Origin of the sequence: Mesorhizobium sp. M0119 (assembly GCF_040322615.1) — a bacterium.
GTDB lineage: Bacteria > Pseudomonadota > Alphaproteobacteria > Rhizobiales > Rhizobiaceae > Mesorhizobium.
This window is the reverse complement of sequence record NZ_JAMYTU010000032.1, coordinates 1-55,037: the sequence shown is the minus strand read 5'-3', so window position 1 is coordinate 55,037 and position 55,037 is coordinate 1. Positions and strand designations below refer to the sequence as shown.

54 protein-coding genes (1 of these 54 running past the window's edge) are annotated in these 55,037 nt (G+C 64.6%); 21 read left to right on the top strand and 33 right to left on the bottom strand.

All coding sequences use genetic code 11. The annotated features are described in order from the left end of the window. Positions 1-364 carry the 3' portion of a haloacid dehalogenase type II gene (locus NKJ40_RS24085; protein WP_352468204.1) on the top strand. Its footprint begins 350 nt before the window's first position, so the window shows 364 of its 714 coding nt (coding positions 351-714); the start codon falls outside the window, past its left edge; it ends in the stop codon at positions 362-364. A 16-nt stretch (positions 365-380) separates the two neighbouring features. Here the strand turns inward: NKJ40_RS24085 and NKJ40_RS24080 are convergent, their stop codons facing one another. The 7 genes from NKJ40_RS24080 to NKJ40_RS24050 all read right to left on the bottom strand — a co-directional run bounded on the left by NKJ40_RS24080 (position 381) and on the right by NKJ40_RS24050 (position 7,546). Further along, on the bottom strand, positions 381-1,349 hold the full coding sequence (locus NKJ40_RS24080; protein ID WP_352468203.1) for an ABC transporter ATP-binding protein: 969 nt from the start codon (positions 1,347-1,349) through the stop codon (positions 381-383). Then, positions 1,349-2,359 carry an ABC transporter ATP-binding protein gene (locus NKJ40_RS24075; RefSeq protein WP_352468217.1) on the bottom strand — a complete coding sequence of 337 codons (1,011 nt, stop codon included), beginning with the start codon at positions 2,357-2,359 and terminating at the stop codon, positions 1,349-1,351. Before NKJ40_RS24075 ends, NKJ40_RS24080 begins: the two co-directional genes overlap by 1 nt. Further along, on the bottom strand, positions 2,356-3,273 hold the full coding sequence (locus NKJ40_RS24070) for a dihydrodipicolinate synthase family protein (RefSeq protein ID WP_352468202.1): 918 nt from the start codon (positions 3,271-3,273) through the stop codon (positions 2,356-2,358). Before NKJ40_RS24070 ends, NKJ40_RS24075 begins: the two co-directional genes overlap by 4 nt. An 18-nt stretch (positions 3,274-3,291) precedes the next feature. Further along, positions 3,292-4,194, bottom strand: a complete 903-nt coding sequence (locus NKJ40_RS24065) for an ABC transporter permease (protein ID WP_352468200.1) — start codon at positions 4,192-4,194, stop codon at positions 3,292-3,294. Further along, on the bottom strand, positions 4,194-5,153 hold the full coding sequence (locus NKJ40_RS24060; RefSeq protein WP_352468199.1) for an ABC transporter permease: 960 nt from the start codon (positions 5,151-5,153) through the stop codon (positions 4,194-4,196). The genes NKJ40_RS24065 and NKJ40_RS24060 overlap by 1 nt, the downstream gene beginning before the upstream one ends. 66 nt (positions 5,154-5,219) lie before the next feature. After that, the gene (locus NKJ40_RS24055; protein WP_352468197.1) at positions 5,220-6,800 is read right to left on the bottom strand and encodes an ABC transporter substrate-binding protein; all 1,581 of its coding nucleotides are present in this window, start codon (positions 6,798-6,800) and stop codon (positions 5,220-5,222) included. A gap of 32 nt (positions 6,801-6,832) precedes the next feature. Next, positions 6,833-7,546 (bottom strand): FadR/GntR family transcriptional regulator, encoded by a 714-nt coding sequence (locus NKJ40_RS24050; RefSeq protein ID WP_352468196.1) that lies wholly within the window; start codon positions 7,544-7,546, stop codon positions 6,833-6,835. Between the two features lie 100 nt (positions 7,547-7,646). On the opposite strand from NKJ40_RS24050, the gene NKJ40_RS24045 reads away from it, so the two are divergent. Genes NKJ40_RS24045 through NKJ40_RS24035 form a run of 3 tightly spaced genes read left to right on the top strand, consistent with a single transcriptional unit; the run spans position 7,647 to position 10,550 of the window. Beyond that, complete coding sequence (locus NKJ40_RS24045) at positions 7,647-8,618, top strand: Gfo/Idh/MocA family protein (protein ID WP_352468195.1); 972 nt, start codon at positions 7,647-7,649, stop codon at positions 8,616-8,618. Then, the gene (locus tag NKJ40_RS24040) at positions 8,615-9,610 is read left to right on the top strand and encodes a Gfo/Idh/MocA family protein (RefSeq protein WP_352468193.1); all 996 of its coding nucleotides are present in this window, start codon (positions 8,615-8,617) and stop codon (positions 9,608-9,610) included. The genes NKJ40_RS24045 and NKJ40_RS24040 overlap by 4 nt, the downstream gene beginning before the upstream one ends. Continuing rightward, positions 9,600-10,550: a dihydrodipicolinate synthase family protein gene (locus tag NKJ40_RS24035; protein ID WP_352468192.1), complete on the top strand. Its 951-nt coding sequence runs from the start codon at positions 9,600-9,602 to the stop codon at positions 10,548-10,550. Before NKJ40_RS24040 ends, NKJ40_RS24035 begins: the two co-directional genes overlap by 11 nt. 34 nt (positions 10,551-10,584) lie before the next feature. Here NKJ40_RS24035 and NKJ40_RS24030 read toward each other — a convergent pair whose 3' ends face one another. Together NKJ40_RS24030 and NKJ40_RS24025 are read right to left on the bottom strand one after the other, a co-directional pair. Continuing rightward, positions 10,585-11,535, bottom strand: coding sequence for an LLM class flavin-dependent oxidoreductase (locus NKJ40_RS24030; RefSeq protein ID WP_352468191.1), 951 nt, complete (start codon positions 11,533-11,535; stop codon positions 10,585-10,587). 130 nt (positions 11,536-11,665) lie between these two features. Next, positions 11,666-11,821, bottom strand: a complete 156-nt coding sequence (locus NKJ40_RS24025; RefSeq protein WP_023678176.1) for a hypothetical protein — start codon at positions 11,819-11,821, stop codon at positions 11,666-11,668. A 267-nt stretch (positions 11,822-12,088) separates the two neighbouring features. On the opposite strand from NKJ40_RS24025, the gene NKJ40_RS24020 reads away from it, so the two are divergent. Then, on the top strand, positions 12,089-12,856 hold the full coding sequence (locus NKJ40_RS24020; RefSeq protein ID WP_352468190.1) for an SDR family NAD(P)-dependent oxidoreductase: 768 nt from the start codon (positions 12,089-12,091) through the stop codon (positions 12,854-12,856). A gap of 14 nt (positions 12,857-12,870) precedes the next feature. Here NKJ40_RS24020 and NKJ40_RS24015 read toward each other — a convergent pair whose 3' ends face one another. The 10 genes from NKJ40_RS24015 to NKJ40_RS23970 all read right to left on the bottom strand — a co-directional run bounded on the left by NKJ40_RS24015 (position 12,871) and on the right by NKJ40_RS23970 (position 23,947). Next, a complete protein-coding gene (locus NKJ40_RS24015; RefSeq protein WP_352468189.1) occupies positions 12,871-13,815 on the bottom strand; it encodes an ABC transporter permease in 945 nt (314 codons plus the stop codon). Then, complete coding sequence (locus NKJ40_RS24010) at positions 13,812-14,867, bottom strand: ABC transporter permease (protein ID WP_352468188.1); 1,056 nt, start codon at positions 14,865-14,867, stop codon at positions 13,812-13,814. The genes NKJ40_RS24015 and NKJ40_RS24010 overlap by 4 nt, the downstream gene beginning before the upstream one ends. Then, positions 14,867-16,357 carry an ABC transporter ATP-binding protein gene (locus NKJ40_RS24005; RefSeq protein WP_502903748.1) on the bottom strand — a complete coding sequence of 497 codons (1,491 nt, stop codon included), beginning with the start codon at positions 16,355-16,357 and terminating at the stop codon, positions 14,867-14,869. Before NKJ40_RS24005 ends, NKJ40_RS24010 begins: the two co-directional genes overlap by 1 nt. A 273-nt stretch (positions 16,358-16,630) precedes the next feature. Beyond that, positions 16,631-17,662, bottom strand: a complete 1,032-nt coding sequence (locus NKJ40_RS24000) for a BMP family protein (protein ID WP_352468187.1) — start codon at positions 17,660-17,662, stop codon at positions 16,631-16,633. 152 nt (positions 17,663-17,814) lie between these two features. Continuing rightward, the gene (gene pcaF, locus NKJ40_RS23995; protein WP_352468186.1) at positions 17,815-19,020 is read right to left on the bottom strand and encodes a 3-oxoadipyl-CoA thiolase; all 1,206 of its coding nucleotides are present in this window, start codon (positions 19,018-19,020) and stop codon (positions 17,815-17,817) included. Positions 19,021-19,145: 125 nt separating this feature from the next. Then, positions 19,146-19,907: an SDR family NAD(P)-dependent oxidoreductase gene (locus tag NKJ40_RS23990; RefSeq protein WP_352468184.1), complete on the bottom strand. Its 762-nt coding sequence runs from the start codon at positions 19,905-19,907 to the stop codon at positions 19,146-19,148. 12 nt (positions 19,908-19,919) lie between these two features. After that, positions 19,920-20,732 (bottom strand): ABC transporter permease, encoded by an 813-nt coding sequence (locus tag NKJ40_RS23985; protein WP_352468183.1) that lies wholly within the window; start codon positions 20,730-20,732, stop codon positions 19,920-19,922. Next, positions 20,732-21,595: an ABC transporter permease gene (locus tag NKJ40_RS23980; protein WP_352468182.1), complete on the bottom strand. Its 864-nt coding sequence runs from the start codon at positions 21,593-21,595 to the stop codon at positions 20,732-20,734. The genes NKJ40_RS23985 and NKJ40_RS23980 overlap by 1 nt, the downstream gene beginning before the upstream one ends. Positions 21,596-21,672: 77 nt before the next feature. Further along, a complete protein-coding gene (locus NKJ40_RS23975) occupies positions 21,673-22,836 on the bottom strand; it encodes an ABC transporter substrate-binding protein (protein WP_352468180.1) in 1,164 nt (387 codons plus the stop codon). Further along, the gene (locus tag NKJ40_RS23970) at positions 22,817-23,947 is read right to left on the bottom strand and encodes an ABC transporter ATP-binding protein (RefSeq protein WP_352468179.1); all 1,131 of its coding nucleotides are present in this window, start codon (positions 23,945-23,947) and stop codon (positions 22,817-22,819) included. Before NKJ40_RS23970 ends, NKJ40_RS23975 begins: the two co-directional genes overlap by 20 nt. Positions 23,948-24,061: 114 nt before the next feature. Between NKJ40_RS23970 and NKJ40_RS23965 the strand changes: the two genes are divergently transcribed. Then, entirely contained in the window at positions 24,062-24,874 is an 813-nt protein-coding gene (locus NKJ40_RS23965; RefSeq protein WP_352468178.1) for a response regulator transcription factor, read from the top strand. An 8-nt stretch (positions 24,875-24,882) separates the two neighbouring features. Here NKJ40_RS23965 and NKJ40_RS23960 read toward each other — a convergent pair whose 3' ends face one another. The 5 genes from NKJ40_RS23960 to NKJ40_RS23940 form a co-directional block, all read right to left on the bottom strand. Continuing rightward, entirely contained in the window at positions 24,883-26,952 is a 2,070-nt protein-coding gene (locus NKJ40_RS23960; RefSeq protein ID WP_352468177.1) for a 3-hydroxyacyl-CoA dehydrogenase NAD-binding domain-containing protein, read from the bottom strand. Positions 26,953-27,258: 306 nt separating this feature from the next. Continuing rightward, complete coding sequence (locus NKJ40_RS23955) at positions 27,259-28,206, bottom strand: ABC transporter permease (RefSeq protein ID WP_352468176.1); 948 nt, start codon at positions 28,204-28,206, stop codon at positions 27,259-27,261. Between the two features lie 2 nt (positions 28,207-28,208). Beyond that, positions 28,209-29,183, bottom strand: coding sequence for an ABC transporter permease (locus NKJ40_RS23950; protein WP_023678190.1), 975 nt, complete (start codon positions 29,181-29,183; stop codon positions 28,209-28,211). A gap of 1 nt (position 29,184) precedes the next feature. Continuing rightward, the gene (locus NKJ40_RS23945; protein ID WP_352468174.1) at positions 29,185-30,705 is read right to left on the bottom strand and encodes a sugar ABC transporter ATP-binding protein; all 1,521 of its coding nucleotides are present in this window, start codon (positions 30,703-30,705) and stop codon (positions 29,185-29,187) included. Between the two features lie 47 nt (positions 30,706-30,752). Then, positions 30,753-31,766, bottom strand: coding sequence for an ABC transporter substrate-binding protein (locus NKJ40_RS23940; RefSeq protein ID WP_352468173.1), 1,014 nt, complete (start codon positions 31,764-31,766; stop codon positions 30,753-30,755). Positions 31,767-31,984: 218 nt separating this feature from the next. Between NKJ40_RS23940 and NKJ40_RS23935 the strand changes: the two genes are divergently transcribed. The 6 genes from NKJ40_RS23935 to NKJ40_RS23910 all read left to right on the top strand — a co-directional run bounded on the left by NKJ40_RS23935 (position 31,985) and on the right by NKJ40_RS23910 (position 39,891). Next, a complete protein-coding gene (locus tag NKJ40_RS23935) occupies positions 31,985-34,384 on the top strand; it encodes a glucan 1,4-alpha-glucosidase (protein WP_352468172.1) in 2,400 nt (799 codons plus the stop codon). 100 nt (positions 34,385-34,484) lie between these two features. Continuing rightward, complete coding sequence (gene gnd / locus NKJ40_RS23930) at positions 34,485-35,501, top strand: phosphogluconate dehydrogenase (NAD(+)-dependent, decarboxylating) (RefSeq protein WP_352456290.1); 1,017 nt, start codon at positions 34,485-34,487, stop codon at positions 35,499-35,501. Positions 35,502-35,523: 22 nt separating this feature from the next. After that, on the top strand, positions 35,524-36,900 hold the full coding sequence (gene zwf, locus NKJ40_RS23925; protein WP_352468170.1) for a glucose-6-phosphate dehydrogenase: 1,377 nt from the start codon (positions 35,524-35,526) through the stop codon (positions 36,898-36,900). Between the two features lie 19 nt (positions 36,901-36,919). Then, the gene (locus NKJ40_RS23920) at positions 36,920-37,624 is read left to right on the top strand and encodes an ROK family protein (protein WP_352468169.1); all 705 of its coding nucleotides are present in this window, start codon (positions 36,920-36,922) and stop codon (positions 37,622-37,624) included. A gap of 164 nt (positions 37,625-37,788) precedes the next feature. Further along, the gene (locus NKJ40_RS23915; protein WP_352468167.1) at positions 37,789-38,253 is read left to right on the top strand and encodes a Ros/MucR family transcriptional regulator; all 465 of its coding nucleotides are present in this window, start codon (positions 37,789-37,791) and stop codon (positions 38,251-38,253) included. Between the two features lie 396 nt (positions 38,254-38,649). After that, a complete protein-coding gene (locus NKJ40_RS23910; RefSeq protein WP_352468166.1) occupies positions 38,650-39,891 on the top strand; it encodes an MFS transporter in 1,242 nt (413 codons plus the stop codon). On the opposite strand, the gene NKJ40_RS23905 is transcribed toward NKJ40_RS23910, so the two are convergent. From NKJ40_RS23905 to hemC, 6 genes are all read right to left on the bottom strand, one after another. After that, complete coding sequence (locus NKJ40_RS23905; protein WP_292657163.1) at positions 39,892-40,608, bottom strand: glutamine amidotransferase; 717 nt, start codon at positions 40,606-40,608, stop codon at positions 39,892-39,894. An 18-nt stretch (positions 40,609-40,626) separates the two neighbouring features. Then, entirely contained in the window at positions 40,627-41,106 is a 480-nt protein-coding gene (locus NKJ40_RS23900; RefSeq protein WP_352468165.1) for a tellurite resistance TerB family protein, read from the bottom strand. Positions 41,107-41,145: 39 nt separating this feature from the next. Beyond that, complete coding sequence (locus tag NKJ40_RS23895) at positions 41,146-42,762, bottom strand: heme biosynthesis protein HemY (protein WP_352468164.1); 1,617 nt, start codon at positions 42,760-42,762, stop codon at positions 41,146-41,148. Between the two features lie 8 nt (positions 42,763-42,770). Next, positions 42,771-44,261, bottom strand: a complete 1,491-nt coding sequence (locus NKJ40_RS23890) for a COG4223 family protein (protein WP_352468163.1) — start codon at positions 44,259-44,261, stop codon at positions 42,771-42,773. Positions 44,262-44,598: 337 nt separating this feature from the next. Then, positions 44,599-45,315, bottom strand: a complete 717-nt coding sequence (locus NKJ40_RS23885) for a uroporphyrinogen-III synthase (RefSeq protein ID WP_352468162.1) — start codon at positions 45,313-45,315, stop codon at positions 44,599-44,601. Position 45,316: 1 nt separating this feature from the next. Then, positions 45,317-46,243, bottom strand: a complete 927-nt coding sequence (hemC, locus tag NKJ40_RS23880) for a hydroxymethylbilane synthase (RefSeq protein ID WP_352468161.1) — start codon at positions 46,241-46,243, stop codon at positions 45,317-45,319. 104 nt (positions 46,244-46,347) lie between these two features. Here hemC and tsaD point away from each other — a divergent pair, with 104 nt between their 5' ends. From tsaD to NKJ40_RS23850, 6 genes are all read left to right on the top strand, one after another. Beyond that, a complete protein-coding gene (gene tsaD, locus NKJ40_RS23875) occupies positions 46,348-47,433 on the top strand; it encodes a tRNA (adenosine(37)-N6)-threonylcarbamoyltransferase complex transferase subunit TsaD (RefSeq protein WP_352468215.1) in 1,086 nt (361 codons plus the stop codon). Next, entirely contained in the window at positions 47,430-48,440 is a 1,011-nt protein-coding gene (locus NKJ40_RS23870; protein WP_352468160.1) for an NAD(P)H-dependent glycerol-3-phosphate dehydrogenase, read from the top strand. The genes tsaD and NKJ40_RS23870 overlap by 4 nt, the downstream gene beginning before the upstream one ends. Positions 48,441-48,466: 26 nt before the next feature. Then, the gene (locus NKJ40_RS23865) at positions 48,467-48,763 is read left to right on the top strand and encodes a YciI-like protein (RefSeq protein WP_352468159.1); all 297 of its coding nucleotides are present in this window, start codon (positions 48,467-48,469) and stop codon (positions 48,761-48,763) included. A gap of 181 nt (positions 48,764-48,944) precedes the next feature. After that, on the top strand, positions 48,945-49,370 hold the full coding sequence (locus NKJ40_RS23860; protein WP_352468158.1) for an EVE domain-containing protein: 426 nt from the start codon (positions 48,945-48,947) through the stop codon (positions 49,368-49,370). After that, entirely contained in the window at positions 49,367-50,023 is a 657-nt protein-coding gene (locus NKJ40_RS23855) for a class I SAM-dependent methyltransferase (RefSeq protein WP_352468213.1), read from the top strand. The genes NKJ40_RS23860 and NKJ40_RS23855 overlap by 4 nt, the downstream gene beginning before the upstream one ends. Before the next feature lie 48 nt (positions 50,024-50,071). Further along, a complete protein-coding gene (locus NKJ40_RS23850) occupies positions 50,072-50,491 on the top strand; it encodes a DUF1761 domain-containing protein (protein WP_352468157.1) in 420 nt (139 codons plus the stop codon). 3 nt (positions 50,492-50,494) lie between these two features. Here NKJ40_RS23850 and gcvA read toward each other — a convergent pair whose 3' ends face one another. Next, entirely contained in the window at positions 50,495-51,415 is a 921-nt protein-coding gene (gene gcvA / locus NKJ40_RS23845; RefSeq protein WP_352468156.1) for a transcriptional regulator GcvA, read from the bottom strand. Between the two features lie 162 nt (positions 51,416-51,577). Here gcvA and NKJ40_RS23840 point away from each other — a divergent pair, with 162 nt between their 5' ends. After that, positions 51,578-51,823: a hypothetical protein gene (locus NKJ40_RS23840; RefSeq protein WP_352468154.1), complete on the top strand. Its 246-nt coding sequence runs from the start codon at positions 51,578-51,580 to the stop codon at positions 51,821-51,823. Positions 51,824-51,949: 126 nt separating this feature from the next. Here NKJ40_RS23840 and NKJ40_RS23835 read toward each other — a convergent pair whose 3' ends face one another. Then, on the bottom strand, positions 51,950-52,486 hold the full coding sequence (locus NKJ40_RS23835) for a L,D-transpeptidase family protein (protein ID WP_352468211.1): 537 nt from the start codon (positions 52,484-52,486) through the stop codon (positions 51,950-51,952). A 144-nt stretch (positions 52,487-52,630) separates the two neighbouring features. Here NKJ40_RS23835 and NKJ40_RS23830 point away from each other — a divergent pair, with 144 nt between their 5' ends. Both NKJ40_RS23830 and NKJ40_RS23825 read left to right on the top strand, forming a co-directional pair. Next, positions 52,631-53,314 carry a response regulator transcription factor gene (locus tag NKJ40_RS23830; protein ID WP_254817802.1) on the top strand — a complete coding sequence of 228 codons (684 nt, stop codon included), beginning with the start codon at positions 52,631-52,633 and terminating at the stop codon, positions 53,312-53,314. 125 nt (positions 53,315-53,439) lie between these two features. Further along, complete coding sequence (locus NKJ40_RS23825; protein WP_352468153.1) at positions 53,440-53,895, top strand: Crp/Fnr family transcriptional regulator; 456 nt, start codon at positions 53,440-53,442, stop codon at positions 53,893-53,895. A 46-nt stretch (positions 53,896-53,941) separates the two neighbouring features. Here the strand turns inward: NKJ40_RS23825 and NKJ40_RS23820 are convergent, their stop codons facing one another. Further along, on the bottom strand, positions 53,942-54,835 hold the full coding sequence (locus tag NKJ40_RS23820; protein ID WP_352468152.1) for a sugar phosphate isomerase/epimerase family protein: 894 nt from the start codon (positions 54,833-54,835) through the stop codon (positions 53,942-53,944). Positions 54,836-55,037: the final 202 nt, after the last annotated feature.

Genomic DNA, 55,037 nt, shown 5'->3' with positions numbered 1-55,037 from the left:
GCTGAAGGAACGCTTCATCATCGCGCCTTTGTCGGGGGGCAATACCCGGCTGTTACTGGATATGGCCAAGCGCGCCGGCCTGCCTTGGGACACCGTCCTTGGCTCGGATGTGTTCGGCACCTACAAACCTGCGCCACAGGCTTATCTCCGCGCAGTGGAGATTCTGGGGGTGCGACCTTCGGAGGCCGTGTTAATCGCCGCGCATAATGACGATCTGGCCGCGGCACGACGGTGCGGTATCGGAACCGCATTTGTTGCTCGGCCAAGAGAGCATGGCCCGGCGCAGACGACCGATCTCTCGCCCCTCGAGGGCTGGGACTTCCTGGCAGACGACCTTGTCCATCTCGCTCAAGTTCTCCCGTAGGCAGACGGCAGAAAACCTAAGCGATGTCGTCGCGGATGCAGGCCTTCAGATGGCCCTCGGCTGTCGCCCTCAGTGGCGGCACAGCCCCGGCACAAGCCGCCAGCGCAAACGGGCAACGGGTCCGGAAAACACAACCCGACGGCGGGTTTGCCGGGCTGGGAATATCGCCCTTGAGCACCTGCCGGCCTCGCCTGGCCAGCGGATCGAGCGACGGAATGGCCGACAGCAGCGCGCGCGTATAGGGATGCTGCGGCCGGGCATAGAGCTCGGCCGCCGGCGCAACCTCCATGATGCGCCCGAGATAGAGCACGATGACCGTGTCGCAGATGTACTCGACGACGGCCAGATCGTGCGAAATGAACAGCATGGTCAGGCCAAGCCGGAGCTGCAGGTCGCGCAACAGATTGATGATTTGCGCCTGGATCGAGACGTCGAGTGCCGAGACCGGCTCGTCGGCGACGATGAATTCCGGCTCGAGCGTCAGCGCCCGGGCGATGCCGATGCGCTGGCGCTGGCCACCCGAGAATTCATGGGCGTAGCGGTCATAGGCGTCGAACGGCAACTCGACCGCGGCAAGTGCCTTCTCCGCCTTCGCCCGCCGCTCGGACTTCTTGCCAATGGCTTGAATGTCCAGGCCTTCGGTGAGGATCTGCCCTATCGTCATGCGTGGCGACAGGCTGGCGAAGGGATCCTGGAAAATATACTGCATCTTGCGGCGCTGGCGGCGCAACTGGGCGGCACCCAGCTTGGTGATGTCGGTGCCGCCATAGTTGATTTGGCCGGATGTCGGCTCGATCAGACGCAGCACCGAGCGGCCGATCGTGGTCTTGCCGGAGCCGGATTCGCCGACCAGGCCGACCACCTGGCCGCGCGTGACATCAAAGGAAATATCCTCCAGCGCCCGGACCACCGGGCCCCGCGAGAACGCTGTCGGCGCAAAATACTTGGTCAGGTTTTTGACCGAAAGGAAGGGGGCGTCCACCATCAAAGCTCCTCCCACCGCAGGCAGCGGCTTTGCTGGGTCGGCGTCGCCGCAAACAATGGCGGGACCGCGGCGCGGCAGGCAGCGATAGCCATCGGGCAACGCGGCGCGAAGGAACAGCCCTTGGGCAGCAAGGCGAGCGAGGGAACATTGCCGGCAATGGTCGGCAGCGGCGTCCCCGCCGCCTTCAGCGCCGTGGCCTGGCCGAGCCGCGGCACCGAACGCATCAACCCTGCGGTATAGGGATGACGCGGACGGGTGAACACTTCGCTCACCGGACCTGATTCGACGATACGCCCGGCATACATCACCGCTACCCGGTCGGCGATTTCGGCTACGACGCCGAGATTGTGAGTAACGAACAGGATGCCCATGCCGCGCTGAACCTGCAGCTCGGCCAAGAGATCGAGGATCTGGGCCTGGATGGTGACATCCAATGCGGTTGTCGGTTCGTCGGCGATCAGCAAGCCTGGATCGCAGGACAGGGCCATCGCGATAGTGGCGCGCTGGCGCATCCCGCCTGACAGTTCGTGTGGATATTGCCGCGCCCGCCGCTTCGGATCGGGAATGCCGACCTGCTCGAGCAGCCGCACCGCGTCTGCTTCTGCCTCGCGGTGCGATTTGCCGAGATGGATGCGGATCGGTTCGGCAATCTGCTCGCCGATCGTGTAGACCAGATTGAGGCTGGTCATCGGCTCCTGGAACACCATGCCGATCTCGTTGCCGCGTATCTTGCGCAGCGACTCGGCATCGAGGCTGGTCAGCTCGGTGACCGTGCCGTTCTTGCGCCGCAGCGCGATCGATCCCTCGGCAATGTGTCCGACCCTTTTCGGCAAGAGGCCGATGATCGACAGGCTGGTGACGGATTTGCCGGACCCGGATTCGCCGACGAGCGCCACCGTCTCGCCGGAGCCGATCGTCAGGTCGACATCCCTTACCGCCGCGATGTTGCGCCCCGCAATGCGGAACACCGCGCGCAGGCCGGAAATCGAGAGGATCGGCGCGACACTCAGCGGAGCAGCCCCACATCGCGAAGGATCATGTCGATCTTTGCGGTTTCCTCCTCGTTCAGGCTGCGTTGCGGCCGCGCCATGGTGTTCGAAGCGATGATGCCGAGGCTCTTCATCGCTGCCTTGAAGGCGCCGACGCCGGCCGAGCCGGCGCTTGTCCTGCCGAGCGATATCCAGACGATCTCGAATAGCTTTAAAAGCCGCTCCTGTTCCACCCGGGCTTCGGCATGCTGGCCGGCTTGCATCAGCTTCCACAGCCTGACATAGCCATGCGGGTCGACATTGGCGAGGCCCGGCACGACGCCATGCGCCCCCATGGCCAGCACGCTGTCGACCAGGATCTCGGAGCCGGTCATGCCGAAGAAGCCGGGGTCGTCGGCCATGTCCTTGAGCACGTAACGCAGATTGCCGTCATCGCCGCTGGAATCCTTGATGCCCGCGATGGCGCCTTCCCTGGCGAGGCCGACCGTGGTCTTGCGCTCCAGCTTGATGTGAACGCAGACCGGGATATCGTAGGCGATGACGGGAAGGTCGATCGCATCCTTGATGTAGCGGAAATGATCGCCGATCTCGGGCTGGCTGGTGCGGGTATAAAATGGCGCGGTGACGACAATGGCGTCGACGCCGGCCGATCTGGCGATGCGGGCGTGGTTGATGACACGATCGGTCGTCGGGTCGATGACCCCGGCGAAGATCGGAACCCGGCCGTTATTGACCCTGACCGCGTGCTCGAGGATGGCCCTGCGGCCCGCTTCGTCGTGGAAGACCACCTCGCTGGTCGAGCCGAGCACGAACAGCCCGTGAACACCGCCGTCGAGCAGGTTCTCGATGGTCCGCGTGAACGACGGGAAGTCGATGCTGAAATCGGCATTGAGCGGGGTGACGACAGGTGGCACGACGCCGGTAAACAGAGGCATTTTGATGAACCTTTGAGGTCAGTTGAGATCGGAGCGAGGGTCGAATGCGTCGCGCAAGCCGTCGCCGATGAAGTTGATGGCGAGCACGGTGAGCACCAGTGCGGCCCCCGGGAACATCCATTGCCAGGGGTAATTTTCCAGCACGACGGTGGAGCGGGCGAGATTGAGCATGTTGCCCCAGCTGGCTTCGGGCGGTGCGATGCCGAGGCCGAGGAAGGACAGGCCGGCCTCGAGCAGGATGGCGTTGGCGATTTGCAAGGTGGCATAGACGACCAGGATATCGATGCAATTGGGCAGGCCGTGCCGGAACAGCAGATGCGGCAGCCCCGCCCCCATGCCGCGGGCGGCGACGACGAAGTCGCGCTCGCGCAGTTCGAGCAGCCTGGCACGCACCATGCGCGACAGCACCGGCCAGGAGAGCAGCGAGATCACCAGGATGGTCGGCGCGATGCCGGTGCCGGCAATCGAAGCCAGCACCAGCAGGAAGATCACCGGCGGCAGCGTCATCGCCAGATCGACGAAGCGCATCACCGTGCCGTCGACGAGACGCCCGCCAAAGCTGGCGACGGCGCCGATCAGGAAGCCGATGACGGTCGAGATGGCAACCGAACAGATGGCAACCAGCAGTGAGATCCGCCCGCCTTGCAGCAACCGTGCCATGACATCACGCCCAACGCCGTCGCTGCCCAGCCAATGAATGGCCGACGGCGCCTTGTTCATCGCCCTGAGGTCGATGGCGTTGGGGCCGAACGGCCACCACAGAGGATAGATCGAAACCGCCAGCAGGATCGGGATGACGATCAAAAGCCCGGCACGCGCCGCGCGGTTTTCAAAAAAGCGGTCGAGCGCGCGGCGAAGCGGGCCCTTGGTTTGCGGCGCGGCTGTCGGGTCAACTGTAGGATCTGGCGCGGTGATTGCCATCAAGCCACCTGAATGCGCGGATCGACGACGGCATAGACGACGTCGGTCAAGAGATTGACCAGGATGACGCAAACGCCGATCACCAGGGTGGCGCCCATGATCACCGGGTAGTCGCGGGTGCCGACGGCGTTGACCAGAAGCAGTCCCATGCCCGGCCAGTTGAACACGCTTTCCAGGAAGATGGCGCCGCCGATGGCGATGCCGACGGTCGAGCCGATCAGGGTAATCACCGGCAAGAGCGCATTGCGGGTGGCGTGCTTGATGATCACCCAGAACTCGCGCACGCCCTTGGCGCGCGCCGTCCGCACGTAGTCCTGGTTGAGCACTTCCAGCAGCGAAGCGCGCATGTAGCGCATGATCAGCGCGGCATGGCCGATCGACAGCAGGCAAGCGGGCAGGATGAGGTGCGCAAGCACATCCGTCGCCGAGAACGGCGCACCGGCGGTCTGCATGCCGCCGGACGGCGCCCAGCGCAGCAATACCGAGAAGAAATAGAGACCGAGCAGCGCCGTCAGAAAAGCCGGGCTGGAGATGCCGACGAAAGACAACACCGACAGCGCGATGTCGGACGGTTCGTTACGGCGCACCGCGCTGAAAATGCCGGCGGAAATGCCGAGCACGATGGCGATCGCCAGGCCCGTGCCCATTAGCAGCGCCGTCGGGCCGATGCGTTCCATGACCAGTGGCAGCACGGCAACGCCGCTGCGCTGGATCGAATAGCCGAAGTCACCGCTCAGCGCCGCGCGCAGCCAGGCGAGATATTGCACGGGAAGCGGCCGATCGAGCCCGAGCCGTTCGCGCAGGCCCTCGAGGTCGGAAGCCGACATGGGGACCGATGGGTTGATATAGGCGTCGATCGGATCGCCCGGCGCCAGCCGCAGCAGGATGAAGATGAGGACGCTGAGCGCGACCAGCATCAGCAGTCCTGTGGCGCTGCGGCGGGCGATGAAGCTCAACATGGGCTTTCCGTGGCGGTGGCTGGCGGCGCCAAAGTGGTCCCGCCTGCTCGCTTGGTTGCGGGGTTCTTACTGGATGTCCCAGCGCTCGGGGTGAGCTGCGTAGGGGCCGCCGCCCGGCGCCGGCGTCCAGACGAAGTCACGCAGCTTGTTGGAGGCCACGCCATAGCGGTTGGCCACCCATAACGTCGCCCAGGGCAGCTCCTTGTTCATCACCTTGCAGACCTCCTGCCAGGAGGCGTCGAGCTTGGCCGGATCGGTCTGGCCGAGCGCGGCGTCCAATGCGGTGCTCAGGTCTTCGAACTCGATGCGCATGGTATTGAAGCCTGCCGGCGGGATCTGTGACTTGTTGAGGCCGGGATTGAGGCCGGCCGGGTTGGGGCCGTTCTGCAGGCCGGCATAGACCATCGGAAAGGCGTTCCAGTCCGGCGTGCCTTGCTTGTAGACGATGCCGTTGTAGGTCGGCGTATCGACGACCCGCGGCACCACATTGATGCCGACCTCGGCCAGCATCGACTGGACAGCGGCCATCACATTGGCCGCTTGTGGCGAGCCGTAATAGGTCAGCAAGGTGATCGGCTTGTCGCCATTGATCTTGTCCCAGCCCGCCTCGGTCAGCAGCGCCTTGGCCTTTGCCGGATCGTAGGCATAGGGTTCGAGGCCTGCGGGAACCAGATGCGGCGCGACATAGCCGCAATTGGCTGGTTTGGCGGCACCGCCATACAGGCTGTCGATGATGGCGTTGCGGTCGATCGCATACATGATCGCCTGGCGGACACGGATATCCCTAAACAGGTCGACCTTCTGGTTCAGGCCGATATAGTTGACTACATAGGAGGCACCTTCGATCACCTTGAAATTGCTGTCGCTCTTGAACGATGCCGCATCGTCGGGCTCGACATAGGTGAACTGGATTTCGCCGGCGCGGAGCGCGGCAACCGCCGCCGCCGGCGACTCGAAATAGCGGTTGATGAGCACGTCTACCTTCGGCTTGCCGCCGCGATAATCATCATCGGCTGCCAGTTCGACATATTGGTCGGTCACGTAGCGCTTGAACTTGAACGGGCCGGTGCCGACCGGAGCGGTCGACCACCAGGTGCTTGTCGCCAGCGATTCCGGCGGCAGAGCAGCCAGGGCATGCTCCGGCAGGATCATCAGCTGCGAGAGGATGGATAGAAACGAGCCGTTCGGTTTCGATAGCTTCACCACTGCGGTGTGGTCATCCGGCGCATCGACCGAGGCGATGTTGGCGAGGCGGGCGGCAAACAGGCTGCCGGAGGTCTTGTTCTTGGCAAGCTCGAGGGTGAACTTGACGTCCTTCGAGGTGAACGGCTTGCCGTCATGCCAGGTCTCGTTGACCAGGTTGAACGTATAGCTCAGCTGGTCGTCGCTGATCTTGTAGTCCTTGGCGAGATCGCCTTCGATATCGGTCAGCCCGGCATTGTAGATGACCAGCGGTTCAAAATATGTGCTGAGCCAGGTGTAGCCGCCGGTCGCGACCAGCGGGTTGAAGTTCTTGGGAAAACCGCCGGGGCCGACGTCGAAGCCGCCCGCAATGGTCTTGGCGCTTTGTGCCTGGGCACTGGTCAATGGGGCAATGCTGGCGAGCAGCAGCCCGGCGACTGAGAATGCGATGGTCCTGATGCGCATGGTTTCCTCCCTTGGCATATTCAGGTTGTTCTTCAGCTTGCTCGGTTTTTGGCGATAACCTGCTGGATCCCCCGGTAATGGTCGTCGAGCCGCCGACGCGCCTGGTCTACGTCCTTGGCGGCGACAGCCTCGACGATCTCGTGATGGTCGCGCCATGTCGCCAGCGGCGTCGGATTGTCGAGATTGGTGAAATTCGAGGCCTTGTTGAACGCCGTCCAGAAGATGTCGATCAGCGCGCTCAGCATGTGATTGTTCTGGCAGCGGAACAGCAACTGATGGAATTGCTGGTCCTCTTCGGCGAAGCTCTCATGGCGCTCGGCACGTTGCCGCATGCGCTCGGTCAACTGGCGCAGCGCCTCGATGTCCTCGGCACTGATCATCTCGATCGTCTTGGCGATGAGGCCGGTTTCCAGCACGCGGCGGATTTCGCGCAGCTCTTCGACATCGCGCAGCGAATCCTGCAAGCCGTAGGCCAGGTTATCCAGCAGCGGCTTGAACGAGAACTCCTTGACGAACACGCCGATGCCGCGCCGCGTCTCCAGGATGCCGATCGATTCCAACGCCTTGATGGCTTCCCGCACGGAGTTGCGGCCGACGCCGAGCCGCTGCGCCAGGAACGTCTCCGGCGGCAGGGGATCGCCTGCCTTGAGCTGGTTGCTTTCAATATAGGCCCTGAGGCTTTCCTGCACGGTGACGTGAAGCAGCGGCGGTCTGCTCAACGGTTCGATCGACTTCAGTTCCGCCATCGCACTGCTTTCATCATCCGCCGGATTCGCCTGCCCGCCGCTTGTCGTATAGCTACTTGTAGGATATCCTGCAAGCCCATAACAAACCTGCTGCCTCCGAATGAAGATTGCCCTCGCCGGCTCGAGCCACTGGCATGCCGAAATGCACCTCGACGCCGCACGCTTTTACGGTGCGGAGATCGCCGGTATCTCGGACGAGAATCCTGGCCACGCTCATGCGTTCGCCGCACACCACGACCTGCCGTTTATCGAAGATTTCACGGAAATACTCTCCAGCCCGCCGGATGTGATCCTGTTGATGGGACACCCTTCGATGGTGCCGGCGCGGGCACGCGCGATCATCGCGGCAGGGATACCGCTGATCCTGGAGAAGCCGGCGGTCAGCCATACGGGGGAACTGATAGCGCTGCGCGAGCTTGCCAGGCAGCACCAGGCTTTTGTCGCTGTTCCCCTGCCCAACCGTTTCGGGCCGGCCGTTGCCGGCTTTGAACGGCTGCGCCGGCAAGGTCGCGCCGGCCCGATGGCGCATTGCCAGTTCCGGCTGGTCAATGGCCCGCCGCAACGCTACATCGCCGACGGTGTCGCCTGGGTCGTCGACCCGGCGGTTGGTGGCGGCGGTGCGTTGAGGAATCTCGGCATACACGGTGTCGACGCGGCACTCAGCCTCGCAACCGGCAAGCTCGGCCTGAAAAGCGTTTCGATGGCGAACCGCATCCATCCCGGCCCGGTCGAGGACCATGCGCTGCTGGTGCTGGAAGACGAAGCCGGAGCGTTGTTCATCGTCGAGGCCGGCTACACCTTTGCTTCGATGCGCCCTGGCGGTGACTTCGAGTGGCGCATCGTCAGTGCCAATGCGACCCTGGTCGATCATGGCGACCATGCCATCTGCGCAACGCTCGACGATGCGGCAATCGTCGACTTGCCGGTCGAGCTGCCGGCAACGCGCTATCGTCTGTTCATGCGCGATACGCTTGACCGGCTGGCGAGAAACGCGCCTCCGTCCGCGTCCATCGAGGATTATGTTGCGGCGATGTCGCTGATCGACGCCGCTTATCAAAAGGCAGGACCATGATTGGAATAGGAATTATCGGCGCTGGCGATTTCGGCGCAGCCCATGCGCGGGCAATCCGTGAGGTTGGCGGCATTCGTCTCGTCGCCGCCTCTCGTGGAAATGCCGACGCGCTGCGGCAATTCACCGCCGAGCATGGCGGCCGCGGCTACGCGGACTGGCGAAGGCTGCTGGACGACAAGGAGGTCGACGCGGTCCTCATTGCCAGCCCGCATCACCTCCATGCCGAAATGGCCATCGGCGCGGCAAAGGCCGGCAAGCACATCCTGCTCGAAAAGCCGATGGCGCCGACGGCGGCCGCCTGCGATGCGATCAACGCCGCTGTGGCCGAGAGCGGCGTCAAGCTGATGGTGGCTCATCTCATGCATTTCGCCCTGCCCTGCATCGCTGCCAGGCAAATTCTGGAGGAAGGCGAACTCGGCCGGCCGCTCACCGGATCGAGCTGGATCATCAAGCTGTGGATGGAGCACAATCGCCGCGACTGGCATCTGCGCAAGGCGACCGGCGGCGGCATGCTGTTGACGGCCGGCATCCACGCGCTCGACCGCCTGGTCTGGCTGATGGATGACGATGTCGTGTCGGTGAGCGGCATGCTCGGCGCCAAGTTCCATGACCAGGAAGCAGACGACAGCGCCCTGCTTGGATTGCGTTTCGCCGGCGGCGGCATCGGCCAGGTGCAGAGCGTCGGCTATCGCACCGGCGCCACCACCTACGCCATGGACCTGGTCTGCGAGCGGGGAACGCTGCGCATCGACATGGACCGCGGCACCATGCTTGGCCGCGATACGGTCTGGACCGAGTTGCCCGGTTCCTTTGAGCCGAACTGGATGCATAACGCGCTGGTGCGCGAATGGAGCGCAATGCGCGATGCCATCGCCGACGACACGCCGGTGCCGGTCGACGGCGCTTATGGGCGCAAGATGATCGCCATCATCGAGGCTGCCTTTGCCTCGAACGAAACCCGCCGCGAACGCGAGATCGCCGGTGCACGCTGATCTTAACGACCACCTAGCCCGCTTGCCCGCACACGCACCGCGCGGCGTCTGGGGTGCGGTGATGCTGGCCATCGACGATCGCGGAGCGATCGACTGGCAGGCGACGGAAGAGACGATCGCCCGGCTCTGCGCCTCAGGCGTCGACGGCGTCTATTCCAATGGCACGGCCTGCGAATTCCATTGCCAGACCGAGCCCGAATTCGACCGGCTTTGTGAGCTGGTTGCCAGAATAGCCGGCCGCGCGCGCCTTCCCTTCCAGATCGGCATCAGCCAGTCCAATCCGCGCGTTGCGCTGGAGCGGCTGACACGGGTGGCGGCGCTTCGCCCGACGGCGGTGCAATTCACGCTGCCCGACTGGTGGCCGCCCAGCGACGATGAGGTCATGCGCTTTGTCGGCGGCCTCTGCGAAGCCGCGCCCGAAACGCCGCTGGTGCTCTACAACCCGCCGCACGCCAAGCGCCGCCTGACGCTCGACGGCATCGCGAAGCTGCGTGCGGCCATTCCGTCGCTGGTCGGCGCCAAACTGCCGGGCGGCGACGCCCGCTGGTATGCCGATATGCGCCGCAAACTGGACGGATTTTCCGTCTTCGTCCCCGGCCACACGCTGGCAACAGGCTATGCTGGAGGGGCTCACGGCAGCTATTCCAACGTTGCCTGCCTCAACCCGAAGGGCGCGGTGATGTGGTGGCAAATGATCCGCACCGACATGGCCGCCGCTGCCGAGGTCGAGGCCCGCATACAGGCCTTCCTCGCCGCACATGTCCTACCGTTTCGCACCCGTTACAATGTCGGTGATGCAGCACTCGACAAGGCGATGGCGGCGGCCGGCGGCTGGGCGCCGCTCGGCCCGCGACTGCTCTGGCCTTACAGCTCCGTTCCCGATCAGGAAATCCCGACACTGGCCAGGGCCGCTCACGCGGCTTTCCCGGAATGGTGGTAGACCCGTCACCAAGGCGCGGGACGACCGAGGCTCTTCAGCAGCCGGCGCGTGCGCCCTGTGTCGCGCGTGACGCAAACGCCCCCGGCTGAGGGACATCGGCCTCGCGCCGCGCCAGCGAATTGCGCAGCAGCGCGATCGCCTCGCGGCCGGCAGTCGCAATCTCGCGCGGCCTGTCGACGCCGACGATCATGAACTCCTTGATCCCCAAAGCGGCGTAGGAAAGCAGCGACAGCGCGACCTGCGCCGGCGGCCCGGCAAGTTCGACCGCCTTCTGGCAGGAAGCGGCAGGTTTGTCTTCCAAACGGATTCGGACGGGAAGCGCGAAACGCAGCTTGCCGGCCCGGCCGTGTTCGGCGGCGGCGCCGCGTACGCGCTCCATTGACTGGCGGATTTCTGCAAGCGAGCCCGGCGCCAGCTCGAACACGTCCGCATGCCTGCCCGCGACCCTGAGCGCGGTGCCCGACTGCCCGCCCATGCGGATGGTCACATCGGCACCATGCGGCCCCTTGCGCGGCACATAGCCGCCTTTGATGCTGTAAAAGGTGCCTTCATGGTCGAACGGCATGTCGTTCGACCACAACCGCTTCAGCAGCACCAGATATTCGTCGATGCGCTGCCAGACCACCGTATGGCCGGCCGGACGTGCCTCGGCATCGTCGTCGCTCAGCGGCTCACTGAGCATCCTGAGCGACAGCCGGCCACCGCTTCTCGCGTCGAGGGCAGCGAGCTGCCGCGCCGCCACGGTTGGTTCGATCACGCCTGCCCAATGCGTCAGAACGACTTCCAGCGACGAGGTGCGGTCCAGCGTCTGGGCGGCAAGGTCCATATTGGTCAGCAGCCCGGCCTGGTCGTCGATGACGATCCTCTGGAATCCGGCATCCTCGATCAGTGGTGACAGCTTCGTCGCGGTCTCGACAAAGTCATAGAAAAAGCTGGCGTCGGCAGCGTGGATCTTACCGGGAACATGCGTGAACTCGATCGGCATTGCCATCTCCTCCATCACGTTGGAATCAGGGCGCGCAAAAGCGCACCGGCACTCGGTTCATCAACTCCGGAATTTCTGCAAACGGCAGGCCGCTATCCCGAGGAAGCCTCGATGATCAGAGCCTTGACAATCAGGGGATCAGCCCCAGTACCACTGCCCCGGTGAATACAAACGCAAGGGCAAAGACGAGATAGGCGAAAGCGCCGGCGTAGGCCGGCCGCCACACCTGGTCGGAACCCAGCCTTTGGCCTTTGCGGGCAGTCTGAGCGTTCTGGCTATAGGACATATCGACCTCCGTCTCGGCGCTTAATCTATAAAATCAGTAGACTTTGTCGAGTGCTATTTTCGCGCGACCCTTAGAACAATTTTCTCCAAACGGCGGACAACTTAGTGCTTTTACTGCTTAGCGCTGCCTTTTGAGGCACGCCGGGGTGACGGCAGAAAATGTCAGGTCCACGTGTCTGTGGCTCCTTGGCGATCCAATGGACGAAGGATAGCATCGCTGCTTCAGCGGAAAGCCGGGACGTCACGGCAAGGCAGCAGGGAGCAAAAGATGGGCACAAGACTGGCCGGCAAGGTCGCCATCATTTCGGGCGGCGCGACGGGAATGGGCGGTGCGGCCTCGGAGCTTTTCGCGGCCGAGGGCGCCAAGGTGGCGATCATCGACCGCAACGGCGAAGCTGCCGCCGCTACCGCAGCGGCAATCAGGCAACGCGGCCATGTCGCCGAGCACTGGGTCGCCGACGTATCGGATGAGGCGCAGGTCAAAGCGGCGGTGACGGGCGTGATGGAAAAATTCGGCTCGGTCACGGTTCTGTTCAATCACGCCGGCACCATCGTCATCAAACCCTTCCTGGAGACCACGCTGCAAGAATGGGACTGGCTGCATGCCGTCAATGTGCGTTCAATGTTCCTGATGACGCGCGCCGTGCTGCCCGGCATGATCGCCGCCGGCGGCGGTTCCATCGTCTGCACCTCGTCGATCTCGGCAGTGGCGGCGACGCCGATGGAGGTGCTTTACGACACCACCAAGGGCGCCTGCCACATGTTCGCGCGCGCCATTGCCGTCGAGTTCCGCGACCGCAACATCCGCTGCAACGCGGTCTGTCCAGGCTTCATCAGGACACCGCATGGCCTGCACGAGGTCGCCGATCTCGACAAACTCGGCGTCGATGTCTCCGACGCGGCAATGGCCGCGCAACAAGGGCGGATCGGCGAGCCGGAAGAGGTGGCGAAGGCAGCCCTGTTCCTGGCCAGCGACGAGGCCAGTTTCGTCAACGGCGCCCATCTCTTCGTCGACAACGGCTTCACCGCGATGTGAAAGGCGAAGCGCCGTTACCGCTCTTCGCGCCGGAATGGCTTGAGCAGCGCCGACGGGGCTACCGCATTGCGCGACATCACCGCCATGGCAACGATGGTGAAGATGAACGGCAGCATCAGGAACGCCTCGTAAGGAATGTGTCCGAGCCCACTTGCTTGCATGCGCAATTGCAAGGCGTCGACGAAGGCAAACAGCAGTGCAGCACCTGCCGAACGCCACGGATCCCAGCGGCCGAAAACGACGAGCGCGATTGCCACCCAGCCCCGCCCCGAAACCACGCCGAAGGTGAACGCGTTGAACTGCGCCATCGACAGGAAGGCACCGGCCAGCCCCATCAAGGCACCGCCGAGGATCACCGCCTGGAAGCGCGTGGCGATGACGATGACGCCGGCCGAATCGGCGGCCCGCGGGTTTTCACCGACCATGCGAACCGACAGGCCCCACGGTGTGCGGTAGAGCACGACGGCGGCCAGGGGAATAGACAGCATCGCCATGTAGACCAGCGAAAACTGGTTGAACACCGCCGGCCCAAGCACCGGAATGCCGGATAGTATCGGGATCGGCAGCGTCTCGAACCCCTTGATGTTCGGTGGCACCGATTGCTGGCCGAAGATCAGCCGGTAGAGGAAGTAGGCAAGGCCCGACGAGAACAGCGTCACGCCGATGCCGCAGACATGCTGGCTGAGGCCGAGCGCCACCGTGAACAGCGCATGCACGGCGCCCATCAGTGCCCCGGTCAGCACTGCCGCAAGCACGCCAAGCCAGAGGCTGCCGCTGAGGCTCGCCGCGGTGAAGCCGGTCATCGCCGACAACAGCATGATGCCTTCGATGCCGAGATTAAGCACGCCGGCGCGTTCGGAAAACATTTCGCCCAGCGTCGCGAAGGCCAGCGGCGTGGCGATGCGGATGATCGCGGCGAGGAAGCCGACCTGGAAGATCTGTTCCAGCACCACGCTCATTTGGCAATTCCCACGCGACGGATGCGATAGGCGGTGAACAGCAGCGCCACCAGCATGGCGAGCAGCGCCGTTCCCTGGATGACTTCGCTGAGGAAGGCCGGAACGCCGGTCGCCCGCGACATCGCCTCGGCGCCGGTCATGACGGCGGCAAGGAAGATCGCCGCCGGCACCACGCCGAGCGGATTGAGCCTCGCCAGCATGGCGACGACGATGCCGGAATAGCCATAGCCCGGCGAGATGTCGCTCATCACCTGGAAATGCACGCCGCCGACCTCGCCGACGCCGGCAAGGCCGGCCAGCGCGCCGGAGAGCAGCGCCGTCGAAATCAGCACCCGCTCGACATTGATGCCGCCATAGCGCGCCGCCTCGGGGTTTTCGCCGGTGACCCTGATGCGGAAGCCGAGCGTCGTACGCGCGACCACGAACCAGATCAGGGGTGCTGCGACCAGCGCCGCGACGACGCCGAGATGCAGCCGCGTGCCTTCGAGCAGCACCGGAAAATTGGCCGTATCCTCGATCGGCGGCGAGATCGGGTAGCCGCTGAAACTATCCTTCCATGGCCCCTCGATCAGCGCCATCAGTGCGTAGAAAATGACCGAATTGAGCAGCAGCGAGCTGACCACGTCATCGACCCTGAATTTCACCCGCAGTGTGGCGGGGATCAGGGCGACGGCCGCGCCGGCGGCGGCGCCCGCCAGCGCCATCAGCAGCATAGCGAGCGGCCCCGGCATCGGGATCGCGCCGACGGCACAGCTCGCCACGGCACCGGCCAGCAATTGCCCTTCGGCGCCGATGTTCCAGAATTTGGCGCGGAAGGCGACCGCCACGGCAAGCCCGGTGAAGATCATCGGGGTGGCACGCACCAGCGTTTCGGTGACGGCGTAGCTGTCGCCCAACGACGCCGAAAACATCACGCCATAAGCCTCGACGACGCCGGCGCCGGCCAGTGCGATAAGGCCGCTGCACAGGATGAGCGTCGCGCCGATGGCGAGCAGCGGCAGCGCCAGATTGAACCAGGTGGGCGTTGAGGTGCGTGCCTCGAGGCGGAACATCAGGCCTTTCCCTCCGCCCCGGTCATCATCAACCCGAGTTTGGCGATGCTGGCGTCGGCGCTGTCCAGCGTGCCGACGATGCGGCCTTCATACATCACCGCGATACGATCCGAGAGCATCAGCAACTCTTCCAGATCCTCGCCGATGACGATGATGCCGCAGCCCTTGGCGCGCATGTCGAGGAATTTTTCGTGGATGAAGCGCGCGGCGCCGATATCGAGGCCGCGAGTCGGCTGCGAAACAACCAGCACTTTCGGATCGAAAGCGAGTTCGCGCGCCAGAAGCGCCTTTTGCAGATTGCCGCCGGAAAGCGCCCCGGCGCGCGTCATCGGCCCGGGACAGCGGATGTCATAGGCCTTGATCTGTGCCTCGGCGAAGGCGCGGATCGCATCCAGCTTGAGCAGGCCGTTGCGGCTGAACGCCGCCGTGCCGATGCGCGGCAGCACCATCGAATCGGCAAGCGGCAGATTGGTGACCAGCCCGGTCGTCATGCGGTCTTCCGGGATGCGGCCGAGGCCGAGTGCCTGCACGTCGCGCGGCGAGAACCGCAAAACCGCTTTGCCGGCTATCGTCATCTGTCCGGCATCGGGCGCTCGCACGCCGGAGATGACCTCGGCAAGCGCGCGCTGGCCATTGCCGGAGACGCCGGCGATGCCAAGGATCTCGCCGCCGCGGACCGACAGCGAAACATCGCGCAGCGCCATGCCGGAATGGCGCGACGTCGAGATGCCGTCGAGGGTCAGCACCGCCGCACCCGGCGTCGATGGCCCCCTGGCCGGCGGCACGATCTCGTGCCCACACATAAGCCGCGCCATCTCCGAGGACGTCGTACTGGCCGGCGCATCGACCCGGCCGGCGACGCGCCCGTGCCTGAGCACGACGCAGCGATGCGTCAGCGCCCGCACCTCGTTGAGCTTGTGCGAGATGAAGATGATGCCGAGCCCTTGTGCCGCCATCGAGCGCAGCGCCGAAAATAGCCCGTCGACCTCTGTCGGCGCCAGCACCGCCGTCGGCTCGTCGAGGATCAGCAGTCTTGCGCCGCGAAACAGTGCCTTGACGATTTCGAGCCGCTGTTGCTCGCCGACCGCCAGCGCCGCGACGGGAAGGTCCGGGTCGAGCGTCAGCCCGTGCTGGCGGCCGATCTCGGCGAGCCGCGCCAGCCCGCCGGCGCGGTCGATCCGGCCCGATCTGCCGGGAATGCCGATCAAGAGGTTCTCCAGCACCGAAAGCCGCGATGCGAGATGAAAATGCTGGTGCACCATGCCGATGCCGGCGGCCAGCGCATCGGCCGAACTGTTGATCGCCACCGGCCGGCCTTGCACCAGGATCTCGCCGGCATCGGGCGCATAGGCGCCGAACAGCACATTCATCAGCGTCGTCTTGCCGGCGCCGTTTTCGCCAAGCAGCCCGAGGATTTCACCCGGCGCGACGCTGAGATCGACGGCTTCGTTCGCCTTGACGGCGCCAAAGCTCTTGGAGATGCCGCGCATTTCGATGAGAGGGGCAGGCGTTGACAAGGGTGCTCCCGATCGGAATTGGCTTTACGATTCAGCTTTGATCGACGGGAATGCGCTGCACCCCCCTCTGGCCTGCCGGCCATCTCCCCCTCAAGGGGGGAGATCGGATGTCACTTCGGCTTTCGCAAATCGTCAGCGCTGAAGAAGAGGTGCTGTCGGCGAAGCTGCTAATCTCCCCCCTTGAGGGGGAGATGGCCGGCAGGCCAGAGGGGGTGCGACAAGCGCCAGACCCCCAAAAGACAGCGCTCAGTCCGAGACCGGCGTATTCTCATCGACGTCGACGCGGAAATTGCCGTCGAGGATCTCGGCCTTCTTCTTCTCGACCAGTTCCTTGATCTCGGCCGGCAGCGTCTTGTCGAACTTGTGGTAGGGCGCGAGATACGAGCCGCCCTTGGCCATGCGCGAGAAATCGCCGTAATCCTGCGCGGTGAAGACGCCGGCCTTGACCAGCTTGATCGCCTGCTCGACGGTCGGATACATGTCCCAGACCGGCCCGGTGATCACCGTGTCGGGGCCGAGGCTCGACTGGTCCGACATGTTGGAGATGGCGAGGATCTTCTTCTCCGCCGCCGCTTCGATGACGCCGAAGCGCTCGGCATAGATGACGTCGACGCCGGCGTCGATCTGGGCAACAGCCGCTTCCTTTGCCTTCGGCGGATCGAAGAACGAGCCGATGAAGGCGACCTTCTTCTTGATGTTGGGATTGACCTCCCTGGCGCCGGCAAAGAAAGCGTTGACCAGCCGGTTCACTTCCGGAATGCCCATCGCCGCGACGGCGCCGATCGTGCCCGATTTCGACATTTTTCCGGCGATCATGCCGGACAGATAGGCCGGCTCGTGGATCCAGTTGTCGAAAACGCCGAAATTCGGCTCGGCCGGCCCGGCGCCGGAGCCGAACAGGAAGGCGGTCTTCGGGAATTGCTTGGCGGTCCTGCGCGATTCGCGCTCGGCGGCGAAGGCATCGCCCAGCACCAGCTCATAGCCGCCCTGCGCATATTCGCGCATGACACGGCTGAAATCGGCGGTCTGCACCTTCTCCGACCATTTGTATTCGATCCCGAGTTCCTGCTCGGCCTTCTGCAGGGCGACGTGGATCTGGTTGTCCCACGGCTCCTCGATCGGCGTGGCGAAGATCGCCGCCACTTTCAGCTTCTTGGTCTTGGCAAAGGCGCTGCCCGGCAGTATCGCCGCCGCCAAGCCGAGCGCGCCCAGCTCCAGCACGTTGCGTCGCGAAAGCCCTTGGCGTTTCGATTGGATTCTGCTCTTCCCGTTGTCCATTGCATGCCCCTCTGATTGGCGCCGTGTCGAGCCGGCTGTCTTCTCTGGAATATCGGCGAAGGAACTATGGAGCGGTGCCCGGCTTTTGTCCACATGGTCAAATTTGAGTGGGCGGAACGCGCCATTAAATGGCCCGGCAAACCCACGCTTGCTCACAATCTCTCGAGCGCCACCGCAATGCCTTGGCCGACACCGATGCACATGGTGGCAAGTGCATAGCGGGCGCTACGTTCGCGCAGCTCCAGCGCCGCCGTGCCCGTGATGCGCGCGCCGGACATGCCGAGCGGATGGCCGAGCGCGATGGCGCCGCCTTTCGGGTTGACGTGCTCCGCATCCTCGGCAATGCCGAGCTGGCGCAGCACGGCGATGCCTTGCGAGGCGAAGGCCTCGTTGAGCTCGATGACATCGAATTGCTGCGGCTTCAGGCCGAGCCGGGCGCATAGCATTTGCGTGGCCGGCACCGGGCCGATGCCCATGATGCGCGGCGCCACGCCGGCAGTGGCACCGCCGAGGATACGGGCGATCGGCGTCAACCCGTATCTTTTCACGGCTGCTTCCGAGGCGACGATCAGCGCCGCCGCGCCGTCATTGACTCCCGACGCATTGCCGGCCGTGACCGTGCCGCCTTGCCGGAACGGCGTCGGCAACTTGGCCAACGCTTCGACGGTCGTACCCGCGCGCGGATGCTCGTCCTTCGAGACGACCACCGGATCGCCCTTGCGCTGCGCGATCGTCACCGGCGTGATTTCCTTCGCCAGGCGGCCATTGGCTTGTGCGGCGACCGCCTTGTCCTGGCTGCGCACGGCAAACGCATCCTGGTCCGCGCGGGAGACCGCGAACTCTTCCGCCACGTTCTCGCCGGTCTCAGGCATCGAATCGACGCCGTATTGCTTCTTCATCAGCGGATTGACGAAGCGCCAGCCGATCGTGGTGTCGTAAATCTCGGCATTGCGCGAAAAGGCGGTTTCCGCCTTCGGCATGACAAACGGAGCACGGCTCATCGATTCGACGCCGCCTGATATCATCAGCTCCGCCTCGCCGGCCTTGATGGCGCGGGCAGCAATCATCACCGCATCCATGCCCGAACCGCAGAGGCGATTGACGGTCGAGCCGGAAACCTCCTGGGGCAGGCCGGCCAGCAGCAGCGCCATGCGCGCGACATTGCGATTGTCCTCGCCGGCCTGGTTGGCGCAGCCATAGACGACATCGTCGAGGGCAGCCCAGTCAATGCCTGGATTGCGCTCGACCAGCGCCTTCAGAGGGATCGCGCCGAGATCGTCCGCTCGTATCGCCGACAGCGAACCGCCGAAGCGGCCGATGGGCGTGCGGATGTAATCGCAGATATAGGCCTCAGCCATTGTGCAGCCTTCCCTTTTCCCGGCCCGGCCATGTTGGCCGCATTCTCCTTAAGACGAAAGCACATCTCGCCGCCGGCCCGTTAGGCCAAAGAGAATTTCAGCTCCGGCCCGCCGGGAGCTGCGGATCAGCCGACGCTTTCGCCGCCGTCGATCACCAGCGCCTGGCCGGTCATGAAGGACGAGCGGTCGGAGACGAGGAACAGGATCGCTTCGGCGATTTCCTCCGCGCTGGCCCAGCGCTGCATGGGAATCTTGGTGCGGACATAGTTCTCGATCGCCGCCCGCCCGCCCATCTGCGTGATGAACGGCTCGTTGAAGGGCGTATCGACCCAGCCAGGGCACAGCGCGTTGATGCGGACATTGTGTTTGGCATAGTCGAGCGACATCTGCCGGGTCATCGCCACCACTGCATGTTTTGACGTTGCGTAGGCGATCATTTCGCGGTCGTAGAACACACCCGAATTCGAGGCGGTATTCAGGATCACCCCGCCGCCTTGCGCGATCATTGACGGCATGACCAGCCTGGCCGCGAGGAACTGCGCCCGCACGTTGATCCGCCAGGAGGCATCCATGCCGTCGGCGCCGACTTCGGTCAGCGTGCCGCCGACCTGGATCCCGGCATGATTGTGCAGGATGTCGATCCGCCGATGCCGGCTCAGCGTTCCTGCAATGAGCTGCTCGACCGCCGCGTCGTCGCCGACATCGGTGGCGACGGCCTCGGCCCGACCGCCGGCCGCACGAATGTCGGAAGCGGTTGCTTCCCCCGCCGCCTGGTCCCTGTCGGCGATCACCACCAGCGCGCCTTCCCTGGCCATCATCATCGCGCCGGCACGCCCGATCCCCGACCCGGCACCCGTCACCACGGCGATGCGATCTCTCAGAATCATGTTTTTTATCTTTCAGTGTGATGGTTTTCGTTGCCGCAGTTGCCATTGGGCAAGCACCACGAGCAGAACGGAGGCGACAAGCACGATCGTCGCGATGGCATTGATCTCCGGCGTGACGCCGCGCCGGATCGAGGCAAAGACATAGATCGGCAATGTCGCCTGTGCGCCGGCGACGAAGAAAGCGACGATGAAATCGTCGAAGGAGAATGTGAAGGCGAGCAGGAAGCCGGCGATCACCGCCGGCATGATCTGCGGCAACACGATGCTGCGGAACGTCGTCAGCGGGGTGGCATAAAGGTCGCTCGAGGCCTCGACCAGGTTGCGGTCGAGGCTGCCGAGGCGCGTGCCGACAATCATCGCCACCAGCGCCATCGAAAACAGCCCGTGCGCGGCGATGATCGAGCCATAGCCAAGCGCCAGGCGCGGTGGCTGGTCGTTCGGCCACAGCGAAGCGACAAACGGGTTGACGAGCCCAAACAGCTGGACCAGCGCGACCAGTGTCGAGATGCCGATGACCACGCCCGGAACGACGATCGCAGCCCCCAGGAGGGCATCGAAGACGGCTCGTGTTCGGGCGCCAACACGCGCCAGGCCAAGCGCCGCCGCCGTGCCGCAGAGTGCCGCCAGCAAGGCGCTGGTCGTGGCGATGAACAGGCTGTTCTTCAGCGCTTCGACCAGGAAAGGGTTTGCCAGTGCCTTGCCGTACCACTGCACCGAGAAGCCGGTGAACTCGCTGGCGTGGTGGCCGGCGTTGAACGAGAACAGCACCACCAGCGCGATCGGCAGGTAGAGAAAGGCGAAGACCGCAACGACGAAGGCACGCATCAGATCAGGTCCACCCGGCGGGCACCCGAAAGCCGGGTCGAAATGCGGTTCGCGGCAAGCAGCACGACCACGGAAACCGCTACAAGCGTGATGGCGATCGCCGATCCGAATGGCCAGTTGCGCGATTGCAGGAACAGATCGACCAGCGCGTTGCCGATGAAGAAGACCTTGCCGCCGCCGAGCAGCGTCGGGATCAGATATTCACCGAGCAGCAGGATCATGACCAGCGAGAAGCCGGTCATCACACCTGGCAGCGACAGCCGCAGCGTCACGCCGAGGAATGTCGAGATCGGCGTCGCGCCGAGATCGGCGGAGGCCTCCAGCAGCCGGCGGTCGAGCCGCTCGAGGCTGACATAGATCGGCAGGATCATCAGCGGCAGATAACCATAGACGATGCCGAGCAGAACCGCTCCCGGCGTGTTGATCAGCCGCACGTCTTCCATCCCGACATAGGCCAGCAGAGCTGGGATGCCGCGCCCGCCCAGAACATACATCCAGGCATAGGTTCGCATCAGCAGGCTGGTCCAGAACGGGATGACGACAAGCGCCAGCAGGATCAGCCGCCACCGTTCCGGCGCGCGCAAAGCGAGGTAATAGGCGACCGGATAGGCAACGAGAAGACAGGCCAGTGCGCCCGCCGGCGCCAGCACCATGGTGTTCCAGAAGGCGGTCGCTCGCGCCGGAAGATTGGCATACTGCGCCAAGGTGAACGCGGCCTGATAGCCGCCTTCCGGCGCCCGATCGCCGACGCTGAAAACGGCGATCGCGACGAACGGCAAAACTAAAAACACCACCAGCCACGCGGTTGCTGGACCGAGCAGCAGGGCAGTCAGGAGATTGTGACGGAGGACATTGCTGCGCATTGAAAAAACCGCCCCGGTGCCGGCGGAGATCTGTCCGCCGGGGGAGTTGCCCGCATCGAGCCTGTGGCCCGCCCGATTCAAGCCGACTTGAAGCGCGCCATCAGTTCGGCCCGGCCCGGGTCGGTCAACGTCGCGGCGGCGCCGAATTCGAGCGGCTTCAGCAGATCCGCCGCCGGATAGAGGATCGGATTGTCCAGCACCTCCTTGGGCAGCAGCGCATTGACCCGCGCATCGGTGGAAGGCGCACCGTTGGCCAGGTGCTCCTTGACCGCGACCTTCGGGTTCATCAAATAGTTGAGCAAGGCATAGCCGGCAGGCTTGTTCGGCGCATCCTTTGGGATGGCGTAGAAGTCGGTCCAGATCTCGCCGCCTTCCTTGCCAAGCACGTAGGCGATTTCGGGGATGTCGCGGTGGAGCTGCGCCCCGTCATTGGTCCAGCACATCGTCATCCAGGCGTCGCCGGCACGCATCGACGGCTGGTAGTCGCTGGAGACCGCGAACAGATGCGGCTTGACCTTCAGCAGCAATTCCTCCGCCTTGGCGAGTTCGTCCGGCTTCAGCGAGTTGAACGAGAAGCCGAAATATTTCAGCGCGTTGCCGATCGTGGTCAGCTGGTAATCATGAACCATGGTCCGGCCGTCGCCCTCCGCCATGGCCGTGTCCCAAAATTCCTTCCAGCTCGTCATCGGCTTGGTCAGTTTCTTGGTGTTGACGGCAAAGCCGGTGGTGCCCCAATTCTTCGGCACAGCGTAGGTCACGCCGTCGATGGTGCCTTCCCCAGTGAAGCGCGGGTCTTCTTGCGAGCCGTCATAATTGGCGAGCTTGGCCATATCCAGCGCTTCGATGATGCCAAGCTTCTTGTAAGTCGAGATCGTGTAGTTGGTCGGAACGAAAAGGCTCCAGCCCGAGGCGCCGGCCTGCAGCTTGGCCAGCATCTCCTCGTTTGACCCGAACACGTTGACCTCGACGGCAACACCGGTCTCGGCCTTGAAATTCTCGAACGTCGCCGGGTCGTGATAATTGGGCCAGGTGGCAATCGACATGCGATCGCCAAGCCCCTCCTGAGCGAAGGCTGGCGACGGCATGATGCCGAGTTCGCGGGCCATTACTGCGGTAGCGAGACCAAGCCCGGTAAGGCCAAGGAACTCGCGGCGGCCGATGGAACCGCGCTTGAGCCGCATCAACTGGTCGACGAATCTATCAGGGCTTATCGGCAGTCCGTCACGATACGATTTCGACATTTTTGTTTTCCCTCTGGTTGGTCCCGTTATTCTCCGGAAACGCCAGCGGCGTTCCGGCTGTAAAGCCGACGGCGACGGGTTCACCCGGCTTGAAGAGATTTCCACCGCCGACCATATGATCGGCCTTTGCGAGCAGTGTCCCGATGCCCTGGACCTCGATTGCATATTCCGCGGTCGAACCGAGAAAGATCCGGTTGCGGACAAGGCCGTCCAGCCGGCCGCTTCCGGGCGCGCCGAGGCTTAGCGATTCAGGACGCAGGCTGACCGAAACGGCTTCACCCTGAGCTAGCGGAGTCCGCTTGCGCGCTGCAATGACGGTGCCGTCGGCAAGCGCCACCTCGACGAGCTTGCCCGAGAGCCCGACGACCTTGCCGCTCAAGAGATTGGTCTTGCCGACGAAGTCGGCGACGAAGAGGTCGGCGGGTTCGTCATAGATTTCGCTCGGCTGCCCAAGCTGGACGATGCGCCCGCCATTCATGACGCAGACGAAATCGCTCATCGACAGTGCCTCTTCCTGATCGTGGGTGACCAGGACGAAGGTGATGCCGATCTCGCGCTGCAGGTTCTGCAGCTCTATCTGCATGTCGGTGCGCAGCTTCTTGTCGAGCGCCGCCAGGGGCTCGTCGAGCAGCAGCACCGCCGGCTTGTTGACCAGCGCCCGCGCCAGGGCGACACGCTGCTGCTGGCCGCCGGAAAGCTCATGGATCTTGCGGCGTCCATAGCCGGCAAGCCGAACCATGGCGAGCGCCTCGCCTGCCTTCAGGCTGATCTCCCGCGGCGACAGGCGCGGCCGCGCCTGGCGCAGGCCATAGGCGACGTTGTCCTCCACATCCAGATGCGGAAACAACGCATATTGCTGGAACACCATGTTGACCGGCCGCCGATAGGGCGGCGTGCCGGCCATGTCGTGGCCACGGATGAATACCGCACCTTCGCTTGGCTGTTCGAAACCGCCGATCATGCGCAAGCAGGTTGTCTTGCCGCAGCCGGACGGCCCGAGCAAGGCGACAAAGGCAGACGGCGGGATGGCAAGATCGATGCCGCTGACCGCGGTCACGCTGCCGTAGCGTTTGGTGACCCCGCGAAACTCGATGTCGGGCACTGCGGTCAAAGCTGCGGGCTCCTGCGGGTAGCTAACCTCGAAACGCTATCAGAGCCAATGGCAGCTAGTATATACCTCTCAGGTGGTATATTTCGTCTATTTTCTCGTTTGGAGGGGTATGAATTGGGCGTTTCGCGCAGCGATGAATACAACCGGCTCGCTGCGCTCATCGCAGCGACGCGGGAGACGAGCGGCGAGCTTTTCGGCAAGGCAATGGTTGCCTGGCTCCGCCAGCATGTCAGCTTCGATCATTGCGTGATCTTCGGCTATCGCGGCGCCTCACGCCCGCCGCTGCTGTTCGAGACATTCTCGCCGGCCGACAGCCACGTCTTCGTCGCGCTCTATCAGGAAGGGCCTTACCTGCTCGATCCGTTCCACCATGCTGCGGTCGAACGCAAGGAAGGCTTTTGGCGCATGCGCGAACTGGCGCCGGACCGCTTCTATGCCAGCGAATATTACCGCTCCTACTACAGCCAGACCAGGCTTGCGGAGGAGGTCGGCTTCTTCGTGCCGCTGCCGGGAAAGGACGCACTGGTAGTCTCGCTAATGCGATTGCGCGCTTCGGGGCCGTTCGGAACCGCCGATGCCAGGTTGCTGCGCGACATGGGGCCTGCGGTGATCAGCCTCGTCAGGCTGCGCTGGCCTAGCCTTCCGGCTGACGGGCCGGTTGGGACGAAGCAAGACGAGGCGATTGCTCCGGTCAGCGAGTTCGAACGTGCTCACATCTGGAAGAGCCTTTCGCTCACGCCGCGCGAACAGCATGTCGTCGATCTGGTGCTTCAGGGTCATTCCACTGAATCGATTGCCAGGGCGATGCGCATCGTGCCGGGAACCGTAAAAGTTCATCGCCGCAACATTTACCGCAAGCTCAAGATAAAGTCGCAGGCGGGTCTGTTCGCACGTTTTGTCGAGATCATGGACGCACGGATTCGATAGTCCCAAGTTCAGCCGGCAGCGCCGTCCCAGGAACCGGTTTCAGCCATCTGCCTGAGCCGGCGCGCCACCCGAAAGACGTCCTTGCCGGTCTGCTGGTACCAGTGATCCAGCCGCCGGATGATCTTGTCCACGCCTTCGAGGCTTGCCCAGAACATCGGTCCGCCCTTGCCGACCGGGAAGCCATAGCCGTTGACCCAGACGACGTCGATATCGGAGGCCCGGGCGGCAATCTTTTCCTCGAGGATTTTGGCGCCCTCATTGATCATCGGATAGACCGTCCGCTCGATGATCTCCTCGGCGCCGATCGCGCGCGGTGCAATGCCGCGTTCGGCAGCCTTGTTGCGGATCAGCGCCTCGACCTCGGGCTCGGGCAGCGGCGTGCGCGAGCCGTTCTCATAGCGATAGAAGCCGCTGCCGGTCTTCTGGCCGAAATGGCCCTGTTCGCACAACGCATCGGCGATCACAGCCGTCTGGCCGCGCGCTTTGCGGTTGCGCCAGCCTATGTCGAGGCCGGCGAGATCGCTCATCTCGAACGGCCCCATCGGCCAGCCGAAATCGGTGAACACCCGGTCGACCTGACGCGGCATTGCGCCTTCCAGCAGAAGCGTCTCCAGTTCCGAACCCCGCGCCGCCAGCATGCGGTTGCCGACGAAGCCATGGCAGACACCGACGACGACCGGCACCTTGCCGATCCGCCGTGCCAGATCGACGATCGTCGCCAGCACGTCGGGCGAAGTCTTGTCGGCGCGGACGATTTCCAGAACCTTCATGACGTTAGCCGGCGAAAAGAAATGCATGCCGAGGAGATCTTGCGGCCGCGACGTCGAAGCGGCGATTTCGTTGACGTCGAGATAAGAGGTGTTGGTGGCGAGGATCGCGCCCGGTTTGGCCACGGCATCCAGCCTGCCGAAGACATCCTTCTTGACCGCCATCTCCTCGAACACGGCCTCGACGATCAGGTCGCAATCGGCAAGATCGGCATAGTCGGTGGAACCCTTGAACAACCCAAGCCGTTGGCGCTTGGCGTCTTCGCTCAGCGATCCGCGGATAACGGAAACGGCATAATTCTTGTCGATCGTCGCCAGTCCGCGTTGCAACGCCTCCTGCGTTGTTTCCAGCAAGGTCACGGGAAGACCGCCATTGGCGAACGCCATGGCGATGCCGCCGCCCATCGTGCCGGCGCCGATGACGCCGACCCGGGCGATCTTGCGCCTGGCGACATCCTTGCCGGCAATCTTTGCCGCCTCACGTTCAGCGAAGAACAAATGCCGCTGGGCGTGTGATTGGTCACCGGCGACAAGCTTGACGAACAGGTCGCGTTCGGCCGCCAGCGCTTCGTCGAAGGGCAGCGTCAGGGCGTTGCGGACCGACTGCGCACAGGCGACCGGCGCTTCGAGGCCGCGCGCTTTTTTGGAAAACGCTGCCGCCTGCTTGTCGAAGGCCGGCAAGTCGGCCTGGTCGAGGCGATCGTTGCGGTCGCGCACCGGCGTGAACGGACCGCCTTTGGCGGCCATGCCGGCCGCAAAACTCACCGCTTGCGCGATCAGGTCGCCATCGAAGACGGCATCCACCAGGCCGTCGGCGAGCGCGTCGGCCGCACCGATCGGCGTTCCCGAAATGATCATGCTGAGTGCCTTCAGCGGACCAACCAGGCGCGGCAGGCGAACCGTGCCGCCGCCGCCCGGCAGCAGGCCGAGCTTGACTTCCGGCAGGCCGAGCCTTGCCGCTCGGTCGGCAACACGGAAATGGCAGCCGAGCGCCAGTTCCAGGCCGCCGCCGAGCGCGGTGCCGTGAATGGCGGCGATCGTCGGCTTGGCGATGGCTTCCAGCACGGCGAGGATGGCGCGCAATTCCGGCTGCTGCGCCGGTCTGCCGAATTCGGTGATGTCGGCGCCTGCAACGAACGTCCGCCCGGCGCAGGCTATCACGATTGCTCCGACCGACGGCTCGTCCCGCAGGGAAGCGAGTGCCCGCATCAACGGCTCGCGCACATGGAAGCTCAGCGCATTGACCGGCGGATTGTCGATGCTCACCAGCGCGACGTTGCCGTGCCTTGTAGTGCTGACGAAATCGGACACGCAAACCTCATACAATGATGTTGGCCAATAGCGCGACGGGATTTACATGGCCAATGCTCGGATGGGAACCGGATGTTTCCTGGCAGGCTCGCCGCCACAGCGATCGCAAACCTTGGAGATTGGCCGAAACATTTCTCCCTTCGTCATCCTGGGGCGGAACAAGGAGCGAAGCGACGCAGTGCCGACCCCAGGATCCATGCCGTGACGCCTGCGTTTCGCGGCGATGCAGAATCTGTTCCGCTCGCATTCCTCGGCAAGGTCACGGCATGGATCCTCGGGTCAAGCCCGAGGATGACGAAGGTGTGGTCAGCGCAGCGCCTTCTGCCCGCCCGCCGCCGTGATGACGCCGACGATGATCAGCCCTGTCAGCACCAGGCGGACGCCGACGCTGACGCCGAACGTGTTGAGCATGGTCAACAGCAGCACCAGGAACAGCGCCGCGCCCCAGACCCCCGGCACATTGGCCTTGCCGCCGGCCACCGATGTGCCGCCGATGACGACGACGGCGATCGACGCCAGCAGATACTCATTGCCGATATCGACATTGGCGCCGCGGAAATAACCGGCGAGCAATGCACCGTCGAGGCCGCCGAGCGCGCCCGACAGCGTGTAGGTGAGGAAGCGGGTGCGGCCGACCTTGACACCGGCCAGCCAGGCGGCGCGGATGTTCTGGCCGATCGCCAGCACCGAGCGTCCGTAGATCATGCGCTGCAAAACGATGCCGGCGCCGATGGTGAACAGCACGGTGAGGATCGCCAGCACCGGGATGCCGAACACCTGCCAGTTGGTGAAATCGGCAAAGCCAGGCGGCGGCTTGATCTGCAAGCCGCGCCCATAGCTGATATCGACCGACTGGATGACGAAGCTGGCCGACAGCGTCGCGATGATCGGCGGAATGCGCAGCGCCCATATCAGCAGGTAGTTGACGGCGCCGATCGCCATGCCGCAGGCAAGTGCGGCCAGCAAGCCGACCGCGATCATCGTATCGTTGCCGTCCATGACCTTCATGGCAACGGCGCTGGCAAGGCCGATATTGGCCGGCAGCGACAGGTCGACATTGCCCGGCCCGAGCGTGATGACGAACATCTGCCCGACGCCGACGATGACGGTGAAGACGGCGAGCGACAGCGCCGCCGTGATCATGCCGCCGCCGCCATAGCCGCCGGTGAAGGCGATGGTCGCCAGCCATACCAGCAGCGCCCCGAAGAACGACCAGATCCAGGGTCTGGCGAGCAGTGTCCGCAGCGAGGCCATGCTCACCTCTCTCTGCGGCTGATCAGCACCCGCGCCGCCAGCACGATGATCAGGATGGCGCCATTGGCGGCGACCTGCCAGTCCGGCGGAATGTGCATGAAGGTCAAGAGTGGCGATGCCGCCAGCGCCAGCGTCAACGCGCCGATGACGGCGCCGATCGGCGACACCCGGCCGCCGACGAACTCGCCGCCGCCGAGGATGACGCCGGCGATCGAAAGCAGCGTGTAGCCATTGCCGATATTGGCATCGGCCGAGGTGGTGATGCCGATCAGCGCCATGCCGGACAGAACGCCGAACAGGCCGGTCAGCGCAAACAGCGCGATCTTGGTGCGCAGCAGCGACCAGCCGGCGCGCTTAAGTGCGGCTGAATTGCCGCCCGATCCGCGCAGGATGACGCCGTAGGAGGTGCGCATCAGGCCAAAGTGGACGACGGCCGCGATCAGCAATGCCGCGATGATCGGGAACGGAATGAAGGGTGGCTTGAAGGCCATCAGCGCCAGCAGCCAGTCCGGCGCCTTGCCGCCGGGCTTCGGCAGGATGAGGATGGCCATGCCCTGCCAGACAAAACTCATGCCGAGCGTCACCACGATAGAGGGCAGGTTGCGCAAATGGATCAGCGCGCCGAGCAGCGCGTAGACACCGATCGACCCGAGGAGGATCACGACGCCGAGCAACGGCGCGTCCTTCAGCCACGTCGCCGTGACGCAGCCGACGAAGCCGACAAAGGTGCCGATCGACAGATCGAGCTCGTTGCCGGCGATGACGAACATCTGCGCGATCGTCGCCAGAGCGATCGGGATCGCCAGATTGAGCATCAGGCTGAAACCGAAATAGCTGATGGCGCGCGGGTTGAGCCAGGCGATGGCGATGAGCACCAGCGCCAGCGACAGTGCCGGCAGCAGGCTGCGCAGCATGCGCGCCCGCCTCGTGGCGCGAGCCGAAGATTTTAGCCCATTCTCGACAGATACCGCTGTCATCTCAGGCCGCGTCGCCGAACGAGGACTGGATGATCTTTTCCTCCGTCAGTTCGTCGCGACGAAGGTTGGCGACGATCCGGCCGTTCTTGAACACATAGATGTGGTCGCAATTGTCGAGCTCTTCGGTTTCGGTGGTGTACCAGAGGAAAGTGCGGCCATGGCGAGCCTCTTCGCGCACGAGGTCGTAGACTTCGAGCTTGGTGCCGATATCGACGCCGCGCATCGGGTCGTCCATCAGCACGATCTCGGCGTCGGAGCCGAGCGCCCGCGCGAACAGCGCCTTCTGCTGGTTGCCGCCGGACAGCGAGAAGATGTTGTTGTTCATATCGGGCGTACGGATGCCGATTTTCCGCTGCCACAGCTCGGCGAGCTCGGCTTCGCGCTGCGGCGAGATCAAGAGGCCGTTGCGCAATCGCGCCAGCGAACGGATGCCGATGTTCTCGGCGATCGACCATTGCGGAAAAATGCCGTCCGACTGGCGGTCGCCGGCAACCAGCGCCACCGGCGCGGTGACCTCGATGCCGGTCCTGGCGCGGGAAGCCGCGGCAAAGATCGCCAGCAAAAGATCGGTCTGCCCATGCCCGGCAAGCCCCGCAAGCCCGATGATCTCACCGGCACGGGCGACAAGCTCGTTGCCGTCTTGCTGTCGCGCCGGACGCGCCCGGACCCGCAGCGGGCCGGGCCCCGGCTTGCCGCTCGCAATCTCTGCGGCGGCCTTCTCGCGCGCCTCCGCTCCGCCCATCGCCGTCACCAGCCTGTCGCGGTCGAATTGATCGGCCTGCCCGGCGGCGACCACTTTGCCGTCGCGCATCACGACGATGCGGTCGGCGTTTCCGAGCACTTCGCCCAGCACATGCGAGATCAGGATGCAGCTCTTGCCGGCGGCGATGAAACGGCGCACGAACGCCAGCAGCTGGCCGGCGGTATGCGCATCGAGCGAGGAGGTCGGCTCGTCGAGGATGACCAGTTCGAGCGGCTCCTGCGTGACCGTGAAGGCGCGCGCCACCTCCACCATCTGCCGGCTGGTGATGGAAAGATCGCCGACGATGTCGGATGCCGAGATGCTGTGGCCGGGGAAGATCTCGTCGAGCTTGGCGGCGATCAGATCGGCGGCCTTGCGCCGCCAGCCGAAGCCATTAAGCGAGGCGTGGTTGATCCGCGTGTTCTCGGCGACGCTGAGGTTGGGGCAGAGCGACAGTTCCTGGAACACGCAGCGTATGCCGAGCTGCTGCGCGCGCGGCACCGAATAACTTGCCTCGACGCCGCCGCGGACCGCGATCTGCCCGCCGTCGGGGGTAAGCGTGCCCGCCACCATATGCATGAGCGTCGATTTTCCGGCGCCGTTATGGCCGACAAGACCGACGCATTCTCCAGCACGAACGCTGAAATCGACACCGGCGAGCGCCCTGACGGCGCCGAAACGTTTTTCGGCTCCGTCCAGTCTTATGATGTCCAAACTGACGGCGCCGAAATGCTTTTCGGCGCCGTCAGGCCTGATGATGTCTGCACTGGCCTCGGGCATCCCTCAACGATACCCGGTTATCTGTGGCGGCAACAATAGTGCCATGCTCACTTGATGTTGGCCTTGATCGCCGCGACGGCGTCTTCCTGCGTGTATTCGTGGCTGGCGACTCCGCCCTTCGGAATCTTCGGCAGCGCGGCCTCGAAATCGTCCTGGGTGAAGGCAAGATAGGGAACCAGCAGGTCGTGTGGCACGTCGGTGCGGCCGTCGAGCACCTGCTGCGCCACCCAGAAGGCAAGCGTCGATACGCCCGGTGCGATCGATGCCGACCAGGTCTGGTAACCGTCCTTTTCCTTCTGCTCCTTCCACCACTGCAACTCGTCCTGGCGATTGCCCATGATGATGGTCGGGCGCGGCTTGCCGGCAGCGGCGAAAGCCTGCGCCGCGCCATAGCCGTCACCGCCCTGGTCGACGACACCGACAACATCAGGCAGCGACGGCAGGATCGTCGCTACGGCCTTCTGTGCCGTGGTTTGGTCCCAGTCGCCGGTCACCGAGCCAACGATCTTGAACTCGGGATGGGCAGCGACGCCTTCGAGGATGCCGGCATGGATGGCATCGTCGATTGAGGTGCCGGCGAGGCCGCGGATTTCCAGGAGGTTGCCGCCCTTGGGTTGGAACTTGGCCATCTGCTCGACTTCCTGCTTGCCCATGTCCTTGAAGTCGACGACCACCCGGTAGGCGCAGGGTTCGGTGACGATTCCGTCGAAGGAGACGACGACAATGCCGGCGTCGCAGGCCTGCTTGATGGCGCCGTTGAGCGCATCCGGAGACGCCGCGTTGATCACGATCGCGTCATAGCCCTGTAGGATCAGGTTCTGCACCTGGGCTGCCTGCGTCGGCACTTCCTTGTCGGCCGTCGTGAAGACGTCGGCGGCGCCGACCACCTTGTCGGCAACCGCCTTCTTGGTGACGATGGCGTAGCTGTCCAGCATCGCCTGCCGCCAGGAATTGCCGGCGTAATTGTTGGAGAAGGCGATCTTCTTGCCGCTGGTGTCGGCAAGCGCGGTGCCTGCGGCAAGCATCGCCGCAAGGGCGCCCAAAACGAATATTTTCTTCATGTCATACTCCTCCCGTGAGTTGCTGTCTTAGTAGTGGCTAATGGCTTGCTGGTGGCTAATGGCTGATACGCTCATAACGCTGTTTTTTATCTATTATCAGACAAATGCAGATAGGGGACAAGCTGTCAACAGCAATCCATGGCCGACGATCAACTTGCGGTGCAATCATTGAAACTGGTTCGGCTCCTGGTCTAGGGATGGCGCTGGAGACCGATTGAATGGCAGCGAATCTTGCGCCGGGTGCACCCGGCATTCCGGCGCGCTGGACGTCGAGCGCCAAGAGCGGCGTCGGCACGGCGCTCTCGCCGGCCTGCCCGATATGGTTCACCATCAGCCACGGTATTCTCAACGAGATCTACTATCCCCGCCTCGATAGCGCCTGCACCCGCGATCTGGGGCTGATCGTCACCGGACCCGAAGGCTATTTCTCGGAAGAAAAACGCGACGCCGAGCACAGTGTCGAACCACTCGAGGACGGGGTACCTGCCTACCGGCTGGTCAACACCGCAAGCGATGGAACCTACAGGATCGAAAAGCGCATCCTCACGGATCCGGAACGTCCCGCCTTGCTGCAGGAGATCATTTTCACGCCGCTCAAAGGCGCGGCCGCCGATTACCGCGTCTACGCGCTGCTGGCGCCGCACCTCGTCAACGCCGGCATGGGCAACACCGCCTGGATCGACGACCATGAAGGACAGCCTGTCCTGTTCGCATCGGGACGCGGCACCTGCCTGGCGCTCGCCTCGTCGCTGCCGTGGAAGGCGTGCGCGGCCGGCTATGTCGGCGTCTCCGACGGCTGGCAGCAGCTTCGTCAAGGCGGCCGGCTCGATCCGGCCTGCCGCAGGGCCGAGGACGGCAATGTCGCGCTGATCGGCGAGATCGGCTTTTCGGCCGCGAACCCAAAAATATTGCTGGCACTGGGCTTCGGCACGACGCCGCAACAGGCGGCGGAGACTGCTTTCGCCAGCCTGAACCAAGGTTTTGGGCCCACAGCCAGACCCTACATCGACAAATGGCGCAAATGGCAGGCCGGATTGCTGCCGCTGGACCGGCATGCGGCGTCCGGCCTCAACAGCTACCGCCTCAGCACGGCTGTGCTGGCGACACACCGCTCGTCTACCGGAGCAGCCGTGGCAAGCCTGTCGATCCCGTGGGGCTTCAACAAGGGCGACGACGATCTCGGCGGCTATCACCTGGTCTGGCCGCGCGATCTTGTCGAAACTGCCGGCGGCTTCCTCGCCGCCGGCGATCCGGCGGAAGCCTTGCGCATCCTTGGCTATCTGCGCTCGATCCAGCAGCCGGACGGCCATTGGCCACAGAACGCCTGGCTCGACGGGTCGGTCTATTGGCCGGGCATCCAGATGGACGAATGCGCCTTCCCGCTGCTGCTCGCCGACGCGCTGCGCCGAGCCGGGCATTTGCCGGCTGCGGTACTCTCCTCCTTCATGCCGATGATCGAGCGCGCTGCCGCCTATGTCGTGCGCAACGGCCCGGTCACCGGCGAGGACCGCTGGGAAGAAGACGCCGGCTACAGCCCGTTCACACTTGCGGTCGAGACCGCGGCGCTGCTTGCGGCTGCGGACATCTTCGATGCCGCCGGCAAAACAGAGCCGGCAAACTATCTGCGCGAAACCGCCGATATCTGGAACGATCAGATCGAGCGCTGGACCTACGTCGTCGGCACCGCCGCATGCGACGAAGCCGGCGTCGAAGGCTACTATGTCCGCATCGCCCCGCCCGACACGGCCGGCGCGGCATCGCCGAAGGACGGCTTTGTACCGATCAAGAACCGTCCGCCCGGCGATGCGAACCGCCCCGCCGAGGCAATCGTCAGCCCGGATGCACTGGCACTGGTCCGCTTCGGCTTGAGGGCAGCCGACGATCCGCGCATCCTCGACACGGTCAAGGTCATCGACGCGCAATTGCGCTGCGAACTGCCGCAGGGCCCGCTCTGGTACCGCTATAATGGCGACGGCTATGGCGAGCATGCCGACGGCGCACCGTTCGATGGAACCGGCCAGGGCCGGGCCGGGCCGCTGCTGGTCGGCGAGCGCGCCCATTACGAGCTGGCGGCGGGGCGCAAGGACAAAGCGGCAAGCCTGCTCGGCACGTTCGAGAACTCTGCCGGGCCGGGCGGCCTGCTGCCGGAGCAGGTCTGGGACGGTCCCGACATGCCGGAGCGCGAATTGCGGCATGGCGGGCCCTCCGGCAGCGCCAAGCCGCTGGTCTGGGCGCATTCCGAGCACATCAAACTGCTGCGTTCGCTGCGCGACGGCGCCGTGTTCGACATGCCGCCGCAAGGCGTCAAGCGCTATGTCGAGGGCAGGACGGTGTCGCGCCTCAGGGCATGGCGCTTCAACCACAAGATCCGTACCATCCCGGCAGGCAAGGCGTTGCGCATCGAACTTCTGGCCCGGGCGGTGGTTCATTGGAGCAGCGACAATTGGGCAACCATCCATGACGCCGAGACCACCGCGAATCTTTTCGGCATCCATCTCGCGGAGTTACCGGTTGCCGACGCCGCTCCGGGCAATAGCATTGTCTTCACTTTCTTCTGGCCCGATAGCGGCCATTGGGAGAATGCTGACTTTTCTGTCGGCATCGGCGATACCGGATAGAGCATGATCCCGCAAAGTGGAGACCGGTTTTCGGAAAAGATCATGCTTCAATAACAGTGCCACTAGATCATCGATCCCTCAAGTAAGGCAGGACGAGACCATGCAGATAGGAATGATGGGACTGGGCCGGATGGGCGCCAACATGGTTCGGCGCCTGCTGCGTGATGGCCACGAATGCGTCGTCTACGATATCAACCCGGCGAGCGTCGCGGCGCTTGTGAGCGCCGGCGCGGTCGGAGCCGCCTCGATGGAGGAGTTCGTCGGCAAGCTGGCGAAGCCGCGCAGCGCCTGGCTGATGCTGCCGGCGGCGATCACCGGCCGGATCGTCGACCAGGTGGCCGCCTTGATGGAGCCGGGCGACATCATCATCGACGGCGGCAATTCCTATTACCACGAGGCCGTCGACCACGCCGCGCGCCTGGCCTTGAAAGGCTTGAGCTATGTCGATGTCGGCACCAGCGGCGGCGTCTGGGGCCTCGAGCGCGGCTATTGCCTGATGATCGGCGGCCCCGACAGCGCGGTCCAGCATCTCGATCCGGTCTTCGCGACGCTGGCGCCGGGCGCCGACGCCGCTTCGCCTGCCCCTGCCAAGGATGCCGGAACCGCTCCCTTCGGCTATCTCCACTGCGGGCCGAGCGGCGCCGGCCATTTCGTCAAGATGGTCCATAACGGCATCGAATACGGCGTCATGGCCGCCTATGCCGAGGGCATGAACATCCTGAAGTCGGCGAATGCCGGCAAGCGGCAGCGCACCGCCGACGCCGAAACCAGCCCGCTGGAAAACCCGCAATATTACCAGTTCGACATCGACATCGCTGAGGTGGCCGAGGTCTGGCGGCACGGCAGCGTCATCGGCTCGTGGCTGCTCGATTTGACGGCCGGCGTGCTGAAGGCCGATTCGTCGTTGACGCAGTTCGGCGGGCGCGTTTCGGATTCCGGCGAAGGCCGCTGGACGCTGAAGGCGGCGATCGACACCGGCGTTCCGGCGCCGGTTCTGTCGTCGGCGCTGTTCGACAGGTTCTCCTCGCAAGGCGAATCCGAATTTGCCGACAAGCTTCTGTCCGCCATGCGCTATGCCTTTGGCGGCCATGTCGAAAAACCCAAGGCCGGCTCGTGACGGGCGACAGGGAGGCACGCCCATGAGCCAGGAACGATCGGACACGCTGGTGCTTTTCGGCGCCAGCGGCGATCTCGCCCACAAGAAGATCTTTCCCGCCCTCTACGCGATGGTGGCCAAGGGAACGCTGAACGAGCCGGTGATCGGCGTCGCCTTCGATCCCTGGGACCTCGCCAAGCTGCAGGCGCGCGCCCGCGACGGCATCGTCAACGCCTTGGGCAGCATCGACGAGAAGATCTTCGCCAAGCTTGCATCGCTGCTGCGCTATGTCAGCGGCGACTATCGGGCGCCTGCGACCTTCGAGAAGCTGAAGACCGCACTCGGCAGCGCTGAGCGGCCGCTGCACTATCTGGCGGTGCCGCCGGCGATGTTCGAGGTGGTCGTCCAGGGGCTGGAGCAGTCGGGCGCCGCCCAGGGCGCGCGCCTGATGGTGGAAAAGCCATTCGGCCACGATCTGCAATCGGCGCGCTGGCTGAACCGGGTGCTGCATCTGGTCTTCGACGAGAAGTCGATCTTCCGCATCGACCATTATCTCGGCAAGGAGGCGATCCAGAACCTGCTCTATTTTCGCTTCGCCAATTCCTTCCTCGAGCCGATCTGGAACCGCAATTACGTCGAGAGCGTGCAGATCACCATGGCCGAGGATTTCGGTGTCGAGGGCCGCGGCCGCTTCTATGACGAGGTCGGCTGCATCCGCGACGTCATCGAAAACCACCTGCTCAACATCCTCTTGCTGCTCGCCATGGAGCCGCCGGTCGGCCGCTCGGCCGACGATCTGATCGACGAGAAGGTGCAGGTGCTGCGGGCGATCCGGACGCTGACCAGGGACGATGTCGTGCGCGGCCAGTTCGACGGCTATCTCAACGAGCCGGGCGTGGCGCCGAACTCGCCGGTCGAGACCTTCGCGGCGGTGCGCTTTTTCGTCGATACCTGGCGCTGGCAGGATGTGCCGTTCTTCATCCGCGCCGGCAAATCCCTGCCGGTGCACGCCACCGAGGTCATCGTGCGGCTGAAACGGCCGCCGCTCGACGTCTTCGATCCAATCACACCCGGCGACTGCAATCACGTGCGCTTCCGCATCGACCCGCAGGTGGCGATCTCGATCGGAGCCCGGCGCAAGGCGCCCGGCGACGACATGGTCGGCGAGCAGGTCGAGCTCACCGCGCTGGACGACTCGAAGGGCGACATGCCGCCTTACGAGCGGTTGATCGGCGACGCCATGAACGGCAACGGCCAGCTGTTCACCCGCCAGGACGCCAGCGAGCTCGCCTGGCGCATCGTCGGTCCGGTGCTCGGCGACACCACGCCGCCCCCTGTCTACGCGCCAAAGACGTGGGGGCCGGCCGAAGCCATGGCTGGATTCGGGCCGCCGAACGGCTGGATCAATCCAACAAAATGATTTCTGGGAGGCGAAAGCGGTGGCCAAAGCGGTGAAGCAACCGGCATCGGACGAAGAAAAGATCGTGCTTGCAATCGATATCGGCGGCTCGCACGTCAAGATCCGCACCAGCGCCGGCGGCGACGAGCGCAAGACCGCTTCCGGACCGGAGCTTACGCCGCAGCAGATGGTCGCGGCGGTGAAGACGCTGGCCGAAGGGCTGCATTACGATGTCGTCTCGATGGGCTATCCGGGTCCGGTGCACCACAACCGGCCTTTGACCGAACCCGCCAATCTCGGCAAGGGCTGGGTCGGCTGCGATTTCGCCGCTGAGTTCGGCAAGCCGGTGAAAGTCGTCAACGATGCGCTGATGCAGGCCATCGGCAGTTATGAAGGCGGCCGCATGCTGTTCCTCGGCCTCGGCACCGGCCTGGGGGCCGCGATGATTGTTGATAACGTCGCCCAGCCGATGGAGCTTGCCCATCTTCCCTACAAGAAGCGCGGCAGTTTCGAAGACTATGTCGGCGAACGCGGCCTGCAAAAGCGCGGCAAGAAGAAATGGCGCAAACACGTCTTCGACGTGGTCGACCGGCTTCGCGCCGCCATGCAGCCGGATTACGTGGTCATCGGCGGCGGCAATGTCGATGAACTCACCGACTTGCCCGCCGATTGCAGACGCGGCGACAACACACGCGCCTTCGAGGGCGGATTTCGACTATGGCGCGACAAATCCCTGATTATCTGATATTGCTGATTGTCTGATATTATCGAGCACCGGCTCAGGGTTGTTAATCCCGCGCTGCCGTTAGTATTATTATTCAAAATAATGTGTGACGTGGTGCGGCGTCATTGCATTGCGCAGATTTGCCGACTAGGAATTTCTGCGACCCCCACGGACGGAGAAATAGATTGATCGACGACAACAACAACGCTCGCAAAGACATCGACCTGCTCGAGCTGACCGCCCATATCGTGTCCGCATATGTCGAGAAGAACCGCTTGCCGGCTTCCGGCCTCGGCGATCTCATCGCCAGCGTCAGCGCTTCCATAGGCGGGCTCGGGCAACCGGCAGTGCCGGTCGCCGCGCCGCTGACGCCCGCCGTCAATCCCAAGAAATCGGTGACGCCGGACTACATCATCTGTCTCGAGGACGGCAAGAAGTTCAAATCCTTGAAGCGCCATATCGGCGTCCATTTCGGGCTGACGCCCGACGCCTATCGCGCCAAATGGGGCCTGCCGTCCGACTACCCGATGGTCGCTCCCAACTACGCGGCCTCGCGTTCGCAGCTCGCCAAGGCGATCGGCCTCGGCCGCAAGGCCGCCCCGCCGGCGCCCGTCAAGGGCAGGGGCAGGAAGGCCAAGGCGACGGCTTAGGCTTCGTTGGTATTTGATCGGCCTGCGAACGGCGGTCCCTGCATCCGGTAGCAGCACTAATTGCCATCGTGGCGCTGCCCCTCATCGCCCTGCCGGGCACTTCTCCCCGTAAAGAACGGGGAGAAGGGGCTTGGCCGCGACGCTGGCGACCCCCTCTCCCCGTCCTTCACGGGGAGAGGGTAAGGGTGAGGGGCAGCGCAAACGCCCAAGATTGGCAGGGCGATGGAACCCCGCCTTCGACCAGCCTGCCTCCCTTCGCCAGAACGAAATTGTTGATCCAGGCCGGATTTTTGCGCGCGCCTCCGGCCGAACTGCGCTAAAGGCTTTTTTGGCCGGACCAGCGCCCATCGTGGAAGTGCCCCGCCGGCCGACATCGCCGCCACGGGGCCTTTTTCCATGACCACAGAATCCCAAGTACCATCCGACCAGCGCTATGCCGCCTTTCGCCACCGGCCGTTCCTGAGCTACTGGGCGGCGCGCTTCCTCTCGACATTCTCCACCCAGATCGTGTCGGTCGCCGTCGGCTGGCAGATCTACGATCTCACCCGCGACCCGTTCGACCTCGGCCTTGTCGGCATCGTCCAGTTCCTGCCTTCGCTGCTGCTGGTGCTGGTCACGGGCGACGTTGCCGACCGTTTTGGACGCCGCCTGATCATGGCGCTGGCGGTGCTGGTCGAGGCGGGCTGCGCCTTGGCCCTGCTGCTGTTGACGCTGCGCGGCCTCTCCGGGCCGATGCCGGTCTTCATCGTGCTCGCCATGTTCGGCATCGCGCGCGCCTTCTTCGGGCCGGCCTCGTCATCATTGTTCGCCAATCTGGTGCCGCCGGAGGATTTCGCCAACGCCATCGCCTGGAACTCGTCCGCCTGGCAGACGGCGACCATCGTCGGGCCAGTGGCCGGCGGCCTGCTCTACGGGCTTTCGGCCGAAGCCGCCTACACCACGGCGGCCGTGCTGATGCTCATCGCCGCCGTGCTGATCTTCACCATCCCGAAGCCCGCCCAGCGCAGCCGGACCGACAGGCCGACGGTGCAGACCCTGTTCGCCGGCTTCGGCTACATCTGGAGCGAAAAGATCGTGCTCGGCGCGATTTCGCTCGATCTGTTCGCGGTGCTCCTGTCCGGCGCCTCGGCGCTGCTGCCAGTCTACGCGCGCGATATCCTTGAACTCGGCCCGTGGGGGCTCGGCCTGTTGCGCTCGGCGCCCGGCGTCGGGGCCATCTGCGTCGCCATATGGCTGGCCGGACACCCGATCCGCAACCATGCCGGCCTTGTCATGCTCGGCTTCGTCGCGCTGTTCGGCGCGTTCACAGTTCTGTTCGGCCTCTCGACCATCACCTGGCTGTCGATCGCAGCCCTCGCCTTGCTCGGCGCCACCGACATGTTCAGCGTCTATATCCGCGAGACGCTGATCCAGCTGTGGACGCCGGACGACGTTCGCGGCCGCGTCAACGCCGTCAACCAGGTGTTTGTCGGCGCCTCCAATGAGCTCGGCGAATTCCGCGCCGGCACCATGGCCGCGTTGATCGGCACGGTTCCGGCCGTGGTGGTCGGCGGCGTCGGGGCGGTCGCTGTCGCCGGTCTATGGGCGGTGCTGTTCCCGCAGCTGCGCAAGGTGCGTCATCTCAGGGGGCGAAACTGATTACCGCAGCGCCGGCTTACCAAATATCATCGGCAGGAACTCGCCGAGCCAGCGCTTGAGGTGCATGTCCCAGATCAGCCGGCCGCCGAGATGGTCGCGGCCGGGCTGGGCGCCGGGCAGTTCGAAGCGGTGCGCGCCGCGCACCACCCAGCGCTGCATCATCGCCCGGGTCAATTCGCCATGGAACTGGATGCCCCAGGCATTGTCGCCGTAGCGGAAGGCCTGGTTGGGATAGGTTTCGGCCGTCGCCAAAAGCGTCGCGTCTTTGGGCAGCGAAAAGCCCTCGCGATGGAACTGATAGACCATCTCCGGCCAATGCATCAGCCTGCTGCCCGCTTCGGTCGCCTTCAGCGGATACCAGCCGATTTCGACCAGGCCCTCGCCATGGCCCTCGACCCTGCCGCCAAGATGCTTGACCAACATTTGCGCGCCGAGGCAGATGCCAAGCAGCGGCCGGTTCTCGTTGAGCGGAATTTTGAGCCAGTCGGTCTCGCGGCGGACGAACTCGTCGCCGTCATTGGCGCTCATCGGCCCGCCGAACACCACGGCGCCGGCATGGCCATCCAGCGTCTGCGGCAAGGCCTCGCCGAGCGGCGGGCGGCGGATGTCGAGATCGAAGCCTTCCTCGATAAGCATATGGCCGACCCGCCCCGGGCTCGAATGCTCCTGATGCAGCACGATCAGGATCTTTGGTCTCGGGCTTGGCTTGGGCGGCATTGGAAGGCGGGATCCTGTCTATTCGTCGCTCGACGTTCCGGCAGCACCAGGAGCCGCGGCGGCCGCCTTGAGGCGCGCCTCGACACGATCGCGACGTTCGACGCCGATCAGCTCGGCGACCCGCCAGACGGTATTGTCCTCGAGTTCGTGCAGCTCGCCATCGGCATAAACGATCTCCCACATCAGGCCGATGAAGGCCTTTCGCGCCTCGGCGTCGAGATGGCGCTTGAGCACGCTGGTGAAGGCGTAGAGGTCGATCGCCTCATTGTCGGCCCGCTCGCCGGCAGCCGCCAACGCGTCGAGTTCGTCGCCGCTGATCGAGTAGCTTTCCGCCAGCACCTTCTTGAACCGCTCCCATTCGGTATCCTGGCGCACCCCGTCGGCGTTCATCACATGGAAAAGCAGGGCGGACGCCGCAATGCGCGGATCGTCGGCGCTGGGGCTGTCGCCACCACCGGACGGCAGATCCCTTAGAAACGACAGAACGCGTTCGAACATCAAATCATTCCCAATAAGCCCGGGTCCGCTCGACCCTGATCAGAACAAACGAAACCGGCGCGTCGATTTATCCGCCGCTTCGTCGGGATCGACGCCGGGGTCGTCGGGCAGCCGCGTCAATTCCTGCGCCGGCTCGACGGCCTCGGCATCTTCCGGCACTTGGGCAAACGCCGCCGCGGTGACCGGTGTCAGATGATCCTCGCCGGCACGGTTTTCCGGCCTCTCCTCGGTCACCGCGCTCGGCGTCTCGGCAGCAACCGCTGTGGGCTCGATCGCCTCGGCTGTTTCCTCTACCGGCTTAGCTGGAGCCGCGATGGCCGGCACCGGTGCCTCCGGCGTCTCTTCATGGCTGTCGATCAAATGGCCAAGCCGCTCCATCGGCGCCCGCCATTCGAATGCGTCGAGCCTGCCGGTGATCGGCGATACAGGAGCCCAGCGTTCCGAGACGACGCCGTCGGCGACCCAGGCCGGGTCGCGCGGCGCCCTCACCGCCTTCGACAGCAACTGCCGCACCTTGCCCTGGTCGCCGCTCTCGGCCTCCTCGATATCGGCCAGCAGCAGATAGGCGCCTTCGCGGCGATCCATGCGGATGGCGGCTTCCGCCTCGCGGCGGGCGGTTGAAAAATCCTGCGCATCGAGCGCGGCGCGCGCCACGGCAAGCGAGGACTCGGCATGGTTCTTCTTCAGCTCCTGCAGTTTCTTTGCCCGGTTCAGCCGGTCGAGCACGGCATCGCCCGGCCTGGCATAGGTGTAGAGCTCGGCGATCTCCGGGTGCGGCTCGGCCTTCCACGCCGCCTCGAGAATTTTCGAGCCCTTGCGCACGTCGTTCTGCCGAAACAGCAATTTTGCCGCGACGACCGCCGCCGGCGCGAAATCCGGCCGCAGCCGGTTGGCTTCCAGAGCCGCCGTCCGGGCGGCATTGGCATCGCTGTCGATCAACGCCTGCGCCTTGGCGGTCAGCAGCACGGCGCGGCGTCGGTTGGCCGCATCGCGCTCGATCTGCCGGGTCGACTTCTGGGCGTCGACCAGTTTCAGCGCACCGTCCCAATCGCCGCGGCCGGTCAGGTCTTCCAGCGTCGATTCGGCCGCCCATGCCAGTTGCGGCGCCACTGCCGCGGCACGACCCGCGTAGTGGCGCGCCGCATTGCGGTCGCCGAGCCGCTCGGCCTCGAGATAAAGCCCACGCAGGCCGAGCAGCCGCATTTCGGGATCGTCGAGCATGGTCTCGAATTTTTCACGGGCGCCCTCATGGTCGCCTTCGAGCAGCGAGGCCTGCGCGTCGAGCAGCTGGATCAGCGGCTCCTGGTCGGAACGAATCAGCTTTGCCGCCTCCTTAGTCTTCTTGCGGGCGAGCGCGCCATCACCGGCACCAGCCGCGATCATCCCGGTCGACAGCGCCTGATAGCCGCGGTCGCGGCGACGCACGCGGAAATAGCGCGAGATCGTATAGGGGCTGTTCCACAGCGCCTTGACCAGCCACCAGACGATCATCACCGCGGCAACCACGGCAACGACCGCCACCGCCGCGACCATCAGGCTGACCTGGTATTGATAGCCGTTGAAGGTGACGAGCATTTCACCCGGCCGGTCGGCCAGCCAAGCGAAGCCGAGCCCGAGCGCAAAGACGACGGCGAGGAAGGCGAGGATGCGGATCATTGGGTTCCTCACGCCTTCATCGCGCCGGCGATGAGCGAATCGATCTGCGTCTCCACCTCCATCCGCGCTTTCAGCTTGCCGGCAAAGTCGGCGCCGGCGGCCTTGGCCGCGTCAGGCAGGGTTTCGTATTCGCTGAGCGCCTTGGCGTAGTCCCCCTGGTTGACCGCGACCTCCATGCGGGCGACGGTTTTCGGGACGCCGGTGCCTTCGACGGCGCCAATCGGCCTGACCTTGACCAGCGATTCGGCGCTCGACAGCAGCTTTTGCAGGATGCCGGCATTCTGGTCGACGGGCGTCGCGGCAGCGACCATGGCGTTGGCGGCGGCGTCCTCGTCGGCGGCGATCTCGGCCCGCGTCGGGACGCCCTTTTCGGCATAGGCGCGCAGCGTCGCGATCTCGGGCGCATCGGGGGAGATCGCGGCAAAGGTTTCGAGCTCGGCGGCGAACGGCGCACCACGGTCGAGCGCTACCTTGAGCGCCGAGGCGGCAATGGCCAGCGCGATCTTCGGCTGCGAAGCCTGTGCATCGACCTTGCCCGAGAGCTGTGAAACCGACTGTTCCAGCGCCGCAAGCCGACCGTCCTGCGCCTTTGCCGTCTCGCCGGCGGATTTCACCAGCGCGTCGAGCGCGGCCAGTCTTTCGTTGAGCGGGCCGAGATCGACCGGCGCCGTACCGCCGGCCTTGCCGAGGGCCGCGACTGCCGTCTCGATCTGCCGGACCTTGTCGCCAAGTGCTGCCACCCCGGCATTGTCGCCGGCGCCACCTTGCTCGACCGCCGACTTCAGCGCCGCAACGTCCGCCCTGACCTGGTCCAGCGCCGACGACAGCCCGTCCACCTTGGCCGATGCGTCATTGTTGGCGCCGGCCTGTCTGAGGTCCGCGACCTCGCGTTTCAGCGAAACGATCTCACCATTGACGGCGTCGAGCGACACGGGGCCCGACCCCGGCGCACCGAGCAGGCCGGCAAATTGCAGCCCGCCGGCCGCGGCGAGCGCGATGACGCCGCCGACAATACCGGCGACGATGCCGTTGATGCCGCTCCGCTTCGGCTGCGCTGCCATGTGGTCGCCCCCCGTCTCGGCTGTCTTCTCGCCGGAGCCTCGAATCCCCGGTTCGTTGGCCCCGGTTCCGCTGGATGCATCTTCGAAACTGTAGTCGGAAACCGTGGAGCGCCCGGCCGGCGCATCCGAACCGGCGGGGTAAGGGGTTTCCGTTTCCCTGGTAGAATCGGCGCCGGCATCCGCCGGCTCTCGCGTGCCGGCCGGCGCGGCTGCGTCGGCATGTTCCCATGGCTCGAGATCGGTCTGGTCGGCATGCACCGGCTCTTCAGGCGGCTCCGGCTGCGAGGCGTTCGCCGCTTCTTCGGCCCGCGCCTCGTCGGTCTGCGAGGTCGCGACATCTTGTTCGTCGGCGACTCGCGAGACGGCGCCGGGCTCGAGCTCGATGGTCACCGGCTCGCGGCGGCTCTTGGAATGCCGCATCTTCGGCGTCTTGACCATGCTCGGGCTCCGCAAAATTCGCTTCGGGATGGTTTGAAGGGTCTAGCACATCACCAAGCGGTGAAAAGGGGCGGCGTGATGACGCCACGGCTTGGAGTTCAGTTTTGGCAAAACGCCGCAGCGATTTTGGGAGATGCCATGCAGGACCAGAAACGAAAAACCCGCCTCGGCGGCGGGTCGTTGGGGCGAATCAGCACCATGAGTGCTTTTCTAGCATAGCTGCCGGCACAAAGCAAGAACAAAATAGCTGTGTCACGGACAATCGCCCCAGCTTAGCTGCGGAATGTTTCAGGAGCCAGCAGGAGGTATGCCAACGTCCGGAACAGGCGGATGCCGGTCAGCGTGACGCCTGCAAAAGCCCCAGCAAGGCATCCTCGCTGGGCTCAGGCGCAATCCGGAGCCTTTCGCCGGCGACATGGTCCAAGGCCGCGGCAATGCGCCCCGACAAGGCGAAAAACCGCGTGTCCTGAAAAAGGTCACGCAGCACCGGCCGGCCAGCCAGGGCCTGCATCGCCATGGCCGCCTTGGCCGAATAGAGCAGCACCGCCTCGACCGGCCGGGTGGACAGGCGCGCAAGCACGGCCTCGTCGGAATAATCCAGCGCAAAAGTGTCGTAGGTCTCGACGGCGCGAACCTGAACGCCTGACGCCAACAGCCGCTCCTCGAAGTCCGGAAACCGCACCCGCCCGCAGAGATAGACCATCGTCTGCCCGGCAAAACCACCAGCAAGTGCATCGGCCAGCGCCTCGGCATTGCCCGGCCCTTCGCCGACCGACAGAAACCCGGCAGCCCGGGCGGCTTCCGCCGTCTTCCTGCCGACGGCGTGGCAGGGCAAGCCGGCGAGCGCCGCGATGACCTCTTTCGGCGCATGGCGAACGGCATTGGCGCTGGTGACCGCGACCGCCGCCGCGGCGTCAGCGAGCGCGCCGGCGTCAACCGGCAGCGCCACCGTTTCGGTCAGCGGCAGCAGGATCGGCTGAAAGCCGGCATCCGCAAGCCGGCGCGCCGTGCGCGAGGCGCCCGGTTCGGGCCTCGTCACCAGGACGCGGAGCATGTCAGGTCCAGCCGTCGAAGAATGTTTCGCCGGCTTTGGCCCGAACGGTCGCCGCGGCTTCCGCGCCAATGCGCGCCGCCTCCTGCGCCGGCCCTTGCAGCCTGACTTCATGCGACTGTGTGCCATCGGGCGAGATGATCAGCCCGGCAAAGGAAATCGTCCCGCCCGATATCGTCGCATGGCCGGCGATCGGCGTACGGCAGGACCCGTCGAGCGCCGCCAGGAAGGCGCGCTCGCAGGCCAGCGCCTGGCCGGTCGGCACGTCGTGGATTGCCGTCAGCATCTGTTCCACGTCGCGGTCGCCGATACGGCTTTCGATGCAGATCGCGCCTTGTCCCGGCGCCGGCGGAAAGACCTCGAGCGGCATCAGGTCGGTGACGACATCTTCGAGCCCGAGCCGCTTCAGCCCGGCATAGGCGAGGATGGTGCCGTCGGCGATGCCCTCGTCGAGCTTGCGCAGCCGCGTCTGCACATTGCCGCGAAACATCACCACCTCGATGTCCGGCCGCATCCGCCGGATCAGCGCCTGGCGCCGCAGCGACGACGAACCGACCCTGGCGCCTTGCGGGAGGCCGGCAATCGTTCGCGCCGCCTTGCCGATGAAGGCATCGCGTGCGTCCTCTCGCGGCAGGAAGGCGGACAGTTCCAGCCCTTCGGGCAACAGCGTCGGCATGTCCTTCGACGAATGCACGGCGATGTCGATGCGGCGCGCCAGCAGCGCCTCCTCGATCTCCTTGGTGAACAGGCCCTTGCCGCCGGCTTCCGACAGCGGCCGGTCCTGGATGCGGTCGCCGCTGGTCGAGATGACGACCACCTCGAACGCCTTGGCCGACATACCGTGCGCGGCCATCAGCCGCGCCTGCGTTTCATGCGCCTGCGCCAGCGCCAGCGGGCTGCCGCGTGTTCCGATTTTCAAGGTTGTTTGCATGACGCGCCGTCCGTGATAACCCGCGGCAGATCGAGGCCGTTTTCCGGGCTTTCTCCTATCGGGGAAAGGCCGGTTGCACAATCATCGAGGACAGCGACGAATTGATCCGCGTTCTGGGCATCGAGACGAGTTGCGACGAGACCGCCGCCAGCGTGGTGGCGCTGGACGGTCGCGGCACGCCGCAAATCCTGTCGAACATCGTGCTCAGCCAGATCGAGGAGCATGCTGCTTTCGGCGGCGTCGTGCCGGAGATCGCCGCGCGCGCCCATGTCGAGGCGCTCGACGGTATCATCGAAGCAGCGCTGGCCGATTCCGGCGTCGACCTCGCCGACATCGATGCGATTGCCGCCACCGCCGGTCCCGGTCTTGTCGGCGGGCTGATTGTCGGCCTGATGACGGCAAAAGCAATCGCCGCGGCAGCCAAAAAACCGCTGATCGCCATCAACCATCTCGAAGGCCATGCGCTGACGGCCAGATTGACCGACGGGCTCGACTTTCCCTACCTCTTGCTGCTGGTCTCCGGTGGCCATACCCAGATCGTCGCCGTGCGCGGCGTCGGCGACTACCAGCGCTGGGCGACGACCATCGACGACGCGCTTGGCGAGGCCTTCGACAAGACGGCCAAGATGCTCGGCCTGCCCTACCCGGGCGGACCGAATGTCGAGCAGGCGGCTGCAACCGGCGATGCGGCGCGTTTTGCCTTTCCGCGCCCGATGAAGGGTTCGGTGCAGCCCGATTTTTCCTTCTCCGGCCTCAAGACCGCGGTGCGCCAGGCGGCAACGGCGATCGCCCCGCTGAGCGACCAGGACGTCGCCGATATCTGCGCCTCGTTCCAGGCGGCGGTGGCGGATGCGCTGGGCGACCGTGTTGCGCGGGCGCTGACCAGGTTCCGTCAGCAATTCCCGGACAAGGCCGAGCCTGCGCTGGTTGTCGCCGGCGGCGTCGCCGCCAACCGGACGATCAAGACGACATTGCAGGGCCTGTGCGAGCGGGCCGGGTTCAGCTTCGTCGCGCCACCGCTTAACCTCTGCACCGACAATGCGGCGATGATCGCCTGGGCCGGCATCGAGCGGCTGCGCGCCGGCATATCAGGTGAAAACGCCGCCGATTTCGTGCCGCGCTCGCGCTGGCCGCTGGACAGCATCTCGGCCCCGATGGTCGGCTCGGGCCGGCGCGGGGCCAAGGCATGACCGGCAGCGAGCACAAGGCGCCAAGCGGCTGGCGCGTCGCCGTGCTCGGCGGCGGCGCCTGGGGCACGGCGCTGGCGCTGGCCATGCTGCGCGCCGGTCATTTCGTCCGCCTCTATGCGCGCGACCCGGAGACCGTCGCGGCGCTCGACCGCGGCGAAAATCCGCGCTATCTGCCGGGTATCGCGCTCGATCCCGGCATCGTGGCGACGAGCGACATCGAGGCCGCGCTCGACGGCGCCGACTGCGTGCTGGCGGTGGCGCCGGCGCAATCGTTGCGGATTATGCTGACGGCCGCGTCCAGCCATATGCCGAAAGGCATCCCGCTGGTCCTCTGCGCCAAGGGCATCGAGCGCGACACCGGCGCGCTGCTGTCGTCCATTGCCGAGGAAATACTGTCGGCAAATCCGGTCGCCGCTTTGTCCGGCCCAAGCTTTGCCACCGACGTCGCCAGGGGCCTGCCGACGGCCGTGGTGGTCGCCGCCCGCGACGAGGCTCTGGCCACCGACCTTGCCGCCCGTTTCTCGGCTGAAAACCTGCGCTGTTATTCGAGCGACGACCTGATCGGCGTCGAGATCGGCGGCGCACTGAAGAACGTCTTTGCCATTGCCGCGGGTGCCGTCACCGGCGCCGGGCTCGGTGCCAGCGCCCAGGCGGCGATGGTGACGCGCGGCTTCGTCGAATTGCGCCGCATCGGTGCCGCCTTTGGTGCAAAGCCGGAGACGCTGATGGGGCTTTCCGGCCTTGGCGACCTGCTGCTCACCTGCTCGTCCGCGCAGTCGCGCAATTTCGCTTATGGGCTGGCGCTTGGGCGAGGCAAGCCGCTTGCCGGCTTGCCCCTGGCTGAAGGCGTGCCGACGGCGGCAATCGCCGCCCGCATCGCCGGCGAGCGCCGGATCGACGCGCCGATCATCGCCGCCGTCGCCGCCATACTGGACGGCACCATAACCATAGACCAGGCTGTGACGGCGTTGATGACCAGGCCGCTCAAAACCGAAACCGACATGTAATCCAGAACGATACCGGAGCTGAAAAGATGCTGTTTGCGTTGATTTGCAAGGACAAGCCAGGAAGCCTGCAGGTGCGGCTCGATACGCGGCCCAAGCACCTTGCTTTCCTGGAAGGGCTGAACGGCGACAAGAAATTGGCCTTCGCCGGCCCGTTCCTCGACGCAGACGGCAAGCCGAACGGCACTCTCGCCGTTGTCGAGGCCCCCGATCTGGCTGCGGCAGAAGCCCTATCGGCGGCCGATCCCTATACCAAGGCAGGGCTGTTCGAAAGCGTCGAAATCCGGCAGTGGAACTGGAGCTTCAACAAACCTGTGAGTGAATGATCGTTCGTTCGCGCTGCCCCTCATCCGCCTGCCGGCACCTTCTCCCCGTGAAGAACGGGGAGAAGGGAGAAGCTCCAGCGCTGGCGACCCCTCTCCCCGTCCTTACGGGGAGAGGGTAAGGGTGAGGGGCAGCGCCAACGCTGGATAGTGACAAACCGACAACGGCAACGGGACAACTGAGATGAACTACTGGCTGTTCAAATCCGAACCCTCGGTCTTCTCCTTCGAAATGCTGAAGGCCAAGGGCAAGGCCGGCACGCAATGGGACGGCGTGCGCAATTATGCGGCGCGCAACAACATGAAGGCGATGCAGATCGGCGATCTCGGCTTTTTCTACCATTCCAATGATGGGCTCGACATCGTCGGCATCGCCGAAGTCTGCGCTCTGGCCCATCAGGACAGCACCACCGACGATCCCCGCTGGGAATGCGTCGATATCCGCGCCTTCAAGGACATGCCGAAGCCGGTGACGCTGGAGCAGGCCAAGGCCAATCCAAAGCTGGCCGACATGGCGCTGGTGCGGCTCGGGCGGCTGTCCGTGCAGCCGGTGACGCCGGCCGAATGGCAAGAGGTTTGCCGCATGGGCGGCCTGACGCCGGCGCCATGACGGCGCTGACGCCGGACAGCGCCAGGAAATTCATCCTCGACAACACGGCGCTGATGGCGCCGCCGCATGTGCCGGAGATCCGCCTGCACCTGGCCGACGAGGCACATGAATTATGGCAGCGGACAGAGGACGAGCTGACCGAAATCGGCCTGCCGCCGCCCTTCTGGGCTTTTGCCTGGGCCGGCGGCCAGGGCCTTGCCCGCTACATCCTCGACAATCCGGCGGCGGTGCGCGACAGGCGCGTGCTCGACTTCGCCTCCGGCTCCGGCCTTGTCGCCATTGCCGCAGTGAAGGCCGGAGCTGCCGAGGTGATCGCCGCCGACATCGACCCGTTCTGCGCGACCGCGATCCGCCTCAATGCCGAGGCCAATGGGGCCGAGATAAAATTCCTCATCGGCGACTGCATCGGCACCGATGCCGGCTGGGACGTGGTGCTGGCCGGCGACGTCTTCTACGACAAAACTTTCGCTGACAGGCTGATGCCGTGGTTCGTCGCGCTGAAGGCGCGCGGCGCCGACATTTTCGTCGGCGATCCCGGCCGCTCGTATCTGCCGAAGGCCGGGCTGGAACCGCTTGCCGTCTACGAAGTGGCGGTGACGCGGGCGCTGGAGGACGCCGAGGTCAAGCGCACCACCGTCTGGCGCTTTGCTTGACGGCGTCGCCGAACAGGCGTTCCATCGCGCAATCGACCGGAGGGAACCATGGATTTTTCAGCAATCAATTGGCTGGCGGTAATCGTCGCCGCCGTCGTGGCATGGCTGTTCGGCGCGGCCTGGTATATGGGCTTGAGCAAGCCGTGGCTGAAGGCCGCCAAGCTTGATCCGGCGACGATGAGCAAATCGATGCTGCCCTTCGTCGTCTCCTTCATCGCGGAGATCGTGATGGCGCTGGTCATGTCGCTGATCATCGGCGCCGTGACCGGCGGCGAACCGAGCCTGCTTGCAGGGGTGATCTTCGGCTTCGTTCTCTGGCTGGGGTTCGTCGCCACGACGCTTTCGGTCAACCATCGCTACGAAGGTTTCGGCTGGGATCTGACGCTCATCGATGTCGGCCATTGGCTTGGCGTGATGCTTCTCATCGGCGCGGTGATCGGCTGGTTCGGCGCGGCGGCGGCGGTCTGACCCTCAGGTCGGGGTCCTGGCGATTTCCTCGAGAAGCCAATCGCGAAAGGCGACGACGCGCGGATCATTCGCCGCACTTTCCGGATAGACCAGGAAATAAGCAAATTCGGGTGCGACCTTGATGCCGAGTTCGAAGGGCCGGATCAGCCGGCCTTCGGACAGGTCGTTTGCCACCATGGCGAAATCGGCGAGCGCGACCGCGTTGCCGTCGAGCGCGGCCTGGACGGCATCCGTCGAGTTGCCGAACACGATGGTCCGGCTGTCGTCGAAATCGTCGACGCCCGCCGCCGCCATCCATATGCTCCAATTCGGCCAGGTGACGCCTTGGCGCGACCACTCGATATGGGCCAGCGTATGATGGAACAGATCGCGCGGTTCCTTGAGCGGCGGCCCTGACCGCAGCAAGGCGGGGCTGCAGACGGGAATGATGACGTTTTCGAACAGCCGGTGCGAGCGAAGCCCCGGATACTTGCCGGTGCCGAAACGGATGCCGAGATCGACGTCGTCGCGATCGAAGTCGCGCACCTCGTAGCTGATGTCGAAACGCAGCTCGATCGCCGGATGCTGCTTGCGAAAATCGTCGACGCGCCGCATCAGCCACTTCGTCGCGAATTGCGCATCGAGGGTGACCTTCAGCAGCGCCGATCCGCGCGCCGTCTTCTGCGCCCGTGAGACGGCCCGGCCAAGCAGGTCGAGCGTATCGGTCGAAGCTTCGAACAGCAGCGCGCCCGCCTCGGTCAGCCGGATCGTGCGGCTGGTGCGTGTGAACAGCACGATGCCGAGCTGATCCTCGATTTCCTTGATCTGGTGGCTGACCGCTGCCGGCGTCAGGCCGAGCTCGTCGGCGGCGCGGGTGAAATTGAGGTGCCGGGCCGCTGCCTCCAGCGTCCGCAGCGCACGGGTTCCAGGCAACAGGCGCGCCATCAGTGCCAGACGAGGCGGGTTCGATCGAGCATTCCAATCCTCAAACAAAACTTGAAGATGCAGAAAAAACTACTCGTTTCCCGTTTGAATTTCAATCCGCCATGATCTGAGCATCGAAGAAACATCAAACCGGATTTGATGTCCGGAGAAGCGGATTGCACCATGTCTGACATCGCCTTGCGCTCTGTAATCCTCCGCCCGGCCTGGCTGCGCGCCGTGCTTGACTGGCTTGGCCACGCGAGAATCGCGGTCAATCTTCCCTCCGAGAATGTCGAGGATCTCTCCGATCGCCAGCTGCGCGACATTGGCGGCGAACGCAAGGACATCGCACGCGCCATGGACCGCGAACTCGGCCGGCTCGGTCTTCTCGACATAGGATGGCAAAGGAGTAGGGGAGTAGGGGAGTAGGGGAGTAGGGGAGTAGGGGAGTAGGGGAGTAGGAAAAGCTAAGCGGCGCGCCCGCGCCTGTCTTACCCCTTACTGCCTTACTGCCTTACCTGCCCTATTCCCCTACTCCCTTATTCCCCTACTCCCTTACCTCACCACCCTTACCACCGTCCGCTCCGACAGCAGCGGCAGCAGCCGTGCCATGGTGCGGGCTGTTACCGCGACGCAGCCTTGCGTCGGCGTGAAGCCGGGGCGCGCCAGGTGGAAGAAGATGGCGCTGCCGCGCCCGCGCCGGCGCGGCACAAAGTTCCAGTCCAGCACCAGGCAGGTGTCATAGAGCTCGTCGGCGCGCAGCATCCGCTCATGGCTGGCGCCATAGGGGATTTTGACCGGGCGGTTGTAGTTGCGGTCCTCGGGCACTTCGCACCAGCCGAGGTCGCGGCCGATCGGCGTCATCGCCAGCCGCGTCCGGCGGCCGCCGGCAAAACGGTCGCCACGAAAATATCCCGACAATATCCGCATCGAGGCGAGCGGCGTGGCGCCGTCGCCCTCGCGCTTGCCGGCCGAGATGCCGCCATGCCCCAGCGCACATGGAAACACGAGTTTGCCGGCCTGCAGAAAGCCCTGGCTGGCATGGCCAGGCCGCGCGCGCACCGTAAGCACGGTGAGCCCTTTCGGCAAAATTGCGCCGACTGCATTGCGATCTTGTTTTTTCTTGTATGATCGTGCCACGGAACAAATCACTGTGAACGGCTGTTGTGCCGGTCAGCTTCCGCATAAACAGGCAGCGGTCAACTGAAATCTCTTTTCAAAACAACGGATTGATCCATGACTTCACGCACCATTCTGATCGTCGACGACGATGACGACCTGCGCGGCACCCTTGTCGAGCAATTGTCGCTTTATGAGGAATTCGACGTCCTGCAGGAAGCGACCGCCGCCAAAGGCATCGCCACGGCGCGCGGCGGGCTCATCGACCTGCTCATCATGGATGTCGGCCTGCCCGACATGGATGGCCGCGAGGCGGTAAAGATATTGCGCAAGGGCGGCTACAAGGCGCCGATCATCATGCTGACCGGCCATGATACCGATTCCGACACCATCCTTGGCCTCGAGGCCGGCGCCAACGACTATGTGACGAAGCCGTTTCGCTTTGCCGTGCTGCTGGCCCGCATCCGCGCCCAGCTGCGCCAGCACGAACAGAGCGAGGACGCCACTTTCTCGGTCGGCCCCTACACGTTCAAGCCCAGCCAGAAGCTTCTGATCGACCCGCGCGGCGCCAAGGTTCGGCTGACCGAAAAGGAAGCCTCGATCATCAAATATCTCTACCGCGCCGACCAGAAGGTGGTGACCCGCGACGTGCTGCTGGAGGAAGTCTGGGGTTACAATTCCGGCGTCACCACGCATACTCTGGAAACTCATGTCTACCGGCTGCGCCAGAAGATCGAGCGCGATCCTTCCAACGCGGAAATTCTCGTGACAGAAAGCGGCGGCTACAAGCTGGTTCCTTAAACATTTCATTATTCAAATAAGCGATCCGGGCGGGGCGCTTTTCGGGTACGGTCCTGAGGCTGGAGGTGGTTGTGGATCGGCCTCGTAGGGGAGGAGTCGGACTGACGGTTCGGGGACATAGCTAGATGGCGCTGGATGACGATATCCGCATCCTGTCCACCGTGAGGCTCTTCGAGGGCTTTACGCAGGAACAGCTGCGTCTGCTCGCCTTCGGCGCCGAAACCACCAAGTTGCAAGCCGACCACAAGCTTTACCGCGAGGACGACGAGGCTGATTGCGCCTACATCGTGATCAGCGGCCGCATCGTCCTCTACCGCGAGCACGACGGCGAGCGCATTCCGATCGGCACCGCCGGCCCCGGCACCATGCTCAGCGAGCTGGCGCTGATCGCCGATACCAACCGGCTGACCAGCGCCTCCGCCGAAATCGATTCGGAAGTGCTGCGGCTCAGCCGCAAGATGTTCCGCCGCATCCTCGAGGAATACCCGGAGCTGGCGGTTCACCTGCACCAGCGCATCTCGGAGGATTTCCAGGCGATGATCCGCCGCATCGAGGAACTTGGGCCGCGTTTTGCCGGCTAATGTAGCGCCTCTGGCCTAGCCAGAATGATTTCGGAACCGTGAGGGCTCAAGGCCGGTGCGTTGCGGAAACAAGCTCGGCCTTGCGCCGCGCCGTCTCCAGTCCGAGCGCAATGAAGCGGCGCGCATGTTTGGCCAGCTCCATATTGTCGGTCCACAGATTGCGCCAGATCGCGGTTTTCCGCGACAGGTTCTCGTCGACGATTTCCGAGGAGAAGGATTCGAAGCTGAGGTCGTCGCTGTAGCCGATGGCGGTCAGCGCATCGAATATCGCGGCAAAATCGATATTGCCGGTGCCGAGGAAGCCGCGATTGCTCTCGCCGATATGGACATAGCCGATCTTCCTTGCGGCGTTGCGAATAGCCAAGCCGACATCGGCCTCCTCGATGTTCATATGGAAGCTGTCGAGATGCAGGAAGATGTTGTCGGATCCGCTGTCCGCGATGAAGGCCATGCCTTGCGCGGCGGTGTTGAGCAGATTGCTTTCGAAGCGATTCACGATTTCGAGGTTGAGGGTGACGCCGGCTGACTTTGCCGTCTCCGCCACCTCGGCAAGCGTACCGGCGCTGCGGTCCCACTGGTCGCGCGTCGGCGCCTCGCTTTGCAAGCCGTGGCTGGTACTGAGGATGCCGGCAACCTTCTGGCCGCCGAGATCGCGGGTCAGCGCGATCGTATGTTTCAGGATTTCGACGCCGTGCGCGGCAATCGTTTTGTCGGCGCTCGAAATATCGCCGTCGGCAGGCAGTCCAATGCTGATCGCGACGCCGAGGCCGAAATCGGCGATCCGCTTGGCCAAGCCGTCAATGTCGACATTGGCGGGGTCGAGATAGGAGAATTCGATCAGGTCGAAGCCGGCCTCCCTGGTGTTGGCCAGCGTCCGCTCGAGGTCGCCCTGCGCCGAGCTCGCCGACCAGACGAATGAATGGATTCCGATGCGCGACATGATCGTCTCCGGTTATTCCAGCGGACCCAATGCCAAAGCGGTTTTGGCAATCCGATGCTCGGACAAAAAAGGTGGGGGCGGGGCTAACAGCCCCCCCCCCCCTGGGGGGGGTTTACTGGTGGGGGGCCACCGGGCGAATTCTTCGAAATATTGGGGGGGGGGGGGGATGGGGGGGGGCGGGCCCGCGGGGGCGCCGCGGGGG

Excerpts from the sequence above, each read along its gene's own strand:
- NKJ40_RS24010 (WP_352468188.1), bottom strand. The coding sequence starts at position 14,867 with ATGTTCCGCCTCGAGGCACGCACCTCAACGCCCACCTGGTTCAATCTG.
- NKJ40_RS23860 (WP_352468158.1), top strand. The coding sequence starts at position 48,945 with ATGAACTACTGGCTGTTCAAATCCGAACCCTCGGTCTTCTCCTTCGAA.
- NKJ40_RS23855 (WP_352468213.1), top strand. The coding sequence starts at position 49,367 with ATGACGGCGCTGACGCCGGACAGCGCCAGGAAATTCATCCTCGACAAC.
- zwf (WP_352468170.1), top strand. The coding sequence starts at position 35,524 with ATGAGCCAGGAACGATCGGACACGCTGGTGCTTTTCGGCGCCAGCGGC.
- NKJ40_RS24030 (WP_352468191.1), bottom strand. The coding sequence starts at position 11,535 with ATGCCGATCGAGTTCACGCATGTTCCCGGTAAGATCCACGCTGCCGAC.
- NKJ40_RS23900 (WP_352468165.1), bottom strand. The coding sequence starts at position 41,106 with ATGTTCGAACGCGTTCTGTCGTTTCTAAGGGATCTGCCGTCCGGTGGT.
- NKJ40_RS23840 (WP_352468154.1), top strand. The coding sequence starts at position 51,578 with ATGTCTGACATCGCCTTGCGCTCTGTAATCCTCCGCCCGGCCTGGCTG.
- NKJ40_RS24070 (WP_352468202.1), bottom strand. The coding sequence starts at position 3,273 with ATGCCTCTGTTTACCGGCGTCGTGCCACCTGTCGTCACCCCGCTCAAT.
- NKJ40_RS24045 (WP_352468195.1), top strand. The coding sequence starts at position 7,647 with ATGAAGATTGCCCTCGCCGGCTCGAGCCACTGGCATGCCGAAATGCAC.
- NKJ40_RS23870 (WP_352468160.1), top strand. The coding sequence starts at position 47,430 with ATGACCGGCAGCGAGCACAAGGCGCCAAGCGGCTGGCGCGTCGCCGTG.
- NKJ40_RS24025 (WP_023678176.1), bottom strand. The coding sequence starts at position 11,821 with ATGTCCTATAGCCAGAACGCTCAGACTGCCCGCAAAGGCCAAAGGCTG.
- NKJ40_RS23850 (WP_352468157.1), top strand. The coding sequence starts at position 50,072 with ATGGATTTTTCAGCAATCAATTGGCTGGCGGTAATCGTCGCCGCCGTC.
- NKJ40_RS23895 (WP_352468164.1), bottom strand. The coding sequence starts at position 42,762 with ATGATCCGCATCCTCGCCTTCCTCGCCGTCGTCTTTGCGCTCGGGCTC.
- NKJ40_RS23975 (WP_352468180.1), bottom strand. The coding sequence starts at position 22,836 with ATGTCGAAATCGTATCGTGACGGACTGCCGATAAGCCCTGATAGATTC.
- hemC (WP_352468161.1), bottom strand. The coding sequence starts at position 46,243 with ATGCAAACAACCTTGAAAATCGGAACACGCGGCAGCCCGCTGGCGCTG.
- NKJ40_RS23950 (WP_023678190.1), bottom strand. The coding sequence starts at position 29,183 with ATGACAGCGGTATCTGTCGAGAATGGGCTAAAATCTTCGGCTCGCGCC.
- NKJ40_RS23830 (WP_254817802.1), top strand. The coding sequence starts at position 52,631 with ATGACTTCACGCACCATTCTGATCGTCGACGACGATGACGACCTGCGC.
- NKJ40_RS24050 (WP_352468196.1), bottom strand. The coding sequence starts at position 7,546 with ATGGCGGAACTGAAGTCGATCGAACCGTTGAGCAGACCGCCGCTGCTT.
- NKJ40_RS23885 (WP_352468162.1), bottom strand. The coding sequence starts at position 45,315 with ATGCTCCGCGTCCTGGTGACGAGGCCCGAACCGGGCGCCTCGCGCACG.
- NKJ40_RS24040 (WP_352468193.1), top strand. The coding sequence starts at position 8,615 with ATGATTGGAATAGGAATTATCGGCGCTGGCGATTTCGGCGCAGCCCAT.
- NKJ40_RS23910 (WP_352468166.1), top strand. The coding sequence starts at position 38,650 with ATGACCACAGAATCCCAAGTACCATCCGACCAGCGCTATGCCGCCTTT.
- pcaF (WP_352468186.1), bottom strand. The coding sequence starts at position 19,020 with ATGGCTGAGGCCTATATCTGCGATTACATCCGCACGCCCATCGGCCGC.
- NKJ40_RS23820 (WP_352468152.1), bottom strand. The coding sequence starts at position 54,835 with ATGTCGCGCATCGGAATCCATTCATTCGTCTGGTCGGCGAGCTCGGCG.
- NKJ40_RS24065 (WP_352468200.1), bottom strand. The coding sequence starts at position 4,194 with ATGGCAATCACCGCGCCAGATCCTACAGTTGACCCGACAGCCGCGCCG.
- NKJ40_RS23865 (WP_352468159.1), top strand. The coding sequence starts at position 48,467 with ATGCTGTTTGCGTTGATTTGCAAGGACAAGCCAGGAAGCCTGCAGGTG.
- NKJ40_RS23825 (WP_352468153.1), top strand. The coding sequence starts at position 53,440 with ATGGCGCTGGATGACGATATCCGCATCCTGTCCACCGTGAGGCTCTTC.
- NKJ40_RS24005 (WP_502903748.1), bottom strand. The coding sequence starts at position 16,357 with ATGCGCGGCATCTCCAAGAGCTTTGGCGCCGTCAAGGCGAACGAAGCC.
- NKJ40_RS24015 (WP_352468189.1), bottom strand. The coding sequence starts at position 13,815 with ATGAGCGTGGTGCTGGAACAGATCTTCCAGGTCGGCTTCCTCGCCGCG.
- NKJ40_RS24055 (WP_352468197.1), bottom strand. The coding sequence starts at position 6,800 with ATGCGCATCAGGACCATCGCATTCTCAGTCGCCGGGCTGCTGCTCGCC.
- NKJ40_RS24080 (WP_352468203.1), bottom strand. The coding sequence starts at position 1,349 with ATGGTGGACGCCCCCTTCCTTTCGGTCAAAAACCTGACCAAGTATTTT.
- gcvA (WP_352468156.1), bottom strand. The coding sequence starts at position 51,415 with ATGGCGCGCCTGTTGCCTGGAACCCGTGCGCTGCGGACGCTGGAGGCA.
- NKJ40_RS23890 (WP_352468163.1), bottom strand. The coding sequence starts at position 44,261 with ATGGTCAAGACGCCGAAGATGCGGCATTCCAAGAGCCGCCGCGAGCCG.
- NKJ40_RS23985 (WP_352468183.1), bottom strand. The coding sequence starts at position 20,732 with ATGCGTGCCTTCGTCGTTGCGGTCTTCGCCTTTCTCTACCTGCCGATC.
- NKJ40_RS23935 (WP_352468172.1), top strand. The coding sequence starts at position 31,985 with ATGGCAGCGAATCTTGCGCCGGGTGCACCCGGCATTCCGGCGCGCTGG.
- NKJ40_RS24000 (WP_352468187.1), bottom strand. The coding sequence starts at position 17,662 with ATGGACAACGGGAAGAGCAGAATCCAATCGAAACGCCAAGGGCTTTCG.
- NKJ40_RS23990 (WP_352468184.1), bottom strand. The coding sequence starts at position 19,907 with ATGATTCTGAGAGATCGCATCGCCGTGGTGACGGGTGCCGGGTCGGGG.
- NKJ40_RS23905 (WP_292657163.1), bottom strand. The coding sequence starts at position 40,608 with ATGCCGCCCAAGCCAAGCCCGAGACCAAAGATCCTGATCGTGCTGCAT.
- NKJ40_RS23980 (WP_352468182.1), bottom strand. The coding sequence starts at position 21,595 with ATGCGCAGCAATGTCCTCCGTCACAATCTCCTGACTGCCCTGCTGCTC.
- NKJ40_RS23945 (WP_352468174.1), bottom strand. The coding sequence starts at position 30,705 with ATGCCCGAGGCCAGTGCAGACATCATCAGGCCTGACGGCGCCGAAAAG.
- NKJ40_RS24020 (WP_352468190.1), top strand. The coding sequence starts at position 12,089 with ATGGGCACAAGACTGGCCGGCAAGGTCGCCATCATTTCGGGCGGCGCG.
- NKJ40_RS23955 (WP_352468176.1), bottom strand. The coding sequence starts at position 28,206 with ATGGCCTCGCTGCGGACACTGCTCGCCAGACCCTGGATCTGGTCGTTC.
- NKJ40_RS23940 (WP_352468173.1), bottom strand. The coding sequence starts at position 31,766 with ATGAAGAAAATATTCGTTTTGGGCGCCCTTGCGGCGATGCTTGCCGCA.
- gnd (WP_352456290.1), top strand. The coding sequence starts at position 34,485 with ATGCAGATAGGAATGATGGGACTGGGCCGGATGGGCGCCAACATGGTT.
- NKJ40_RS24060 (WP_352468199.1), bottom strand. The coding sequence starts at position 5,153 with ATGTTGAGCTTCATCGCCCGCCGCAGCGCCACAGGACTGCTGATGCTG.